The sequence below is a fragment of the Psychrobacter sp. PSi21 genome (assembly GCF_054960615.1).
The window spans coordinates 1-57671 of record NZ_JBHNYR010000009.1 but is presented as its reverse complement, the minus strand read 5'-3'; the positions used below and the strand labels follow the sequence as shown (position 1 = coordinate 57671).

59 protein-coding genes and 1 tRNA gene (1 of these 60 running past the window's edge) are annotated in these 57671 nt (G+C 46.9%); 43 read left to right on the top strand and 17 right to left on the bottom strand.

Annotated features, from left to right (window positions below; genetic code table 11):
- From ACFI32_RS07945 to ACFI32_RS07830, 24 genes are all read left to right on the top strand, one after another.
- Positions 1–28, top strand: partial view of a hypothetical protein gene (locus ACFI32_RS07945; protein ID WP_462625991.1) — the final stretch only. The gene continues 491 nt to the left of window position 1, outside the view; 28 of the gene's 519 nt are visible here — the last part of the coding sequence; the start codon falls outside the window, past its left edge; its stop codon occupies positions 26–28.
- 17 nt (positions 29–45) lie between these two features.
- Positions 46–258: a helix-turn-helix domain-containing protein gene (locus ACFI32_RS07940; protein WP_462625990.1), complete on the top strand. Its 213-nt coding sequence runs from the start codon at positions 46–48 to the stop codon at positions 256–258.
- A 127-nt stretch (positions 259–385) separates the two neighbouring features.
- A complete protein-coding gene (locus tag ACFI32_RS07935; RefSeq protein WP_462625989.1) occupies positions 386–610 on the top strand; it encodes an Acb2/Tad1 domain-containing protein in 225 nt (74 codons plus the stop codon).
- 36 nt (positions 611–646) lie between these two features.
- On the top strand, positions 647–808 hold the full coding sequence (locus tag ACFI32_RS07930) for a hypothetical protein (protein ID WP_462625988.1): 162 nt from the start codon (positions 647–649) through the stop codon (positions 806–808).
- A 13-nt stretch (positions 809–821) separates the two neighbouring features.
- Positions 822–1547: a terminase small subunit gene (locus tag ACFI32_RS07925; RefSeq protein ID WP_462625987.1), complete on the top strand. Its 726-nt coding sequence runs from the start codon at positions 822–824 to the stop codon at positions 1545–1547.
- Positions 1537–2958, top strand: coding sequence for a phage terminase large subunit (gene terL / locus ACFI32_RS07920; RefSeq protein WP_462625986.1), 1422 nt, complete (start codon positions 1537–1539; stop codon positions 2956–2958). Before ACFI32_RS07925 ends, terL begins: the two co-directional genes overlap by 11 nt.
- A 6-nt stretch (positions 2959–2964) precedes the next feature.
- On the top strand, positions 2965–4998 hold the full coding sequence (locus ACFI32_RS07915; RefSeq protein WP_462625985.1) for a portal protein: 2034 nt from the start codon (positions 2965–2967) through the stop codon (positions 4996–4998).
- A 363-nt stretch (positions 4999–5361) separates the two neighbouring features.
- Positions 5362–6216, top strand: coding sequence for a hypothetical protein (locus ACFI32_RS07910; RefSeq protein WP_462625983.1), 855 nt, complete (start codon positions 5362–5364; stop codon positions 6214–6216).
- A gap of 24 nt (positions 6217–6240) precedes the next feature.
- A complete protein-coding gene (locus ACFI32_RS07905) occupies positions 6241–7503 on the top strand; it encodes a P22 phage major capsid protein family protein (RefSeq protein WP_462625982.1) in 1263 nt (420 codons plus the stop codon).
- A gap of 10 nt (positions 7504–7513) precedes the next feature.
- Complete coding sequence (locus ACFI32_RS07900) at positions 7514–7714, top strand: hypothetical protein (RefSeq protein ID WP_462625981.1); 201 nt, start codon at positions 7514–7516, stop codon at positions 7712–7714.
- Positions 7715–7790: 76 nt separating this feature from the next.
- Positions 7791–8075 (top strand): DUF2829 domain-containing protein, encoded by a 285-nt coding sequence (locus ACFI32_RS07895; RefSeq protein WP_462625980.1) that lies wholly within the window; start codon positions 7791–7793, stop codon positions 8073–8075.
- Between the two features lie 10 nt (positions 8076–8085).
- Complete coding sequence (locus ACFI32_RS07890) at positions 8086–8583, top strand: hypothetical protein (protein WP_462625979.1); 498 nt, start codon at positions 8086–8088, stop codon at positions 8581–8583.
- A 3-nt stretch (positions 8584–8586) separates the two neighbouring features.
- Entirely contained in the window at positions 8587–8991 is a 405-nt protein-coding gene (locus ACFI32_RS07885) for a packaged DNA stabilization gp4 family protein (protein WP_462625978.1), read from the top strand.
- Complete coding sequence (locus tag ACFI32_RS07880) at positions 8991–10406, top strand: packaged DNA stabilization protein (protein ID WP_462625977.1); 1416 nt, start codon at positions 8991–8993, stop codon at positions 10404–10406. Before ACFI32_RS07885 ends, ACFI32_RS07880 begins: the two co-directional genes overlap by 1 nt.
- Positions 10396–10737, top strand: coding sequence for a hypothetical protein (locus ACFI32_RS07875; protein WP_462625976.1), 342 nt, complete (start codon positions 10396–10398; stop codon positions 10735–10737). The genes ACFI32_RS07880 and ACFI32_RS07875 overlap by 11 nt, the downstream gene beginning before the upstream one ends.
- An 11-nt stretch (positions 10738–10748) precedes the next feature.
- Positions 10749–11045 (top strand): hypothetical protein, encoded by a 297-nt coding sequence (locus ACFI32_RS07870; protein WP_462625975.1) that lies wholly within the window; start codon positions 10749–10751, stop codon positions 11043–11045.
- Positions 11046–11047: 2 nt separating this feature from the next.
- Positions 11048–11473, top strand: coding sequence for a hypothetical protein (locus ACFI32_RS07865; protein ID WP_462625974.1), 426 nt, complete (start codon positions 11048–11050; stop codon positions 11471–11473).
- A 1-nt stretch (position 11474) separates the two neighbouring features.
- Positions 11475–12077 carry a hypothetical protein gene (locus tag ACFI32_RS07860; RefSeq protein WP_462625973.1) on the top strand — a complete coding sequence of 201 codons (603 nt, stop codon included), beginning with the start codon at positions 11475–11477 and terminating at the stop codon, positions 12075–12077.
- 1 nt (position 12078) lies between these two features.
- A complete protein-coding gene (locus ACFI32_RS07855; RefSeq protein WP_462625972.1) occupies positions 12079–13464 on the top strand; it encodes a hypothetical protein in 1386 nt (461 codons plus the stop codon).
- Between the two features lie 12 nt (positions 13465–13476).
- Positions 13477–16716, top strand: a complete 3240-nt coding sequence (locus ACFI32_RS07850) for a glycoside hydrolase family 24 protein (RefSeq protein WP_462625971.1) — start codon at positions 13477–13479, stop codon at positions 16714–16716.
- Positions 16717–16749: 33 nt separating this feature from the next.
- Entirely contained in the window at positions 16750–16974 is a 225-nt protein-coding gene (locus ACFI32_RS07845; protein ID WP_462625970.1) for a hypothetical protein, read from the top strand.
- Positions 16975–17081: 107 nt separating this feature from the next.
- On the top strand, positions 17082–20840 hold the full coding sequence (locus tag ACFI32_RS07840; RefSeq protein WP_462625969.1) for a hypothetical protein: 3759 nt from the start codon (positions 17082–17084) through the stop codon (positions 20838–20840).
- Positions 20841–20890: 50 nt separating this feature from the next.
- Positions 20891–21343: a hypothetical protein gene (locus ACFI32_RS07835; protein ID WP_462625968.1), complete on the top strand. Its 453-nt coding sequence runs from the start codon at positions 20891–20893 to the stop codon at positions 21341–21343.
- A 274-nt stretch (positions 21344–21617) separates the two neighbouring features.
- Positions 21618–22235 carry a lysozyme gene (locus ACFI32_RS07830; protein ID WP_462625967.1) on the top strand — a complete coding sequence of 206 codons (618 nt, stop codon included), beginning with the start codon at positions 21618–21620 and terminating at the stop codon, positions 22233–22235.
- On the opposite strand, the gene ACFI32_RS07825 is transcribed toward ACFI32_RS07830, so the two are convergent.
- From ACFI32_RS07825 to ACFI32_RS07810, 4 genes are all read right to left on the bottom strand, one after another.
- Complete coding sequence (locus ACFI32_RS07825) at positions 22232–22414, bottom strand: hypothetical protein (RefSeq protein ID WP_462625966.1); 183 nt, start codon at positions 22412–22414, stop codon at positions 22232–22234. The genes ACFI32_RS07830 and ACFI32_RS07825 overlap by 4 nt on opposite strands.
- 2 nt (positions 22415–22416) lie before the next feature.
- Complete coding sequence (locus ACFI32_RS07820) at positions 22417–23622, bottom strand: tyrosine-type recombinase/integrase (RefSeq protein ID WP_462625965.1); 1206 nt, start codon at positions 23620–23622, stop codon at positions 22417–22419.
- A gap of 172 nt (positions 23623–23794) precedes the next feature.
- A tRNA-Leu gene (locus tag ACFI32_RS07815) sits at positions 23795–23880 on the bottom strand.
- 155 nt (positions 23881–24035) lie between these two features.
- Positions 24036–24809: a ferredoxin--NADP reductase gene (locus ACFI32_RS07810; RefSeq protein ID WP_462625964.1), complete on the bottom strand. Its 774-nt coding sequence runs from the start codon at positions 24807–24809 to the stop codon at positions 24036–24038.
- Positions 24810–25160: 351 nt separating this feature from the next.
- Here ACFI32_RS07810 and tsaA point away from each other — a divergent pair, with 351 nt between their 5' ends.
- The 8 genes from tsaA to gspK all read left to right on the top strand — a co-directional run bounded on the left by tsaA (position 25161) and on the right by gspK (position 32759).
- Positions 25161–25961 (top strand): tRNA (N6-threonylcarbamoyladenosine(37)-N6)-methyltransferase TrmO, encoded by an 801-nt coding sequence (gene tsaA, locus ACFI32_RS07805; protein ID WP_462625963.1) that lies wholly within the window; start codon positions 25161–25163, stop codon positions 25959–25961.
- A gap of 106 nt (positions 25962–26067) precedes the next feature.
- Positions 26068–27843 (top strand): type IV pilus assembly ATPase TfpB, encoded by a 1776-nt coding sequence (gene tfpB / locus ACFI32_RS07800; RefSeq protein WP_462625962.1) that lies wholly within the window; start codon positions 26068–26070, stop codon positions 27841–27843.
- 27 nt (positions 27844–27870) lie between these two features.
- Positions 27871–28659 (top strand): TatD family hydrolase, encoded by a 789-nt coding sequence (locus tag ACFI32_RS07795; protein ID WP_462625961.1) that lies wholly within the window; start codon positions 27871–27873, stop codon positions 28657–28659.
- A 176-nt stretch (positions 28660–28835) separates the two neighbouring features.
- Entirely contained in the window at positions 28836–29525 is a 690-nt protein-coding gene (locus tag ACFI32_RS07790; RefSeq protein WP_462625960.1) for a TetR/AcrR family transcriptional regulator, read from the top strand.
- A 38-nt stretch (positions 29526–29563) separates the two neighbouring features.
- Positions 29564–30388 carry a type II secretion system protein gene (locus ACFI32_RS07785; RefSeq protein WP_462625959.1) on the top strand — a complete coding sequence of 275 codons (825 nt, stop codon included), beginning with the start codon at positions 29564–29566 and terminating at the stop codon, positions 30386–30388.
- The gene (gene gspI, locus ACFI32_RS07780; RefSeq protein ID WP_462625958.1) at positions 30388–30870 is read left to right on the top strand and encodes a type II secretion system minor pseudopilin GspI; all 483 of its coding nucleotides are present in this window, start codon (positions 30388–30390) and stop codon (positions 30868–30870) included. Before ACFI32_RS07785 ends, gspI begins: the two co-directional genes overlap by 1 nt.
- Complete coding sequence (gene gspJ / locus ACFI32_RS07775) at positions 30867–31649, top strand: type II secretion system minor pseudopilin GspJ (protein WP_462625957.1); 783 nt, start codon at positions 30867–30869, stop codon at positions 31647–31649. The genes gspI and gspJ overlap by 4 nt, the downstream gene beginning before the upstream one ends.
- Before the next feature lie 69 nt (positions 31650–31718).
- Positions 31719–32759, top strand: coding sequence for a type II secretion system minor pseudopilin GspK (gene gspK / locus ACFI32_RS07770; RefSeq protein ID WP_462625956.1), 1041 nt, complete (start codon positions 31719–31721; stop codon positions 32757–32759).
- Between the two features lie 70 nt (positions 32760–32829).
- Here the strand turns inward: gspK and ACFI32_RS07765 are convergent, their stop codons facing one another.
- The 12 genes from ACFI32_RS07765 to ACFI32_RS07710 form a co-directional block, all read right to left on the bottom strand.
- Positions 32830–33510 (bottom strand): TetR family transcriptional regulator, encoded by a 681-nt coding sequence (locus ACFI32_RS07765; RefSeq protein ID WP_462626071.1) that lies wholly within the window; start codon positions 33508–33510, stop codon positions 32830–32832.
- Positions 33511–33693: 183 nt separating this feature from the next.
- Positions 33694–35139, bottom strand: coding sequence for a deoxyguanosinetriphosphate triphosphohydrolase (locus ACFI32_RS07760; RefSeq protein WP_462625955.1), 1446 nt, complete (start codon positions 35137–35139; stop codon positions 33694–33696).
- A 316-nt stretch (positions 35140–35455) separates the two neighbouring features.
- Positions 35456–36049 (bottom strand): hypothetical protein, encoded by a 594-nt coding sequence (locus ACFI32_RS07755; protein ID WP_462625954.1) that lies wholly within the window; start codon positions 36047–36049, stop codon positions 35456–35458.
- 177 nt (positions 36050–36226) lie between these two features.
- The gene (gene ychF, locus ACFI32_RS07750; protein ID WP_462625953.1) at positions 36227–37318 is read right to left on the bottom strand and encodes a redox-regulated ATPase YchF; all 1092 of its coding nucleotides are present in this window, start codon (positions 37316–37318) and stop codon (positions 36227–36229) included.
- A 153-nt stretch (positions 37319–37471) separates the two neighbouring features.
- A complete protein-coding gene (locus ACFI32_RS07745) occupies positions 37472–38296 on the bottom strand; it encodes a phosphodiester glycosidase family protein (RefSeq protein WP_462625952.1) in 825 nt (274 codons plus the stop codon).
- A 65-nt stretch (positions 38297–38361) separates the two neighbouring features.
- Positions 38362–40080 carry an FMN-binding glutamate synthase family protein gene (locus ACFI32_RS07740; protein WP_462625951.1) on the bottom strand — a complete coding sequence of 573 codons (1719 nt, stop codon included), beginning with the start codon at positions 40078–40080 and terminating at the stop codon, positions 38362–38364.
- 290 nt (positions 40081–40370) lie between these two features.
- Complete coding sequence (rtcA, locus tag ACFI32_RS07735) at positions 40371–41495, bottom strand: RNA 3'-terminal phosphate cyclase (RefSeq protein WP_462625950.1); 1125 nt, start codon at positions 41493–41495, stop codon at positions 40371–40373.
- Positions 41496–41539: 44 nt separating this feature from the next.
- The gene (locus ACFI32_RS07730) at positions 41540–42685 is read right to left on the bottom strand and encodes an AAA family ATPase (protein WP_462625949.1); all 1146 of its coding nucleotides are present in this window, start codon (positions 42683–42685) and stop codon (positions 41540–41542) included.
- A gap of 365 nt (positions 42686–43050) precedes the next feature.
- On the bottom strand, positions 43051–43509 hold the full coding sequence (locus ACFI32_RS07725) for a DIP1984 family protein (protein WP_462625948.1): 459 nt from the start codon (positions 43507–43509) through the stop codon (positions 43051–43053).
- A 25-nt stretch (positions 43510–43534) separates the two neighbouring features.
- A complete protein-coding gene (locus tag ACFI32_RS07720) occupies positions 43535–44278 on the bottom strand; it encodes a hypothetical protein (protein WP_462625947.1) in 744 nt (247 codons plus the stop codon).
- 280 nt (positions 44279–44558) lie between these two features.
- The gene (locus ACFI32_RS07715; protein ID WP_462625946.1) at positions 44559–45047 is read right to left on the bottom strand and encodes a hypothetical protein; all 489 of its coding nucleotides are present in this window, start codon (positions 45045–45047) and stop codon (positions 44559–44561) included.
- A gap of 104 nt (positions 45048–45151) precedes the next feature.
- A complete protein-coding gene (locus ACFI32_RS07710; protein WP_462625945.1) occupies positions 45152–46384 on the bottom strand; it encodes an RtcB family protein in 1233 nt (410 codons plus the stop codon).
- A 306-nt stretch (positions 46385–46690) separates the two neighbouring features.
- Here ACFI32_RS07710 and ACFI32_RS07705 point away from each other — a divergent pair, with 306 nt between their 5' ends.
- From ACFI32_RS07705 to ACFI32_RS07670, 8 genes are read left to right on the top strand one after another with little or no spacing between them, the layout of a single operon-like run.
- The gene (locus ACFI32_RS07705) at positions 46691–47650 is read left to right on the top strand and encodes an alpha/beta hydrolase family protein (protein WP_462625944.1); all 960 of its coding nucleotides are present in this window, start codon (positions 46691–46693) and stop codon (positions 47648–47650) included.
- A gap of 18 nt (positions 47651–47668) precedes the next feature.
- The gene (rtcR, locus tag ACFI32_RS07700; RefSeq protein WP_462625943.1) at positions 47669–49384 is read left to right on the top strand and encodes an RNA repair transcriptional activator RtcR; all 1716 of its coding nucleotides are present in this window, start codon (positions 47669–47671) and stop codon (positions 49382–49384) included.
- A gap of 18 nt (positions 49385–49402) precedes the next feature.
- A complete protein-coding gene (locus ACFI32_RS07695; protein ID WP_462625942.1) occupies positions 49403–50413 on the top strand; it encodes a hypothetical protein in 1011 nt (336 codons plus the stop codon).
- 18 nt (positions 50414–50431) lie between these two features.
- Positions 50432–51388 (top strand): Hint domain-containing protein, encoded by a 957-nt coding sequence (locus tag ACFI32_RS07690; protein WP_462625941.1) that lies wholly within the window; start codon positions 50432–50434, stop codon positions 51386–51388.
- 21 nt (positions 51389–51409) lie between these two features.
- Complete coding sequence (locus ACFI32_RS07685; protein ID WP_462625940.1) at positions 51410–52207, top strand: hypothetical protein; 798 nt, start codon at positions 51410–51412, stop codon at positions 52205–52207.
- Positions 52208–52225: 18 nt separating this feature from the next.
- The gene (locus ACFI32_RS07680; protein WP_462625939.1) at positions 52226–53032 is read left to right on the top strand and encodes a polymorphic toxin-type HINT domain-containing protein; all 807 of its coding nucleotides are present in this window, start codon (positions 52226–52228) and stop codon (positions 53030–53032) included.
- A gap of 33 nt (positions 53033–53065) precedes the next feature.
- On the top strand, positions 53066–53908 hold the full coding sequence (locus ACFI32_RS07675) for a Hint domain-containing protein (RefSeq protein ID WP_462625938.1): 843 nt from the start codon (positions 53066–53068) through the stop codon (positions 53906–53908).
- Between the two features lie 18 nt (positions 53909–53926).
- Positions 53927–54901, top strand: a complete 975-nt coding sequence (locus ACFI32_RS07670; protein ID WP_462625937.1) for a Hint domain-containing protein — start codon at positions 53927–53929, stop codon at positions 54899–54901.
- A 47-nt stretch (positions 54902–54948) separates the two neighbouring features.
- On the opposite strand, the gene ACFI32_RS07665 is transcribed toward ACFI32_RS07670, so the two are convergent.
- On the bottom strand, positions 54949–55776 hold the full coding sequence (locus ACFI32_RS07665) for a hypothetical protein (RefSeq protein WP_462625936.1): 828 nt from the start codon (positions 55774–55776) through the stop codon (positions 54949–54951).
- Positions 55777–56225: 449 nt separating this feature from the next.
- Here ACFI32_RS07665 and ACFI32_RS07660 point away from each other — a divergent pair, with 449 nt between their 5' ends.
- From ACFI32_RS07660 to ACFI32_RS07650, 3 genes are all read left to right on the top strand, one after another.
- On the top strand, positions 56226–56480 hold the full coding sequence (locus ACFI32_RS07660; protein ID WP_462625935.1) for a hypothetical protein: 255 nt from the start codon (positions 56226–56228) through the stop codon (positions 56478–56480).
- Positions 56481–56522: 42 nt separating this feature from the next.
- Positions 56523–56912, top strand: coding sequence for a hypothetical protein (locus ACFI32_RS07655; RefSeq protein WP_462625934.1), 390 nt, complete (start codon positions 56523–56525; stop codon positions 56910–56912).
- Positions 56913–57054: 142 nt separating this feature from the next.
- On the top strand, positions 57055–57671 hold a 617-nt coding region (locus ACFI32_RS07650), incomplete at its 3' end, for a hypothetical protein (protein WP_462625933.1).

Genomic DNA, 57671 nt, shown 5'->3' with positions numbered 1-57671 from the left:
GCAGCTGAAAAACTGGACATCTAAATAAACATGGAGGCTGAGACTATGACTATTGAGCAGCTAGAGCGAGGAGGTCGTCTATTATACGGCGATCAGTGGCAAGCAAATTTGGCGCGTGATTTTGATATTGACAGCAGACGTATCAGGCAGTGGCTGACAGGAGATAGACCGATTAGTGATTGGGTCAGGGGCGACTTGATAAAGCTGCTTAAAGCCAATCAAAAAGAGATAACTAAGTATCTAAGCGATATTGATTGACAAAGTACCCTGAATAATATAAATTAGTGATACGCTAAGCGAATTACGTAAAGCGAACCAATAATATAACGCCTCATCTATCCGATGGGGCTTTTTTATATCTGAAATTACCCAGCTGGAGCAAACCATGGACAACCAACACAAGAAGATCACAGGTTATCGCGATTTAACTCAGGAAGAAATCGACCTGATGAATCGCTCGAAAGAGTTAGCTAGTCAGGTCGGTGATTTTATTGAGCATCTAAGCAAGACTGGATACGAAGATAAGCGCTGGTTGGCTATTGCTAAGACTGACTTACAAAAAGGCTTTATGTCGCTTACTCGCAGTATTGCTAAGCCGTCTACTTTTTAGCCACATGCAGGCTTTTTATATCCGTTTGAGGTGTCTATGAGCACGTACCAAACATCACATAAGACGATATACGAGCGCTATCACGGCACTGACAATCCAATCACCAAGCGGTCGTATCTTGACATACTAAAACGCCGTGCAAGCAATGGTAGCAGCGAGGCCAAGGCGCTTGTGAGCAAGATAGAGCGCGGTAAATAATTTGGAGGTGAGCATGGGACAGTCTAAGAGTCTTACGCCCATGATGCGCCTCTTTGCACTCGAGTACATCATTGACTATAACGGAACACAAGCGGCAATACGCGCAGGTTATAGCCCTAAATATGCGGCACAGCAAGCCCAAAAACTGCTATCAGACGAACGTATCAACGAGGCCATCGAAGATGCTACAGCGGAGTGTATTAAGCGCTTGCACATCACAAAAGACGCCGTGGTGCTCAAGTGGTGGCAGATGGCAAATGCTGATCACAATGAGTTGACACAGTTGCGGCGCATCAATTGCCGATATTGCCACGGTGCCGACCACGAGTATCAATGGACGCCCAAAGAGTACGAGGCAGCTTGCAAGCACGCTGTAGATAGCGAAAAGCCTGAGCCTGATTGTGCTGGCGGTACTGATTACGATGTTACGCGCGCACCAAACGCTGACTGTCCTGAGTGTCGCGGTCTGGGCGTTGAGTATGTGCATATTGCAGACACTACCGAGCTGTCACCCGCTGCCAAGCTGATTTATCAGGGCGTAGAGCAGACCAAGTTCGGGTTAAAGATTAATATTGTCGATAAGCTAAAGGCACTTGATAACGTGGCAAGGCATTTGGGTATGTTTAAAGACGTACATGAGCACACAGGTAAAGACGGTAAGCCAATACAACAGGAGGTTGTAAATCTAACACCTGAGCAGATGATGCAGTACATGGAGCAAAGGCGGAATGACTACTGATGCTGTTGACTTACTCGCATTCCAAACGTTAGCGCGCACAGATTTTTACTGGTTCAGCCGCTATATGTTTTATAAGCGCCGTAACTATAAGTGGATGCGTAATTGGCATCATGAAAAGATATGTCGAGCGCTGGAGGATGTTTACAACGGCAAGACGACACGGCTGATCATTAACATTCCGCCGCGCTACTCAAAAACCGAGCTGGTTATTGTTAATTTTGTTGCATGGTGCATGGGCAAAACGCCTGACAGTGAGTTTATCTACACATCATACAGCGCGGACTTGGCGCATAACTACAACGCACAAGCGCGGGACTTGATAAAGGCTGAGGCGTATCAAGAGCTGTTCCCTGATACGCAAGTTAAAGCTGACCAAGACGCAAAAGGTCATTGGGGTACAACAAAGGGCGGTGTGAGTTATTCCGCTGGTGTTGGCGGTACGATGACAGGTTACGGTGCTGGTAAGATGCGCGACTCTTTTGGCGGCGCGATCTTGGTCGATGACCCGCACAAAGCATCAGAGGCGCGAAGCAAGAAACGGCGGCAAAACGTACAAGAGTGGTTTGCTGAGACGTTAAAGTCACGCCTGAACGACCCGATAAAAACACCCATGATCATCATTATGCAGCGATTGCACGAGGATGATTTAACAGGCTGGTTGATGGCGGGTAATGACGACGACGAATGGGAGCAGATGAAGCTGCCAGCGTTACAGCCCGACGGCACGGCGCTATGGCCTGCCAAGCATGATGTGACAAAACTCAAAGCAATGCAGGAGGCGCAGCCATATATGTTTGCAGGTCAATATCAACAAGAGCCTACACCAGGCGAAGGCGGTGAATTTAAAACTGCCATGCTTGAGGTTGTTGATGCACTGCCAGCTACCGCTAAGAAGTCATGCCGCGCATGGGATTTGGCATCTACTGCTGACGATGGCGATTACACGGCAGGCGTTAAAATCTGGGATGGTGGCGATGGCTATTATTATGTTGAAGACGTGGAGCGCGGACAATGGGACAGCAGCATTGTGAGATCGACAATCAAGTTGACAGCCCAGCTTGACGGCAAGTTGACAGCTATCAGATTGCCGCAAGACCCTGGGCAAGCAGGCAAAGACCAAGCTAAGTCATACACAAGACTATTGGCGGGTTATAACGTCGCAGTGTTGCCAGTAAGTGGTGACAAGATAACGCGCTCTGAGCCTTTCGCGGCGCAGGTAAACGCGGGTAATGTCCGCTTGATACGTGGCGATTGGAACAAAGCCTACATTGACGAGCTGAAACTATTCCCACTTGGTAGCAATGACGACCAAGTTGACGGCTCAGCAGATTCTTTTAATCGCTTGTTTGATTTCGAACTCAATGCAGACCCGAAACCCGCGCCAATCCCTAAAATCAAAAGCTATTGGTAATAAACTATGAGCAAGCAAACAGACTTACATCAGCGCTTGCTTGAGCGCATTGATGACGACTACGATCAGTCGTATCTCAATCAGCAGCAATCTTATGACGACCGCCGCTTTTGTTTTGTGCAGGGCGCGCAGTGGGATGGCGATATTGGTCGTCAGTTTGAGGGGCGGCCTAAGCTTGAGTTTAACAAGATACAGCTATCCGTTATCCGTATCTACACTGAGTGGGCAAAGAACCGCTTCACGGTAGAGTTTAGACCGCAAAACCACCGCGCAGATGCTGACACAGCTGACAATCTGCAAAAACTATTCCGCGCCGATGAACGCGATAGTAACGCCGATGAAGCGTACAGCAATGCCTTTATGGAGGGCATATCAGGCGGTATTGGTGCCGTGTTGCTCGAAGCTCGCTACGATGATGAGGACGGCGATGATGATGACATGCAGCGCATACGCATCAAGCCGATCTTTGAAGCTGATACTATGGTGTATTGGGAAGCTAATGCACGTCGGTACGACAAGGCAGACGCAAAACACGTAACCATCGTAACCACAATGAGTAAAGTGCAGTTTGAGGATAAATACCATAAGGCTGCTGCCAGCTTTGACAGTCTGCAAGGCTATCGCTTTGGATGGCGTGATGGTGACAGCGTGCGTGTGGCTGAGCATTACGAGTTGGTCACCGACAAGGTTGAGATGGTCAAGCTGACGCACCCACAAGGCGGTGAGCCAGTCAAGCTATATAAAGATGATGATGATTATGATCAGCAAATGGCTGACTATTTAGCGCAAGGCTATGAGATTGAGTTTAGCAAAAAGGTCAATCGCAAAAAAGTCATGGGCTATGTCTTAGATGGCAGCGGTATTGTTGAGGAGCTAGGGCAGATTGCGGGTGAGTATTTGCCCGTAGCGCCGTTCTACGGCAAGCGCATGTATATCAGCGGTCGAGAGGTCACACAAGGCCATGTTGGGCTGTCTCGTGATGCTCAGATAGCTTTTAACCTCAAAATGTCGGGGCTGATTGACTTGGCTAGCCGTCCACAGGATGAAATCCCAATCTTTACGCCTGCCCAGATTGAGGGGCACGAGCAGAAATGGGCCAATAAAGAGGTCGAGCGCTTACCATACCTGACAATCAACCCGACCAAAGACGCAAACGGCAACGTTATCGGAGTGGGCCCACAAGCCTACACCAAGTCGCCAACAATACCGCAAGCGATGGGGGCGCTCATTGAGTCCAGTGCAACGGTGATTAGCGAGCTGACAGGCAACCAAGCCAACGGTGAGCAGCTGGTATCAAACGTCTCAACTGAGGCGGTCGAGATGGTGCAAGACAAGGTTGACGCTCAGGCGTACATCTATCTTGACAACTTTGGTAAGACAATGGCGCACATTGGGCGTATTTGGCTGTCAATGGCTCAAACCATCTATGACGAGGAAAGCCGAGAGATGTCTGGCGTTGGTCATGATGACACGGATAGCACAGTTGTTATCAATAAGCCGACTATCAAAGATGGTCAGCTCACGTATGCCAATGATATGCAGGGCGGCAAGTACAAAGTAACGGTTGATATCGGCGAAGCGTTTGCAACACAGCGCGACAAGACAACCAAGCGTCTGCTAAATCTAATCCCGATGATACAAGATCCGCAGCAACAGGCGGCGCTACTCAATACTATCTTGGCGAATCAAGATGGCGAGGGTATGCACGACTTGAGTGCATGGGCGCGTAAGCAGCTCATCAACATGGGGATTGTACAGCCTGATGATGATGAAAAAGAGGAAATGGCAGCAGCCCAAGCGGCGGCGCAGAACCAGCCTCCTGACGCTCAGACGCAATATTTTGAAGCCGAGGCAGCCAAGGCGCTTGCAGGTGCAGAGAAAGCAAAAGCTGATACCCAGAAAACGCTTGCAGAGGTTGACGAGACTCGCGCTGATACAGCTAAGACGCTCTATGAGATGCAGCAGCAGTTTGAGCAATCACAGGCAGCACAGCAGCAGTCTATGCAGCAAATGCTTATGATGCTTGAGACTATGCAGTAATCACAGCAGCAGAACGAGCAACAAATCAAGCAAGAAGTAACACCACCGCCTGAACCTGATATGCAGCAGATGGCACAAATGATGGAAGGTATGCCTGATGGTATGCCGCCAATGGAGGGTATGTGATGGAAAACGTATTGATAGCAGTGATCTGCGTCTTCATAGGTTTGTTGTGTGGCTGGATATGCTGGGGTGCCGGAAGATGAAATTAATCCTGCTACTACTTGCCGAAAAGTTCCTGCAATACATGGACAAGAAGACTAAAGAACACGAAAAAGACAAGTCGCCAAAGTAGGCGGCTTTTTTATTGCCTAAAATCAACCAACAGTCGCCAGATGCTATAAATCTGAGGAGATATCAAAAATGAGTGTAGAAGAATTGCGAGACGAAGTTGACGAGCATCAAGAAGACGTAGGGAAAGACATCGATACCGAGATGGACGATGACGCGCCTACCGATGACGATGCTGGCGCACAAGATGCGGATGATGTTGCCGACGACAATCAAGATGACGATGACAGCGAGACGCTGAATTTTAGTTTTGATGATGACGACGATAAAGACCCATACGCAGGGCAAGCAGCCCCAGACTGGGTTAAGCAGCAGCGCAAAGAAAACCGCGAGCTAAAACGCCAACTGGCTGAGCTGCAAAAGCAACATGGGCAGCCTGAGCAACAAGCATTACGCGAGAAGCCAACACTTGATGCACACGACTATGATAGCGAGGCTTTTGAACAAGACTACGCCCAGTGGGTGCAAGAAAAGCAGCAACATGAAGCCAAAGTGCAAGCCGAGCAGCAGAAGTACCAGCGATATGACGACAACTACAAATCGTCTGTCGATAAGCTGCGAGCTAAAGCGCCCGACTATGACGATATTGAGCAGTCTATCGTCGATGCAATGCCTGTACAACGTCAAGCATATCTTAAAATGCTCACTAAAGACCCTGCCAAGCTAGTGTATGCGCTCGGCAAATCCCCTAAAAAGCTAGGCGAGCTGTCAAGCTTAGACGAGGCGGAGTTTATCCGAGAAATTGTATTACTGGAGCATAACATGGCAACTGGCGCAAAACGCAATCCAAACAAACCAAAGCCCAAAACGCATAGCCTAGAGGGTGCAGCGGGTGGCGGTGACGCACAATTGGCGAAGCTTGAAGCCGAAGCTGCCAAGACTGGCGACCGTTCAAAGATTTACGCGTACAAACGCAATCAAAAATAAACTTAATGAATTGAGGTGAGGCCAATGGCTACAACTAACAACTTCTTGAAAGAAGAGCAGGTCATGTTTGATGACGTGTTGGCAGGGTTTGAAGAAGCCCTTGTTTACACCGAACAAGCAAGCAACTACCCGATTGACAATGAAAGCTCCAACGACACGATTTGGCGACCAATGCCAATGCAAGCTGATACCTATGAGGGTTTGGATCAGACTGGTAACTTTGGCGGAAAAACCGAGCTGGCTGTGCCTGTTAAGGTTGATCGTGTTCGTTCTGCCCCTGGTTCTATCAGCAGCAAGGAGCTACGCGACCCACGCGCACTGAAGCGTTACGGTGATGCCGCTAAGAAAAAGTTAGCCAGTGATGTGAATATGGCGTTGCGTCGTCAAGCCGTTTACTACGGTTCGGTTGTTGACACCATCGCAGGCGCAGCGTCAGGCTTTGACGATGTTTCCTCCTTGATGGCTAAGTTTGACAGCTTAGGCATCCCAACCAATGAGCGCATGGCCAACTACTCGTCACGCGATTTCGTCAAGATGGCAGGCGACCTTGCAAGTCGTCAGACATTAAACGGTAAGACGCAGACCGCGTATGAAAAGGCCTATATCAACGAAATTGCAGGCTTTACGGTGCACAGCGACCCGAATGCTATCATGTTGCCAGCCGCTACCGCTACAGGTGCAACCGTTGCAGCCGCAGATCAGCGCCATATTCCAGTAGCCACCAAGACAGACCCTGCATCAGGTGATGAGAACAACGTGGATAACCGATCTATGCTGCTTACCGTTGCGGCAACTGGTGGTGCGTTTGCGGTTGGTGATGCCTTTACGATTGCTGGTGTTTACGCGCTGCATCACGAAAGCAAAGACTCAACTGGCGAACTTAAAACGTTCCGTGTGGTTGAAGCCGTAACGCCTACGTCGATCCGTATCGTACCCGCCATTGTAGACGGCAGCCACGTCAATGCCACGCAATCAGAAGTAGCTTACGCCAATGTATCAGCAACACCTGCCAACGGTGCAGCTATCACGATGCTAAACAACAACGCAGCGTATGCCAACACAGCGTTCAACAAAGGCGCTCTTGAGCTGCTACCGTCCAAGCTGGCTATTGACCCTAAAGACGGCTGGACGACCATGCAAGCATCATTGAGCAACGGTCTGACGCTGTACTACACGCGCCAAGGTGAGATTAACAACCTATCAACCAAGTATCGCTGGGATATTTCGTTTGGTACGGCGCTTCTTAATCCAGAAATGGCTGGGATCCAGTTATTCAACCAAGCATAAGGAGTAAATGATGGCAGTACCCACTTTTAGTGCGCCAGTAATTACGCAAGACGGTATTACTGGCCTGTATCGCGCAAGTGTTACGGTTTCAGGCACAACCGAAAAAGCGGAGGGTGTAGGCGATACTGAGTATCAAGCCACTCGCCATGCGGTTGTGACTTACCGCAAAGCAAACCCGCTGGCATTTTTAGATATTCCAGCAGTAGCCTAGATTTATAGTTACATGCACTGGCTCAGGTCGGTGTATGTTGCGATGAATTTAACCAACCAACAAAGAGAGATAAATAATGTCTGATGATTATTGTGATTTCGGTACCGCTATTCACTTATTGAAACGCGGTAGAAAAGTGGCGCGTAAAGGTTGGAACGGCAAGGGTATGTTTTTGTATTTTGTACCTGCTAACTCTTATCCAGCTAGTCGTAACACGTTGGAGACGCTGAAAGGTGAGTTTGAAAACGACCTTGTGCCTTATGGCGCTTACATTGCTATGAAAACAGCGCAAGGTAACGTTGTGCCATGGTTAGCAAGTCAAACAGACGTATTGGCGGAAGATTGGGAACTAATCAAATAAGGATTAAACAATGTCAAATATGATGATTTATGCTCGTAAGGGCGCAGTAGGCGGCAATATCGAAAACGTGTGGGGATATAAGCTACGCGTCCGCGCCATCGACACGACAGACAAAGAAGCGGTTGAATCCGCCAAGGCTGACGGCTGGTCGAAAACCCCGCAAGACGTTATTGATGGACTAAAGCTTGAACGCCAAAACAGCGCCATGCAAGCCGTGGTTGGTGATACGGCAAGCAAAGGCCGCATTGCTGAGCTGGAATCCGAGCTTAAAGAAGCGACCAGCGTGATTGATGAAAAGATTGCGCGCATTGCCGAGCTTGAAAGTAAACTTGCCATTTACGAAGAAGCCAAAGACGTCAACGGTGATGACAAAGTGTCTTACGATGAAATGACCCGTGATGAACTCAAGGTGTTACTGACGCAGCGTGAGTATGAGTTTAACGAGCGTGACAGCAAAGACACATTGGTGCAGCACGCCAAAGATAGCGAATCAACTGACAGCGAGTAAGCCATGATTACCAAACGCGACATAGTGGACCGTGCTTTCAAACTCTTATCTATGTCGGGGTTTGCATTGGACGACAGTCCAGAAGACGAGCAGGATATTTTACAGACGCTTGATGACATGATGGCAGAGATGCAAACAGACAACTGTGATTTTGGCTATCTGGTTGCTAATGACGTGACAAACAGTTATTTGGGTGATGACTCAGGCATTAAGCGCGATGCGGTCAGTGGCATTGCTCATAAGCTAGCCTTGCGCATCTGCAATCTGTTTGGCAAGACGCCGCCTCCTTTGCTGCTCATGCAAGCGGACGAGGCTTATAACAAGCTATTGACGCGCTACGCCAAGACGCCAAAACTTGAGCGTAACGAAGCGTGGGTTATTGGCGCGGGAAATAGGGTGTATTGGTGATGCAAATACCTATTGTTAACGGAATTTACACAGACAATACCGCCGACTATCGCACCAGCTACCCACTTAACCTTGTACCTGTGCCAAAGCAAAACGGCGTGGCTAATGGCTACTTACGCAAAGCTGACGGTATCGAGCTGTTTTGCGGTATGGATAGAGACGGCATCGACCGTGGCGGCATCAACTGGGATGGCGTCTGCTACCGTGTAATTGGCCAAAAACTCTACACATTGGACAGTCAAGGCGTATGCACTGAGATCGGCGATATAGCTGGCAGTAAACAATGCCGCCTGACGTACTCATTTGACAGGCTGGCAATTGCTACAGGCGACAATCTTTATTATCTCAAAGATGGCGAGCTGACGCAGGTCGATAGCCCCAACCTTGGCAAGGCCGTTGATGTCGAGTGGATTGATGGCTATATCATGACCACAGACGGCGAGTTTATCGTACAAACCGAGCTGAACGACCCAACGCAGATAAATCCGCTTAAATATGGCAGTAGTGAGGCCGACCCTGACGCCATTGTCGGCTTGCTCAAGGTGCGTAATGAGCTGTGCGTGCTCAACCGCTATACCATTGAGGTGTTTGACAATACAGGCGGTGACGGCTTTGCTTTCGCGCGTGTCGATGGCGCAATGATGCCAAAAGGCTTAATCGGCACCCATGCAAAGTGTCTGTTTGTACAGTCTTTTGCTATGGTGGGTAGTGGTAAAAACGAGCCATGCAGCGTGTACCTTGGCGCAAATGGCGGCCTGACACCGATTGCCACTCGTGAGATTGAAATCATCTTGTCCGAGTATAGCGATGTTGAACTATCAAAGATTGTGCTTGAAGCCAAGACGCAGGACATGCACCAGCATTTATATCTGCATCTACCTGACAAGACAATGGTGTACGACTTTGCAGCAAGCCAAGTCATGCAGCAGCCTGTTTGGTTTGAATTATCATCATCAGTGGACGGCAAGGGTGCGTATAGAGCCATTAACCATGTGTGGTGTTACAACCGCTGGATTGTAGGCGACCGCATAGATGGGCGCATAGGCGCGCTATCAAGCAAGCTATCAAGTCACTACGGCGAGGCTGTAGCGTGGCAAATCAATACGACGTTTTTATATAACGGCGGTATGGCTGGACAAATCAAGTCGGTTGAGCTGGTCGGGCTAACTGGTCGAGTCAATAACGATAAAGATCCGCAGGTGTTTTTATCGTGGACAAGAAACGGCCTGACATGGAGCAATGAGCGTCTGCACCGTCAGGGCATGCGTGGACAGTATGATAAGCGCATCATTTGGCTGCGCGCTATCGGCATGTTTCGTCAGATGGTCGGGCTAAAGTTTCGCGGCTGTGATGACTCGCTAGCATCATTTACAGCGGTCGAGGTTGATGTGGAGGCTTTTGGTAATGGTGGATAGAAAACTAAAAATCCCGCGTGATGTACTGATGACCGTCTTTAATGGCGATTTGCAAGCGGTCAAAGCAATGGAGGGTTTGCAGCTATCGGCCTTTGACTTGCTACCCAAAGACATACAGCAGATTATCGAGACAGCAGCAGCGGACGCGCAGCAAGCATCAATGATTGCAAATCAGATACGCCAAAGCCTTGCGCCTTACCTAGCGGCTGTCAGCGTGCCTATAGCGACTAATACAGCCTTGCAAGCGGTATCGGTGTCAATAGATGGTCAAGACACGCTACAGGCTGTAAACGCTGGCTGCGACTGCCCACAAGCCCTACAAGCCGTATAAGGATAACAAGCATGACATTTATCAACAAGCAAGCCGCAGCGGTGACACTGGTAGCGGGTAGTAATACGCTTTATACACCGCTGTCAGACGCGCAAATTCGAGCGCTAACGATTCACAATCCAACAGCCGCAACCATCAGCTACACCATTGAGTATAACGGCCTAGCGCTTGTCTCACGCTCAATTGCGGAGGGTGCGACCGTGGTTGTCTCAGAGCTGTTTAACCAGCAGCTTAAAATCAGCGAGCCGCTGACCATGACAGGTGAAGACCTTAATGTCATGCTGACAGTGGTTGAAATCACGGGGTAGCTATGAGCATTCAGCAGGTCAAATTCGCCGACCATCAAGCCGAGATAACATCAATGATGATGAATATGCTGCATCTTGAGCCGCAAACGGTCGATATACCGATTGAGCGCTACATCCAACTTGACGAGATGGGCGTATTAAAGCCGTTTTTGTGGTTTGACGGTGAAATTATCAAAGGCATGGCCCTGCTGTTTGTCAGCCCATCACTACGCAATCAAGCCATTGTTGACACCTCCACTGATGCGATTTGGGTTAAGCCTGAATATCGAGGCCACAGCAGCGAGTTTGTGGACGGCATACGCGCACAGCTCAAGATTATGGGCGTTGATTACTGGTATATATCAAGCCGTGACAGCCATCCGATTGATGGATTTTTAATTAAAAACAACTTTGAGCCGCTTGAGCGGCTTTATTTTTGCGAGGTGTAACATGGGATTTGTTAAAGATGCTTTTGACACCCTGTCAGGTAAAGATGCAGCCAAGCAAGCAAGCAAGGATCAGCAGCAAGCAACCGAGCAAGGTATGGTAGAGCAGCGCCGCCAGTTTGATATCATGCAGCAGCTTATGCAGCCGTATGTTGATCAGGGAGAGGGCGCACTACAAAGCCAAAACAATCTGCTTGGACTAAATGGCAATGATTCCCAGCTTGCAGCAGTGGCGCAAATTGAAAACTCACCGTTTTTTAAATCACAGTATCAACAAGCGGAAAATGCGCTACTGCAAAACGCATCAGCAACAGGTGGTTTGCGTGGTGGCAATACACAGCAAGCCTTGGCAAATAGCCGATCAAATATGTTGTTTGGCAACGTACAGCAGCAACTGCAAAACCTGAGCGGCGTCGCAGCTAATGGGCAAAGCGCGGCGGCTGGCCTTGGCGGTCAAGCCATACAGTTTGGTAACAACATGGCGCAAGGTTATCAGGATATTGGCCAAGCAAAAGCAGGCTATCAGCTTGCAAAAGGACAAATTTACAGCGGACTGCTAAACCAAGGCTTACGCATGGGTGCAGCTGCTATGGGCGGAGGTTTTTAATATGCAACTGGCACAAAGTTACTTACAAGGCACACCAAACCCCTTTGGTGGCCTGCTTGAGGCTTACGGACAGGGACAGGTGCTGGGACAAAACCGCAACGCGATGCAAGCAGCACAAGCCGAGCAACAGCGCAAACTACGCGCGCAGAATATGCTCGAAACCTTGGACTGGAATGATCAAAACGCCATCGCCCAACTGGTAGCCCAATACCCTGAATACACCAAGGGCGCACAAGACTATTACAACAACATCAATGCCAAAGAGCAGCAAGCCATGCTTTTTGATATGAGTACCGCCATATCTGCGCTTGGTAGTGACCGCCCTGATATTGCGATTCAGGCAACACGCGACAAGGCCAATGCTTACGCTGACATGGGTGATGAAGCCAAGGCGCAAGAATACTCTATGATGGCCGAATGGATGACCCGTGACCCACAAGCAGCGCGTAAAGCGCTGATGATGAATTACGCGCTACTCAGTCCCAAAGACTCAGGCTCGAATTACAAAGATTACTCAAGCGCAGGTCTTGCCGAAGATATGGCTCCGTATGAGCAAGATCAGGCGGCGGCTGAAACCGCAGGAGCATACGCAGGCGCTAAAAAAGATATTGCACTAGCAGGGAATTATGACGCGTCAGCGGACAGAACAACCCAGCTCACGCCGTACGAACAGGCGGTGATGGAATCCGATGCGGCGCAAAATATGGCCACGGCATCATTGAAGCAGACGCAAGCCGACGACATCCCTATTGCTCGTGCAGACACACAAGCACAACAGCAAGTTGATAATGAAATTGCACAGATGAAACTGGCAATAAGCAGCGAGGCGAATGATATCAGACGCGGCCAGTTGCAGGCACAGCTTCAAGGCCTGCAATTCAAAAAAGCTCAGCTTGAGGCTGGTTTGACCGCAAAACAGATTGAAAGAAACCGACAGAGCCAAGTGCGCATGGCGGAGTTTCAGGGTCGTATGGATGATATTACCAGCGGGAAATCAACGGTAATGCGCCTACTCAACAACAAGAGCGGCTTACAATCAGCTGTGGGCGCGCTACAAGGTCGCTTGCCATCGGTCAGAGAAGACACGCGCCGCTTTGAGGGTGATCTTGAGACGCTGAAATCTCAGCAATTTTTAACAAACGTGCAGAAGCTGCGGGGCATGGGCGCGCTGTCCAATATGGAAGGCTCAAAGGTTGAACAAGCTATTGCAAACCTTGATCTGAAAGGTAGTGAGACGACGATACGCAAACAGCTGGGTATTATTTACGACTCTTTGATCAAGCTCGAAAAAGTAGCTCAAACCGAATACCAAGATTTGGTCTCCAATGTCCAGCAAAACCCAACCAATACATCCGCTGGGCGCAGCTATATGCAGTATGCCAATTAATAAGGTGATGACATGGCCTCACGCGAACAGTTAGAGCAGGCGATAAATAATCCAAATGTGCGTAAGTTTCTGGACTTAATTGCCCATACGGAAGGTACGGAAGGTAACGGCTATCGCACTGCTTTTGGTGGTGGTCGTTTGCCAAGCCTTAATGACCATCCGCGCTACCTAAAATCATTTAAGCAAAAAAACGGCGAGACCAATAAAACCAGTGCAGCAGGCCGCTATCAGTTTTTGCGACCAACATGGGATAAATTGGCGCGTAAATACGGCCTAAGTGATTTTGGCGCAAGAAACCAAGACCTCGGCGCGGTGGCGCTGCTGGCTCAATCAGGCGCACTCCAGCATGTCTTAAATGGAGATTGGCGCACAGGCGTGCAAAAAGCGGGACCAATATGGGCAAGTTTGCCAAGCGCTCCCAAAGAGTATAGCCAGCCTACACGGTCTTGGCAGAATGTTAGTGAATTCATGGGCGGTCAAGGTGGCGCTATGTCAACACAATCAATGACCAATGCACAGAAGATCAAGATTTATCAGGCCTACAAAGGCGGCAAAATGAGCGCTTTTGAAAAGGCCCAATACGAAGCGGATGTTAATGCGGGTGTGGTCCAGATGCCCAAGGGCGGCAAGCTCCTAACCACATCTAGCAAACCCAAAACAAGTGCAAGCGGCGCGCAAGAGTTGCCGCTGTCAGTTGCGCTGGCGTACAACAATGGCGAAATGGATGATATGTCAGTAGCGCAGCTTGATGCTGATATAAAATCAGGCATTGTGCGAGCGCCCAAGGGTATTAAGCTACAAAAACCCAAACCTAAAGGCCTTGTAGGACGCTCAGCCGACAAATTAGGCGCTGCTGGCGATAAGATAATTGACAACCAGTTAGATGACGGCGGCGTATCAAATGTGGTTGGCGCGGCTGATGCGGCGGTAGGCGTAGCTGGCGGCATGGCTGATCTGGCTATGACAGGCTGGTCAGGCCTTGGAGGTATGGCTGGCGCAGCAATGCGAGGGCAACCTGTTATTGACGGTTTTGGCAAAGGTGTAAGCAATTACGAGCAAACAGGCGTAAGCGAAGGCTTAAAATCTTTGGCAACACCGCGTACCCAAACGGGCGGCGCTCTTATGGATGTACTGGGCATTGCTGATGATGCGATTGTCAGCGCAGGTGATGCCGCATATGAAGCAACAGATAGCCCCGCTGTAGGGGCGGGTGTGCAAACAGCTCTCAGTGGCCTTGGTTTTTTGGTGCCGCTGAGAGCAAAACGCAAAGGCGCAGCAGCGTCAGAATCAACCACAACGCGCCCAAAGCTAACACCTGAAGAGGTGCGCGCAAGAGTAAGAGAAGCTGACAATAGACGTGCTGATGGGTCAAGAATAGGACTTACAGAAGCGCCGCCCGTCCCGCGTCAGATCACACCGCTTGAGGCCTATCAAAATGCGATGTCAAGAAGCACAGGCGACTTATCGGCGATGGCCTCAAATCTTGATAATATAAACGCACAAGGAGCGCAAAATGCGGCGCGTATCAACAACATTGATACAACCCCGCGTCCTGACTACTCAAACGCACAAGCATCACCAGCGCCAGAGGTTGTTATTAGCGAGGCCGCGCCGAGACAGCCAGTAACTGCGGCCAGTATTGAGCCTTTACTTGACCTCGATGCGTCTAAGCCCAGCGTATCGGGGGCACCTGTTAATATACAGGGGTTGCGTGCCGAAGTATTAAAAAGCCTTGGTATCCCTGATGAGAGCGTGCGTAAAGGCGCTATCACAAACAACATAACCCAACTGGAGCGAGAAAAAGCGCTGTCTAAGATGGATAATGATGCTGGCATTGATATGCGTGACAAGCTCGATAGCGAGTATCGAGCCATGAACAGTTATGCAAATGATATCATCGAAGTTGATATCGGTGCTCGTCCCAATGCCAGTCCTGAGAGCCGTGGACAGGTTGTTATTGATGCGCTGCAAAACTACAAAGATTGGTATAAGGAGCAGGTGCGCGCCGACTACGCGAAAGCCGATGAGATCACTGGTGGCGTGGGTGGGATACTGCTTGATGAGTTTGCAGGCGACTTGTCTAAAAATAGCAACTGGCAGGGTAAAAAGTCAAATCAGCAATTAAGACGTGGTATCAACTCGTATCTTAATGAGATGCAGCTGATTGGTGATAAGGGCAGCATACGCCCAATGACGGCGAAACAAGCCGAAGGTTTACGCCAGTACATTAATAGCCAATGGTCACCTGATAGCGCTGGTTTGATCGGTCGCATCAATGAAAGTATTGACATGGGAGTGTTTAGAACGCTTGATGATAATGGCTATCTGACAGCGCGCAACCGTTACCGCCAGTATAAAGAGATGTTTGAGAACCCAAAAGGTATCGGCAAGTTACTGGACATGGACGGCATCAACCGCAAGGTATCGCCTGAAATGGTCGGTCGCAACATGCAGCTACTGGCCGCCAAAGACGGCGCGCAGTTCCGACACATTTACAATCTGCTTGAAAATGTGCCTGACACTATAAAGTCACAAGCAGCGCGTGCCAAGTCCGAGATACAAGCTATGATAGCCGAGTCTGTACTGGGCAAGGCTGGCCTAAAGTCCATCAGCAAAGAATGGGCCCAGTATCGCAAACGTGGCGATGACGGAAATTACAAGGCCGCTGCTATCTTTGGTGACGACGTAGCGACCAAGATCGACACTTATGTTGCTGGCCGTAATATCTTGCAGCATCAAGACCCCAACCCATCGGGCACAGCCACCACAGCGGCAAACCTTGAGACTTGGAACAGCCCTGAAAACATCGCTGGCGCAACGGTCGGCATGACCGGAGGGCTGTTATCAGGTGGGAATGCAGCAATAGCTGTAGGCGCAGGGTTAGCGGGTAAAGTGGTGCATCGAAAAATCAGAGACGCACTCAGCAATAGACAGTCTAGAGCTGAGTTTGATGATTCGGTAAACCCGCAGCGTGCCGAAACATACCGCGCCGCTAATGACCAGTTGATTAACGATGTCATCAATACTAGCGAGATGCAGACGCTGATTGACGAGTTTGAAAAAACAACTCCCAACCAGACCAAGATGCAAGTATTACAGAGAAAGCTCGCTAAGACTAAGGAGTGGCGGGACTACGTGAAGACATTACCCCCTAAAGCACGCCAAGCAGCGGCAAAGAATGCTGATATCTTGATGCTTATTACCCAGGGCGCAAACTCACAAGACAATGATGCACTAAAGACAACCTTTTGATATATTGAAGCTATCTGCAAACAGGATAGCATCATGGAAAACTTTAGAATGTTTTTGATCAGGTTGTTGCAAGTATTGTGGGCGCTTCTGGGAATGAGTATTGTCTTGACGATCGTAGTAGAGCATACGTTTGTCTATTTCTTTGGGTTTGGATTGTTTTTTGGTGTGCCGCTAGTTATTTTGCAATATCTTATATTTGCAAGATTGAACCCTTGGGAGCTTTTTGATGGCAGAATTAAAGAAAATTTAGAGAAGTAACAAGCCCCAAACAACCGCCGCCTTAATTGGCGGCTTTTTTTTGCCCAAATTTTGGAGATTGACACATGGCCTTACGCACCCCGCTACCTGTGCAGCCAAACCTATATATGACCGATGGCGCAGGTCGCCCTCTTGATGGCGGTCAGGTGTATTTTGGTGAGGCAGGCAAAGACCCTGAATCACATCCAGTTGATGTTTTTTATGATGAGCTGCTTACTATTGCAGCAGTACAACCTGTGGCGACTAAAAACGGTTTTTTATACGCGAATGGCAATACGATTGGCATTTATGGCACAGCGACAAGCTACAGCGTTAAAGTGTTAGATGCTCACGGCGTGGAGGTGTTGTATCTGCCAAATATGAGCCGTCTTGATGACTTTGGCGCCGTTCTTGCGGCAGAAACACAACGAGCTGTTAATGCCGAACAAGAGCTGCAAGCGGCTGTAAATAATGTGGCAGGAAACGCGAATCAGTCTATTGCTGAACTTGAGGAAAAGACTGCTGGCGATGTGTCTGACCTGCAAGTCAAAGATGTAGCACTGCAAAACCAAATCAACAGTATCGGCGGTGGCAAAAAAGCCTACGAAACCGAGGCGCTGATGGTCGCAGATAAGGCCAACATCCCCGCTCACACTAGCATTGACGTAAGTAACGATCCAGATCCCGCCAAAAATGGCACATACACTTACAACGGCACGGTGTTTGCCAAGTCAGATTACGATCCTCAAGCAGTGATACTAAGCAAAGTTATCAATGCGTTTGATACCAAAGCAATTATGGAGGCAAGTGGGCTACCTGATGGTAGTTTTGCGAGTGTATCTAGCGATTCCACATCGTCAAATAATGGCGACTATAAAAAGATGGCTGGCGTTTGGGTTAAGACTGATTATGACCCTGTTAGGATATCTAGATTACAAGCCGCCCTGCTGTCGTCGTTTGGCGACTGGTTGACCACTGAATCCAAGATCTCCATAGAAAGTCTGAACGAAACAAACCTCCGCTATCTTGTCGCTCGGGCTGTCAAGAAAATTGCAGTGTTAAACCCTGTTAATGGTAAGAAATACAAAATCAACTCGGTTTTTAAAAATGCCGCTGGCTTAGGCAGTCGTGTTGTTGTTAGCGATGATGATGGCGTTGTTTCGTCAGTTATAATACCAGAGGACACTGTTGTGTCAGGTATTATCGAGTATGCTTTGTCAGGCGCTGTCAGCACGGGCAGTATTGCTGCATCTGTTGTTATTGACTGGGATGAAATAACAAACAACAGCATTAGCAACAATCTAGACTTGTTTATTGATAACACAAAGTACAAAGACTATTTTGCAGTAAAAGCAAGCACTGAGAGCAACACTCTGTCTATAGCAGATCTAAGCAAGCTCAATAGATTACAAGCGCCGACATGGTTAGATGTGAGTTATGTTGTTCAGTTTTTAGCATTAACAGATATCCAAAAGAAAGCCGCAAATGCTATAAGAGGTATTGATGTTATCGGAGCTGATAGCTCTACTGTATTAAGATTTTCCACTATCGGCAAAAATGACACAAATTTCGCGACTAGAGTTATTGTCCTTAACGGGGATGGAACAATTGTTAGTCGCTATGACTCACCAAATTCAGTCACTAAAAAGGGTTTGGAAAACCTAAATATCCCTGAATGGCAAAATAGTGGTATATCGCTAAACATAACGATTGACTGGGACGAAGTGCCGCAAGGACTACCTTTGTCTGGCGTATTTCCTGTCTATATAAACCCTAACACTAAAAACTTTGCTCAATCAAAGCTCTTGTCTCAAAAAAATGCTTTGGATATTTCTGTACTACAACAACAGGGTGGTGCAAGCGGTGCTACGGCGTTAACAATCCCTAGTAAGCCATATAAAGTTAGCGTTGCAGGGTCATCTATCACATGGGGTCAAGGCTATCTCGGTGAGGGTAGCTACGTAGGAGAACTCGAAAAGATATTGCGTAACCAGCACGCGACGACGCTACACGCCAATGCCATCGCTCCGAGCGAACCCTCACTGACAGGTAGTGATTTTTACCAAGGGTCTGCAAAAATAATTAGTGGTACTAACAAAGAGGTATCGTTTTTACTAGATGGCGATGAATTAAGTTTGTCGCTGGGTCTAGAGCGTGAAAATACGGGAGCAAGCATTGTTGAGTTATATGTTGATGGCTCGCTCTACGATACATTTAACACCGCTACCAATCCAAGTGTCGATAAGTCTCAAACATTTAATGGCGATGGTAGTGTTATCAAGTTTAACCTGGATGACGCCTTTACTTATGGCCATAATGTTACTGTTGCGGGTGCTGCGCAGACAGGTAGCGTCAACACGCGAATATCAGGTGCAGCGATACCAGCCGCCGATGATTACATGGTAATAAGACGCTACGACAGCGCTGCAAATAAGGTTGTACATGCTCTGTGGTTTAAGACCGCGCCCACAGGGACTATTACTGTGGATTATAAATATGGTGAGAACATCCGCCATTTGAAAGGCACTATCGACAGGGTTGGCGCAGGTTATGATACAGCATTGGAGAGCCCATACGGGGATGGTGCTACGTCCTACGACCCCACTCAACCGAGCGCGCTATCGAGTGGTTTTGGTTTCAGAGAATCGGACGAGCGAAGTGTTAAGACTTGGCGGTTTGCAGAGCAAAAAACTCGTACTTTTAAATTAAAAATCAAGTCATTGCATTCGAGCGCGACTGGCGGTACCCCATACGTGATTTTAAACTTTGCTACAAATCGTATGCACCACATCCAAAATGCAGGCATCGGCGGCTGGGACGCGAGCGAGTTAATAAGCGATGCGATAAAACTAAACACCATCGACTACGTTATTGGGTTTAATCCCGATATCGTATTGATTGAGTCTTGCACTAATGATGATGCTACGACAGGCGTGTTTAAGGCGCATGTAGTGCGCACTGGAGTCTCGTCGTCTGAAATCCTAGCGTCAGGATCAGCCAACTGGTTTACCGCGATATCAGGCACGACCGAAGATAAAACCATTAACGATGTGCGCATACCGATTGTCGCTATTGACCGCAATACGGTCACGCTATCGCCAAGTGTAGTCGATACCAATATTGCTGTGGGCGATACAATTGCTATTGGCGACTATGGTGGCAATCATGAGCGCGTCGCAGTCCGTACAATTAAAGCGTACGACAACGCAGCAAAAAAGATTACGCTTAACCGCTCGATATCAGCAGAACACTTTAAGCAAGCGGCAACGCTAAACGATATGCTTTCTGAGTTTGTTACAATCTACAACGCGCCCAACTGGGTCGCTAACGTGACCACGCTCATCGATACTTTGAGCAACGACATTCCAGATTGCAAGGTCAATATAGCGACCGCAGGCATCCCTCATTTTTATTTGCGCAAGCTATTCGGTTACCGCGAGCTAGGGCAGAAGTTAGCGAGACAAAAAAACGTGGGGTTTGTTGATTACTACGCTGCGACTTACGGTTATCAATACTCACAACCAGTAGCAGCACACCAGACCATAACCAGCACGGGTGACACGACATATACACTCGCTGGCGGCGGCTATGTATTTGCTGATCCCAAAGTTTTTGTAGATGGCGTTGAGCATAAAGAGTTTAGGGTAGTTGGCGGTCTGTCTAAATCATGGGCTGCTGGAATAACCAGCCCAACACTGTCTAACACAAGCAACATAACTCAGCCATTTAAGCTCATTTTTGATAACGACGCGCCCACAAACGGAGCCTCTATTGTTGTTAAGCGATCAGCGACAGTTTGGGCAAATGATTACTGCCACCCTACGCCACCGCAAGGGCTGTTTGTACTAGGTCAGGCTGCTAGCAAGATATTAAAAGACGTTAATTAAACCAACCCCTTAATTGGGGTTTTTTATTGTTTAAATTTTGAGGATTGATGATGCAAAAAATCATATGGGGGGTCTTATGGCGGCTATCCATGGTCTTTGGCTACCCGTTTTTAGCAAGCGCGCAAAAAACGCACGCTCATGAAGCGAATGCAATGGATTTGCCGCCAGCGGTCGTAAACAACAGTTTAGAGCAACTGGCCCACACGCACAGCTTTAGCTTAATACTTGGCGCGTGTCTTGCTTTTTGGGTGGTTGGCGCTGTTATCGGGACGTTATATCCAACGCCTGATGATCTAAAAACAACTGAAATTAACCCTTGGCTGCGATTTTTAATATGCCTGTCGGGTGGATTTGCGGCATTTTTGTGGGTACTAAATAGCGATAAGACGCTTAGCGTATTGATGCCTCTTTGGGTGGGCGGTGTCGCGTTTGTCTCACCCCATCTGATCCAGCTTGTGCCAAAGATTGTTAAAAGCAAATTAGGCATGGGAGGTAAGTCATGATATGGGTAATGATCTTAATCACTGCAATCTTGCTCAATTTTATACCAGACCGGTTTTTTAATAGCAATTGCTGTCACACTTATCGCGGCTTGGTTGTTGTTAGTGTAGCAGCCCTTATAGGACTTACTGATCACAATGTAATAGCCGCCACAGTGCTTATCGCTGGGCTACTAATAGCAATTTACGGCGACAGCTACGAGCACCCGACAGGATAACAAATAACCCGCCCTCGCTTTGAGGGCTTTTTTTGGAGTTTGAAAAGATGACACACACTATGAGTGATACACTACAAAAGGACGATGTTTTTATTTGGGCCCGTAAGCATCAGGCAAAAGGCTATTTGATACAAGATCAGGTTGATGCTATTGATGAGCTGCTTGAGCGGTTTAGTCCAGTTGAGACACAGCAGCTACTATCAAAAGTAAATGGCTGGCCTATTACTGCAGGTCGTAAAATATCAGCTGCTGGCCTTGAGTTGATCAAGGAGCGCGAAGGCTTACGCTTAAACGCTTATCAAGACACTGGTGGTGTTTGGACTATTGGCTATGGTCATACGTCAGCCGCAGGTGGTATGCGTGTTTATCAGGGTCTGACTATCACGCATCAGCAAGCAGAGCAGCTATTGCAAGATGATTTAGCGCGCATGACATACCCAGTTATTGACGATTTGGTAAAAGTGCCACTGACGCAAGGGCAGTTTGATGCACTATGCTCGTTTATCTACAATTTAGGGGCAACGCAGGTAAGCACGTCAACACTATTAAAACGACTAAACCAAGGGCGCTACCAAGACGCGGCCGCCCAATTCGGGCGCTGGATTTATGATAACGGCCAAAAACTAAACGGTTTGATCAGTCGCCGCGCAGCCGAGCGAGATTTGTTTTTGTCTTAATCATCAAAACTAGACTTACGCTCCAACCCACTAAAATGCTCACGTAGCTGCAGCAATCGTTGCTCAAGCTCAGCATTATCAAGCGCTGATACGTCATCTGACAAGTCGGCGCTGTCACTTACTGCGAGACTGTAGAGTGCATCTATGATGATTTTATAATCTGTATTGTCGAGCTGCATTTTTAAACCCCACTCTTTAACCCATCCAGATAATCGGCCCACGCCTGAAGCATTTCGCGGCGCTCGTCAATCCATTGCACGCGGTTGTATGCACGTCCGTTGGGATCGCGTACTTGATGGCCCAGCTGCATCTCAATATATCGATAGTCGTACTTAAAGCGCTCCTCAAGTAGTGTGCGGCCGATTGCTCTAAACCCCTGACTGGTCTGCTCACTGCTGTCAAACCCCATGCGCCGTAATGCTTGGTTAAGCGTGTTTTCAGACAGCGGCCTTGCTGTGGTCGTAACAGATGGAAATGCCAGCTCGCTGTTTTTGTACTCTCGCATCTGCTGCAGTATCTCGACGGCCTGAGTCGGTAGAGGTGTGACCATCTTAACCTTGGTTGATTTGGTGGTTTTTGATGGTGTGTACGTCCACAGCCCTTTGTCCAGATCCACGTCAGACCATTTGAGGTGTCGCACCTCCCCAGGGCGTGCAAAAACCAGTAGGGCAAAATATAGCGCCTTGCGGGTGATAAAGTGGCCTTGGTAGCCATAAATGCACTGGACCAGCTCAGCAAGCCGCGCCTCATCAAGTATCGCAGGGTTATGCCGCGTCTCTCCACTCTTAAACACGCCGCGTAGGTGGATTGCTGGATTGCTGTCTGTGCGTCCTGTGGCGATTGCATAGGCCATCACTTGGCTGATCATCGTCCGCATCTTTTGCAGCTTGGTAAAGTGCCCCGCTTGCTCGACTGGTCGCAGCACTGTCAAACAGTCAGCAGTGGTAATGTCAGCCACTGGCTTGTTGCCTATGGTCGCCAAAATCTCGTTAATATAGCTTTGCATTTTGGCGGTGGTGCCAGCGCTGTAATCTTTGGTAGGTAACCACTCATCAAATACGGATTTAAAGTCCGCTCGCATCCGATTGCGCTCAGCGTCCGCGTCTGCCTTAGATTGCGCTTTAGGGTCAATATGGCGTGCTATCAGCTCGTCACACTCAGCGCGGCGTTTGCGTGCGTCAGCAAGTGATATAGCGGGGTAGCGTCCGAGTCGGTACATATCAGACACTTTGCTGTATGGCCTTGTGTACTGGTAATACCATGTTTTGGTACCAGATGCTGCGATATTAAGCACCAAGCCGCCGCCGTCATACAGTCGATACGGTTTATCTTTGGGCTTGGATTTCGCGACCTCGGTATTGGTGAGCGGTCTTGTTGTTTTGGCCATAACAGTAAAAATCCAGTTATAAAACAGTAAAAGGGGTAATTACTGCCAAGTTTACTGTTAATAAACTGAGATTGCTATAGACACGCTGAGACAACATGAGACATAAAAAAAGCCCAAACGCTTATAACGTTTGGGCTTCTTAGACACGTTGAGACAACGTGAGACTTTCAATTGGTACCAGTGGTCGGACTCGAACCGACACGCTTATTAGGCAACGGATTTTGAATCCGTCATGTCTACCAATTCCATCACACTGGCATGTGAGTTGATAATGATTATATCAAAGTATAATGACTATCGAATCTGGCTACAGGCTGTCTGTATAGGATGCGTATTATAGCAAGATTTTTTGAGCCGTCAAGTCTTATTTTAAAAATAATCCTCTTTTTTTGATTGGGCTCAACTAGACGTGCTTAACCGACAAACGCACGCTCAACCACATAGTCGGCTTGAACTCCCATACGTGGTGATACTGTGAGGCCATAGCCGTCTAGCAATTCTGATACATCAGCGTTAAACGGCATGCTACCGCAGATCATAACGCGGTCGTCTTCTTTGTTGATAGGCGGTAGGCCGATGTCTTCAAAGAATTTGCCTGAGCGCATTAAGTCTGTGATACGACCTTGGTTTTTGAAATCTTCACGGGTCACGGTTGGATAATAAATAAATTTCTCACGGAACCATTCGCCAAAAATTTCATCATTAGGCAGTTCGTTTTCGAACATATCACGGTAGGCAAGGTCTTTGGTATGGCGTACACCGTGTACCAAAATAATTTTGTCAAAGCGCTCATACACTTCAGGGTCGCGAGCAAGTGCCAAGAATGGGGCAAGGCCAGTGCCTGTGGAGAGCATGTACAAATGCTTACCCGGTAGTAGGTCGTCCAGTACCAAGGTGCCTGTGGGTTTTTTGCTGACCAACAGCTCGTCGCCAACTTTGATATGCTGCAAGCGCGAGGTGAGTGGGCCGTCTTGTACTTTGATGGAGAAAAATTCTAAATGCTCTTCGTAGTTGGGGCTGGCAATCGAGTAGGCGCGCAGTAGTGGTCGACCATCAACGACGATACCGATCATCGCAAACTCGCCGTTACGAAAGCGCAAGCCATCATCGCGAGTGGTCTTGATACTAAATAGCGCGTCATTCCAGTGATGAACCTCTGTGACCGTTTCGGTGCGAAGTTTTGACATAAAGTCCTCGTTAATTACTCGTGATGATATCAATTGGGGTGAAATAACAATATGTATGACCAGCAGCGCTGCGGCATAGGGCCTGCTGCTTGCGTCAATGACCAAAATTGCTGGGTGGTGCTTACATCGCTGCGGGCGTGGTGGCGTGTCGATGTGAGACGCTGGCGGCGCGGATGGCGGATGTAAGCCATTCTCAATATATATTCCCGATCATCATAACAAACTTTAAAATAAAAATCCGCCAAGCAAGATGCTTGTAGCATGATAAAATGGAATATCGTTAGCGAAAAATCTTGCATACTGACGGGTTGGTATGACAGATATTGGTTTGAGTGTTGAGGAAGTTGGGTTATGTTGTGTCATGTTGCACCAATCATCGGCCACCACCGTGCGCCGTTATCACAAAAATTTGGCGCACCGCGTCAGCCCAACTTGGTGCCCTTGACCAGTGTGATTGAAATGGTCACGCCTTATGATACGCCAGCGGCATTTGCGGGCTTGGAGGCGTTTAGCCATATTTGGCTCAGTTGGCAGTTTCATCACAACCATATTAAAAAGGACAATATAGAGACGTCTGACTTTCGGGCGCAGGTACGACCGCCACGACTGGGCGGCAATCAAAAAATTGGCGTGTTTGCCAGTCGCAGTATGTATCGCCCCTCGCAGCTGGGGCTGTCTGTGGTCAAACTTGAGCGAGTAGAGGTGCTACAAGGTCGGGCGCTGCTGGTTATCAGCGGGGCGGATATGATCGATGGCACGCCAATCATCGATATTAAGCCTTATGTGGCGTATAGTGATGCACAGATGGCCGCCGTTAGCGGCTTTGCCCCTGACGCACCAGCGGCGCAAACGGTAGAGATGCAGCTGCAGGCGCGTGAGCAGTTTGCCCATATTGTGGCAAAGAGTCAGCAAAAAAATGGCCAGTCTGGTCAAGCCAGTAGTGTTACTGCGTTGCTGGCTCGCATGCAGCATCAATTGCAACCTGAAGATGCCAAGCTTATTAGCGCTTTAGTCGCTCAAGATCCGCGTCCAGCGTATCGTCGCGCCCAGCGTAACATACCTTTTGTCATGCGCTATAAAGGTGTTGATGTGACGTTTTGCCAAGCAGAGCAGGGTGTACTACACATTACCGCCATTGAATCCATAGCGTGATAGCACGCTTGGGTTAATGATTTGTTTTGGGACTTTCGGTGCTGGCAATGACGCGTTAGTATGAGTGACGAATTCAGCGTTGTACCCACATAATAGAAGAGAGACTATGGCCGCTCCCGATTTTTCCTTGATTATTGATTTGCGTTGGTGCTTAGATGAGCTGTTGGCCGATCGAGTGATCGACCAGCGCGGCTACAATTTGGTCATAACCAGTCGCCGCGAAAAAGGCCAGCACCCACTGGTGACCATCGGCGATTTTGGCTTATCAAATGGTCATGACCCTGACAAAAAACTGACGCTCGCTTGGCTCAATCAATGGCTGGCGGCCAAGGCAGGCATGCCAATGGTACGCATTGACCCGCTAAAGACGGATGTGCCTGCCATCACCCAGTTGATGTCGTTTGAATACGCACGCACGCAGCACATACTGCCAGTTGAGGTGCATGAAGCCGAGGTGGTTATCGGTACCGATCAGCCATTTTATCGTGATTGGCAGCACAATATTGAAAAAATTATCGCTCCGCGCTCATACCGCACGGTTTATCTGAGCCCCGATCAGATCAATCGCTATCGACAAGAGTTTTATCAGGTCACGCAGGCGATTGCCAGCGCCAATACCTTGCACAAAACCGCCGCCGCTGATGTGACCAATGTCGAAGCCTTATTGCAATTAGGCGATAATACCAATCCTGACGCCAACGACCAGCATATCGTCAAAGTGGTGGATTGGCTGTTGCAATATGCCTTTGAGCAGCGTGCCAGTGATATTCATCTAGAGCCACGCCGCGAGACTGGTAAAGTACGGTTTCGTATTGATGGCGTATTGCATACCGTTTATGAGATGCCAGTGGCGATTATGGTCGCGGTCACCGCCCGTATCAAAATCTTAGGCAGGCTCAATGTCGCCGAAAAACGCAAACCCCAAGATGGCCGCCTAAAGACCCGTATGCCAAACGGCATGGAAACCGAGCTGCGTCTCTCAACCTTGCCAACTGCGTTTGGTGAAAAGCTGGTGATGCGTGTTTTTGACCCTGCGGTATTGGTGCGGTCTTTTGCCCAGTTGGGATTGTCGGGCAAGCAGTTGGCAACGTGGCATGAGCTGACCGCGCATCCCAATGGCATTATTTTGGTCACAGGCCCCACAGGTTCGGGTAAAACGACCACACTGTATAGCACGCTGAAGCAGTTGGCGACCGAGCAGGTCAATGTCTGTACTATTGAAGACCCCATTGAGATGATTGAACCGACGTTTAATCAGATGCAGGTCAATTCAAGTATCGGGTTACATTTTGCCGATGGTATCCGCTCATTGATGCGCCAAGATCCTGATATCATTATGGTGGGTGAGATTCGCGATGCTGAAACCGCCAACATGGCAGTGCAAGCATCACTCACTGGTCACTTGGTACTGTCGACCTTGCACACCAATGATGCCCCAAGCTCGCTGACACGTCTGCATGATTTGGGCGTGCAGCCATTTTTGAGTTCAGCGACCATATTAGGCGTGATGGCGCAGCGCTTGTTACGGACGCTGTGTCCGCACTGTAAGCAGGCGGTGACGGTGACCCCAGAGAGCGAGATTGCCATTCAGTGGCAAGAGTTGGTGCAGCCGTGGCGCGCGGCTTTACCTGCGCAAGTATATACCGCCATTGGCTGCGAGCATTGTCGTCATACGGGATATCAAGGGCGCTTAGGTCTCTATGAGATCATGCCATTATCCAACGAGCTTAAAAAACTGGTCGCCGCTGATGCTAAGTTGGACATCATCAAGCAGCAGGCCTACCGTGAAGGGGTGCAACCGCTGCGTCTATCAGGCGCCAAACGTATCAGCGAGGGCGTGACCACGATTGAAGAGGTCATGCGTATCGTACCGTTAGATTGAATATGATGTTAAAAAAAGAGAGTATGTATGTTTACCGATAGTCACTGTCACTTAAACCGTTTGGATTTGACCCGTCATGATGGCGAGTTGTCAGGCGTGATTGATGCGATGAAAGCAGCCAACGTCACTCGCGCAATGGCCATTATGTGCGATTTTGCCGAATATGATGAAATTGCCAATATGGTCAGCACTTATAATGATGATAGCTTGCACTTGGGGATGAGTGTGGGCATCCATCCATGTGAGGATATTGCTGTATTGCAGTCAGCAACCACAGAGCGACTGCTTGAGACCGCGAGCGCCGATCACGTTTGGGCAATCGGTGAGACGGGCCTTGATTATCACTGGTCGATCGATAATAAGCGTGAGCAGCAGGCGAGTTTGGCGCGCCATATTCACGCCAGCCAAACGCTTAAAAAACCGCTGGTTGTCCATACCCGTGAAGCCAAGCACGACACTATTGATATTTTAAAAGCTGAAGGGGCAGAGCACGGTATCATTCACTGCTTTACCGAGGATTGGGAAACGGCAAAACGTGCGCTTGATTTGGGCTTTTATATCTCTTTTTCAGGTATTGTCAGTTTTAAGAATGCCCAAAGCCTACGTGATGCGGCGCAAAAAGTACCCAAAGATCGTTTATTGATTGAAACAGACAGTCCTTATCTCGCGCCCGTGCCCAAGCGTGGTAAGTCAAACGAGCCAGCATTTGTACCTTATGTTGCCAGCTGCCTTGGTGAGTTGTACGGCACCAGTGCCGAAGATGTGGGACAATTGACGACAAAAAACTTTGAGAATCTGCTGGCGCAATATTCTTAAAATCGTTATGCTATGACTAGCCAGTCATGTGCTGGCGTTATTCCTTGCTGTAGTATAAGGCGCCCTCGTGGCAAGGAGCCAGTGCCCTACTTTTCCCAAAAATAATATCAAAAATACGTATACCAAGCCGCGCTGCGGTCAATAGGCGCGCAGACGGTTAGCTTCTAGGAGAGATTATGAGTCGTCAACATCAGTTTAAAGTGCGAGAAGAAAACATCTTAGCCATGGCGGAGCAGTTGTTATTAGAGTCGGGTGATGGAGATATCACGCTAGACAGTTTGGCAGACCAACTGGATTTGGCAAAAGGGACGTTATATAAACATTTCTCAAGCAAAGATGAGCTGTACCTGCGTATTATCATCCGCTATGAAGAGCAGCTGTTTGATATCAATCGTATTGACGATGGCCCCTCTGCTGGTGTGGCGCGTATGATTTTTCAGCAGTTGCTCAATCCGCAAAAAGCCATGCTGCTCAATCAAATCGAAGAACGTCTGGCGGCTTCAGCTACCGGTCTAAACCGTTTGTTTGGTGAGCTTTATGACATTCGTCGTCAGCGTATGAAGCGTTTGATTGATATTGTTAGCGCCTATCTAAAAGATGAGCGCAGCAGCCTAAGCAGCCGTGATTATTTGTCCTCCATTTGGGCGATGGGTCAAGGCGGAGCAGGGTTATTAAACTCCAGCTTTTATCAGCGTTATTTGGGTCGCCGTGATACCTTGCGCTACGCTTTTATCATGCAAATGCTAGAGCTGCCCAGTCATTATCCGACCTATGCCCCTGATGAAGAGGTGCATGATGAAGACATGCATGAGCTGGTCGAGCAGATCGATACTGAGTCTGAAGCGCATCGCAATACCACGTATTGATTAACTTACGCCCTCTGTACGTTTGTCAAAGGCCTGCCATGTCAGCTACGATTCACACGCTTATGCCTCCAGCTGACCAGATGTCTGAATTGGCCACAAATACCATGACAATCTCCAGTCACACACCAAAAAACGCCTTACCAGCAGCTGTCAAACCAACGGCGGCTGTTGATGCTAGTGATGTCCGCATGAGTAGGGTGACAACTCAAGCACAAAGTGGCTTTACTTTGGTCGAGATGATCGTGGTGGTGGTGATCTTGTCTATTTTTGCGGGCATGATCAGTCTGTCGGTTGGCAGTAGTGAATCACGTAAAAACTTAGCATTTTATGAGCATTTAACCGACTCACTCAGTTATGTGCGGCTATTGTCCGCTGAACGTATGCAGCCGATGGGCATGAGCTTACAAGCGGACAAACAGGGTCAGATCACACCCGTTATCGTCACCTTATCCAATCCTTATATCCGTTATCAAACCCCAGCGCCGAGCCAAGATGGAACCCCAAAAAGTGCCATGGAACTGTCGGCTGACTTATCTGGTTTGGGCAGTAGTGAGGCGGCAGCACCGACGCCGAGTTGGGATATTGAATCAGAAGTCACACTACCAGCGCTACCGCCTGAGGTGCAAATCAGCATTCAAAGCTTAGAGGCCAGTGGCAGCAGTACCGTCAGCGGCGCTATGGCCTCACCTGATCGCGAGCTGCAGCCGTGGTTTACTGGTCAAGCCGTTCCCCAAGTGCTGTGGTTTGGTACGGGACAAGCAGCCCCTGTCACTATTGAGGTACGGCATCAATCGCGGCTGGTTGGGGAGGTCATCACCATTATGCCTGATGGCAGTATGGTACTGGGCACTAAGGCAAACTAATGGCAATCAAAAAAACATACCCGCCGCATCATGTCAAAGTCGTATCTACTCGTCAGCCGCGCCGTGAAAGTGGCTTTACCTTGATTGAGGTGATGGTGGCACTTGCTATCTTAGCGGTGGTGGCAGTGGCTGCCAGCCGCGCCAGTAGTGCCTATCTGCGCTCGGTTGATATTTTGCGCACGCGCACTTTGGCGCACTTTGTGGCACAAAATGCGGCTGCTGACTTGCGTATTCAAGACACGTGGCTCAGTGCCAATCAAACGCAAATGGTCAGCGCGCAAGGCCGTGATTGGCAAGTCGCCATGACGGTCAATAACAGCATCTCGCCGGCACTTAAACAGGTCAATATCAGCGTTGCGCCAGTCGTCGATGGTGAAGCGCGTACTGCCGTGACCGATATCGATATTTTGCTCAGTAATGACAAACAAGATGTGGGTAACTTGGACTTGAGCGCGCTTGGCGGCAGTGGGAGCCAGCAATGAAGCATGAGCGCGGCTTTACCTTGCTTGAAATGATGGTTGCGATGGCGATATTTGCCATGCTTGCCCTTGCAGGCTGGCAGGTGTTCGATGGGGTGAACCGCGCCCGCGAGCGAGCACAATATCATGCCGATCAGCTGGCTGATTTGCAGTATGCGTATTTGCAATTGCAGCAAGATATGGGACAAATCCTCGCCTATCAAGCACCAATGTTGCAAGCAAATGGCGATGCCAATACGGACAGTGCTCCAAGTCCCGAAGGCAACGCACCTACCAATGCGCCTGTATCTGAGGCGCAACCGTTTATGCAACTGAGCGGTGAGCAGCTCAGCTTTGTACGCTTTGCCGATCCTGATCCGCGCTATCAAAGTAGTCCCAGTATTCAGCGCGTGGCCTATGTCGTCGCTGGTGAGCGTTTGATTCGCCGCCAATACTTGCAATTACAAGGCACGGGCGAAGACATCAGCCTAGACAGCGTGGTGTTGGAGGGTGTGACAGACGGGCGCTGGCAGGCGTATCTGCCAGAGGCAAGTGATACCTTTCCAAGTGAAGCAAATGACACCAGCAGCCCAGCCGCCGTGCCAAATAACAGCACAGCAACTACCCAGCCGCAGACGGCATTGTTACCCAAAGGGGTTGCCCTCAGCTTTACTTATCAAGATACCCCCATCACATGGCAATGGGCGCTGAGCATGAAAACACCACCGATCAATGACAGTAATAGTGCTGGTAGTGACGGGGCGGACAACGGTGACGACGAAGATGGCGACGACGATAATTAACGATGGTACTGAAATACAAACAGTGATGCACATAGCGCTGCAGATCAATAAAGCCAATAGGGCATAGTGATGACGATACCAGCAAACTCGGAACGCGGCGTGGCACTATTGACCATTTTATTATTGGTGGTCAGTATTACGGTAGTGGCAGGGGCGATGCTGGCCAGTCAAAAGATCGTCATTCGCCGCAGTGGTTTGTTATTTGAGCAAGATCAATTGTCACAAGACATTCTTGCTGGGCAGCAGCTTGCCGTTACCGTGATTCGCGCCGACAACAAACTCAACGATACCGACAGTCCACAAGACATTTGGGCACAGCCACTGCCGCCGTATACACTGGGTACACACAGCATTGGGGTTGAGCTGCGCGATGAAGGCAGCCGATTTAATGTCAATAATTTATACCACGATGGTAAGGTCGATGAGGCGGCGCTGGCAGTGTTTGAACGACTCTTGACTCAGCTGGATGTCGATACTGACATTGCAGTGGCAGTGCTTGATTGGCAAGATGCAGATACTGAGACCTATAAAGATGGTGGTGATGAAGGCACGGTTTATACGCAGCAAAATAGTGGTGACACCAAAACGCTGCCCAACCAGCCCATGACCGATATCGATCAATTGCAGGATGTACGCGGTATTGATGCTGATGTGCTGGCGCGCTTACAACCTTATCTGACCGCCGTGCCATATTATTTGCCTGTCAATGTCAATACGGCAAGCCCTGAGCTGTTGGCCGCGTTTTTTGATGGTGTAACGGCGGCGCAGCTACAACCTGTGACGGATATGCGCCAGCAGCGCGTCATCACCAGCGTCGATGAGATCTGGCAGCTGCCAATGCTCAGCACGGTGAGTCAAGAACAGCGCCAGAGCATTACGCCGCTATTGTCCGTTGATAGCCAAGCCTTCAGCGCGCTGATCACCGCTACTGACAGTAGCGATATGGACAGCGCAAAGCAGCGGTTTGCTACCGTACTGCTGAGCAATACAGTTGTCAAAACCAATCCTGCCACTACCAGCCAGCCGACTGCTGGTGATAATAATGAGCAAAATACCAAAGAAGTGACCGTTGTCTCACAGCGCTTATGGGCGTTTCGTCCTGTTTTTTAAGCTCGTCCGACCAGACGTTTGGTTATCAAATAGCAATGAATGACGCCAAGCCAGAACCAGTCAGAAGCGATCAATCACTGAGTTTAGTTTCTTCGCTCGACTTCCAATTATACGCGCCATAAAACAGCATCTGCGCCTGACGGGTACAATTGTGCAGCATGATCTGCTTTTTTTGCTCAATCTCATCCAAGTCAATCTCATCATCATGCGCTTCAGAATAGGTCAGCTCCAACCAGTCAATAATCCACGAAAAAAACAGATTGACCCCAGCCTCAGCCAGCAAGCGCCGATCATAGGCGTTGATATGCGCAAAAGCTGGCTGCAATGCCAAATCCTCCCCCAAAACCTTACCATTGCGTTTGATCAGCGCACTGATCGACTTACGCACCGCCTCAGAGCCGCCAAAGCGCTCACTGATCAAAAATTGCCAATAGCGCGGCTGGGCGCTGACGGTATACAAAAACAGCTGAATGCTTTTGGCGATTTGGCGATCAAAGCTGCGTTTGCGGCCGATTTGCAGCTGCTCTTGTAAGATAGCCATCGTACCGCCCAGCTCTTCAATGACCAGCGCCTGACCCAACGATTCCATATCATCAAAATGACGATAAAATGCGGTTGGCACGACGCCCACCTCGCGAGTGATTTGGCGTAAGCTGATGGAGCTGAATGATTGGCCTGCCATACACAGATCCAGTACGGCACTAAAAAATGCGTGACGGGTTTGAAGTTTTTTTTGTTCGCGGCTGCTCATAGTGTTATCACGTTCACTCATATTTACTCATAAGTATTCATCATACTCATTTCATTATAAAAATACGAATAAAAAGCGCATATTTGTCCACGGTAGACTCAGGGTTTATTCGCGGTGTGTGTTTGGGAGTGTCTAAAGCGATTGCGGTATGATCAGCATATATAGTGACTGATTATCGGTAATTTAGACCACCGTATTCCAATGCCCTTGTAGCTCTTGTGCCAAGCGGTACGCTTCATGATCGTTCATACCCGTGATAAAGTCCAAAATGGTTAAGATATTATGATAAATATCATCCGAGAGCACGCGCCTGTGTTCATCAAGATGTGGCTGCAATAAAATCAGCAAACGCTGCTGCTCAAAAGGTCTGGCGGCACTAGGCGGCGACCATGCGAGCGGCATAAAGGCATCAAGCAGACGTTGTAAGCACTGATTGGCCATCAGCTCCATACGCACCTTACTTGGGTGATTGAATATTTTGTCATGCGCCAGTTGTTTGGCGTGGCTGATGCTCTCTTGTACCGTTGGATCACAGTGCGCGAATAGGCTACCCGTCAAGCGACCTGCTAACAGTGCATCGGCATTATCAACAAAGGCATCAGTGACAGTATTGACCAAACGCATCATGGCACGAGCGCGCAGACCTGCCAGCTGCTGTCTGATGGATACGCGCGCAGGCAGCTCGATGCTGTCAGGACGCTCGCCGATCAGGTCATAGAGAATGGCGGCGACTTCTTGATAACTGAGCATGTTTAGGTTAATGCCGTCTTCTAAATCAATCAGCGCATAGCAAATGTCGTCAGCGGCTTCCAACAAATAGGCCAGTGGGTGGCGGGCAAAACCGTCATGCTCAGGCGAGCGCGGCAACTGCAGTACGGATGCCAGCCTCTCAAGCTGCTCAGCCTCACTATTAAAACAGCCAAACTTTTTGACGGCTGTGGCTGATAAGAGCCCATTTTTATCATCATATTGCTGTACAGGGTTGGCATGGCGTGCGAGCCATGGATACTTCATAAAAGCACCAAGGGTCGCGCAGGTGAGGCGCATGCCGCCAATATCGGGATGGTGTTCGTTGCGCACCAACAGCCGAAAGCCTTGCGCGTTGCCCTCATAAGCGAGCACGTCAAGCTGCTCGTTGGTGCTGAGTTTTTGCAGCACTGCACGGCGCTCAGGATGCATAAACCAATCACGAATCGCGTATTCGCCAGCATGCCCAAAAGGCGGGTTACCGATGTCATGTGCCAGACAGGCGGCTTGGATGATGACGCCCACATCAGTAGGGGAGACGCCAGCTGGCAGGCCGCCTGATAATTTGTCTTGCAGTTTTTCGGCCGCCATCATGCCCAGTGAGCGCCCAATACAAGACACCTCAAGTGAGTGGGTGAGGCGGGTATGAATGCCCAATTGGTTGCTCAGGGGATGCACTTGCGTTTTTTGATTCAGCTGACGAAAGGAGTGCGAAAATACCAGTCGATCATAGTCTTTGTGAAAATGTGAGCGTGCGGTTGATCCAACTTTGGGCTGCTTGTTTGAGCCAAGGCGCTGGGCGCTCAGCAAGTGTGACCAATGGGTGGTGGCAGAGTATAAAGGAGTGGAGTGGGTAGATTGAGGCAAAATAGGGTTTGTCATTATTATGGTTATTCCCGTGCGTGTGATTATTTTATTATGGTTATCGGCGAGTCCATTCTGACGCCTGCGGATCTTTAATGCGTGCTTTAGCATAGCAAAATAGTGCGGCAGGTTCATCTGTTGTCATGACCTAAAAACCGTGTTTCTTTTGGTCGTTGTTGAAGCAGCGAGTGCCAGTGATTGACCATAAAAAAAGCCACAGTAGCGGACTGTGGCTTGATACAAAAATATGGCTTATGAGGACAGCTCATTGATTGAGACTAGCGCGTATCCCTAATTCAAACGTTTATCACCATTTTTAAAATAGGGACACGCCTTAGCTTGCGGCTTGCTGACATTCAAATAAGACCGCTTCTTGCGCTTGCGGGATGCTATCATTTAAGGTTTTGCTACTCAGAGTGGCAGTCTGTCCATCTGCGCTCAGCTGCCAGCGCATACCAGCATCGTTATTCAGGCCAATATCGGTTTCATAAATGGTGGCGCTGTTCGCGGCAGGGGCTGCCATGGCCGTTAAGTCATATTCAATGCCATCAATGAGCAAATGAGCCTCTTGGGCAGTGGCAGTATCATCGGTTTCATAATGCGCTTCGATCAGCTGATCAGGCTGGCAGTTGTATGCCGTCATATCGGCGTGGTCATGCCCAGCATGATCGTGCCCGTCGTGATCATCGTGGTTGTGTTCTGCATGATCATGGTCATCATGATCGTCATGACCCGCGTGATCGTGGTCGTCATGTGCCTCATGCTCGCTATGTTCACCTGCTGCCTGATCCTCATCTGTTATCTCAGTATCAGCGGCAGTATCTGTAGGCGCTTGAGTGTCTGCTTGCTGCTGGCAGCCAGCGCCCGCAAACAGAAAGGACAAACACAGTAGGGCGGTGGTGGACTGGGTACGGGTGAACGCTATCATGAACAATGCCTTTATAAAAACAAGTAGAGTGAGTAAAAATAGCCAAGAGCGTGGCTATAATAGGTATGTTATAATATAACATAAAAGATTTAAAAAAAACCAATATAGCAAGGCCATATTGGTTTTTACCATGACACTCGTCTACATGCTATACGAGCGCCATTGGCATTTTATGATTTAAACATTAAATCTAAAGTGCATCACGTCGCCATCTTGCACGATATAGGTCTTGCCTTCTAGGCGTGATTTGCCAGCGGCGGCAGCGCCTTTCTCACCGTTGTATTCAATAAAGTCATCATAAGCGATCACTTCGGCACGAATAAAGCCGCGCTCAAAGTCAGTATGAATCACGCCAGCGGCTTGCGGCGCTGTTGCACCAACGGCTACTGTCCATGCACGCACTTCTTTTACCCCAGCGGTGAAATAGGTTTGCATATCAAGCAAATCATAACCGCCGCGAATCACTTGATCAAGTCCAGCCTCTTCCATGTCCATCTCTGCCAAGAAGTCTTTTTTGTCTTCTTCATCCAGCTGGGCGATTTCTGCCTCGATCTGGTTGCATAGTGCAATGACGATAGACTCTTCGCCAGTGGCATAGTCACGCACAGCGTCAAGATACGGATTATTTTCAAAACCATCTTCGGCAACATTGGCAATATACATGGTTGGCTTGAGGGTAATTAGGCCATAGCTTCTGATCAGTTTTTTCTCATCAGCATCTAGGCTGGCTGCACGTGCCGCTTTGCCTTCTGCTAATAGTGGCTCAATTTTTTTGAACACATCCAGCATGGCGCTCGCGTCTTTGTCACCGCCTTTGGCTTTTTTGGTCAAGTTAAAGACCGCGCGCTCAACCGCTTCCAAATCTGCTAACGCCAATTCGGTGTTGATGGTTTCGATATCGTCAATCGGGCTGACACGGCCATCAACATGTATCACGTTGTCATCATCAAAGCAGCGTACCACGTGTGCAATGGCATCAGTCTCGCGAATGTTGGCGAGGAACTGGTTACCCATACCTTCACCTTGTGACGCGCCTGCGACCAGACCTGCAATGTCCACAAACTCCATCGTGGTGGGCAATACACGCTCAGGGATGACGATATCAGCCAGCTTTTTTAGACGTGGGTCTGGTACAGGCACGATACCAGTATTGGGATCTTTGGTACAAAATGGGAAGTTTTCAGCGGCAATACCCGCTTTGGTCAAGGCGTTAAATAAAGTGGATTTGCCCACGTTTGGTAGGCCGACGATGCCGCAGTTAAAACCCATAGTAATCTCTCAATAAATGGTGTCAGGTAAAATCAAAATTGCGCGTATTGTAGCAAAAATTACCGTCGTGCGCTGCCTGTTATGATTGAGTTTTTTAGCCAGGTGCTATCGCTCGTCAACATTTGCGTAAAGGTATTCAAAAGCGCGTCGGCATCATTGGTCTTCGGACAGGTTATGAACCACACCAATCATCACGCCCATCTGTTTTTTATCATGGCGCTGGATATCGGGCGCGTACATGGCAGACGCGATGCCGCCATCCAAAAACAGCGCATTGGGGCACTGCAAATCATCTTTAAACAGTGAGGCAAAGGCATAAAACGTCACAGGCACGTCACTGATGACCAGCTGGAGACTGCCATCATCGCACACGCCAACGCCGTTGCGGATTTTTTTGGAGGTACTGTCTGGGTTAAATTTGGGGTGAATCTCGCCATCAATCACCAGCATCGGCCCCGACTGGGTAGCGAAGTAGGGCTGCGCCTCGCCTGATGCCAGTAGCTTTGAGAGCGCTTGACTCTCGGTGATGTGCATGTTGCCTGCTTTGTCCCACCACAATGCACCGTTGGGCAGTAGATGGAAGTTGCCGCCACCTTGGTTCAGGTTTAACGATTTAATCTCTTGACCATTGATAACCGTATAGCCAATAGGGGCGTAGTCTTGATCGTACATTCCCGCATTGGTAGCAAAGGTCAGCTGAGTCGAAGCGGGCAAACTACTCGTCAACGCATCAAACGTGAGCAGTGGGCGCGGACGGTCGTTTTGTTGCCAAAACAGCTGCAAATCATGACCCTCTGCATCTAAAGTGCTGCTGTCAATGCGGCAGACGCTATGAGCAAAGGGGTTTTTGTACTGATGACAGTAATCAGCAGTGCTGTCCTCTATCTGCTCATTGGTATGAGATTGACAGGCGCTGAGTAATATACTCAGCGCTGTACTGACAGTCAGCAATAATAAGGGGCGTATCGGGCGGTACATAGATGATAGGTCTTCTATAGTATTGTGGCGGTGCGCAGCCCCATGCGGCTGGCAGTGGTATGCGTCTAGGGCAGTTGCATAGATGGTATGTGGCTGCTATTGCCTTTGTCGCGTGAGTCATGATTATAAGCAATCAGCGCGTCATTGTCTGCAAGGAAACTGTCGGCATCGGCCATCACCCACATTTGGTTAAAGACATCAGAACGGGCGCTGTGATCGAGCAGTGCGCCTTTATCGGTAAAGTAAAAGAACTTAGACAACAGCTTGATCTGCCCGTCATTGATACGGCGGGCGATGTGATAAGGCTTTAGCTCACTTGGGTGCGTGAGACCCACCGCACCCACGATACTGGCCAGTGATTTAAGGGTGTTTTTGTGGAAGCTGGCCACGCGTTCTGCTTTGCTAGGCACATCGAGCGCTTTTTGACGATAAGGGTCTTGAGTGGCAACCCCCGTCGGGCAAGTATTGGTATGGCATGAACGTGACTGAATACAACCCACCGCAAACATAAACCCGCGCGCTGAGTTGCACCAATCGGCGCCCAATGCCAGCATCCGCGCGATATCAAAGCCAGAGACGATTTTGCCACTAACGCCCACTTTGATCTTGTCGCGGATACCTGCACCCACCAAGGTGTTGTGCACCAACAAAAAGCCATCAATAAGCGGCATGCCCACGCTGTCCATAAACTCCACGGGCGCGGCACCTGTACCGCCTTCTGCGCCATCAACCACGATAAAATCGGGATAGTTGTCCATCTCAATCATGGCTTTGACAATCGCCATAAATTGCCACGGCTGACCGATACACAGCTTAAAGCCGACAGGCTTGCCACCTGACAACTCGCGCAGCTGCTGCCAAAAGGCAACCAGCTCACGCGGGGTGCTAAACGCGGTATGTGAGGCAGGCGAGATACAATCTTGTCCCAGCGGTACTTGACGCGTATCAGAGATTTCTTGGGTGATTTTGCTTGACGGTAGTACGCCGCCTTTACCGGGTTTCGCCCCTTGTGACAGTTTGATTTCGATCATTTTGACTTGTGGATCGACTGCTTTTTCGGCAAAAGACTGGGCATCAAAGTTGCCCTCTGCATTGCGGCAACCGAAATAACCTGTACCCAACTCCCACGTCAAATCACCACCAAACTTGCGGTGATAGGGGCTAATGGCACCTTCGCCAGTATCGTGGGTAAAACCGCCAATCTTGGCACCTTGATTGAGCGCCATAATGGCGTTTGCTGACAAACTGCCAAAGCTCATCGCTGAGATGTTAAACACTGACATGTCATGCGGCTGCTGACAGCGAGCACCGCCGACTGTGATACGAAAGTCTTTGTTTTTAAGCGGCGCGCTGGCTGCCGATTGTAAAAACCATTCAGAGCCTTGTTTGTACAAATCGTCCAATGTACCAAATGCATTGGTGTCGCTGACGTTTTTGGCACGCTGATAGACCAATGCGCGCTGCTGGCGTGAAAAGGGCACTTGCTCTTTGTCATCTTCGAGCAAGTACTGGCGAATCTCAGGACGAAAATCCTCAAGGACATAGCGAATATGTCCGGCTATTGGATAATTATTGAGTACAGAGTGTTTGGTCTGAATCAAATCGTAGATACCCAGCGCCACACCAGACCCACCGATGAGGATCAGCCACCAGTTTAACAGCAACAAACCTGCTAACAACAGACAAATGGCTGCGCCAAAGGTGCTGTAGCGTAGCAGTAAGCCGACTATATAAGGCAGTGGTTTTTTGGGTTCAGGGTTTAGGTTGGTACGAGATTCGGGCATAGCAGCGCTCAACAATAAAAAGACTAATAAAGGTGACAGCGCGGCAATCATGCCCTTATGGAGATGACAATAATGACATTGCCAATCTCAAGATTGGCAATGCAATCAACTCACCGCGTCTATAGGCCAGCCATCATATCATGAGTCATGGGCAAATTACGTAACGGCTTGCTAACGCTTGGTGGGGGCTGTGACGCGAGCAAGCGCGCGATTGATATCAAGCAATCGTAGATTCAGGTGGTATCTATGTCGCTCTTATATTGTGCTGCTATATCGTACGTGCTTAAGGGTCAGCATTGTACTTTGACCAGTACATGATTGTCTGTAAGGGTCTCAAAATCAATCGTGACGGGCAAAAACTGCGCAATCAGCCACGCTTGGGTCTTGCTATGCTTGCTAATCATTCGTGCCGTGAAGCCGCCGCCGCCTGCCAGCGCCAAAGGCAAGAGCAGCTGATCGGTCAAGTATTCATCAACCAAGGCCGTACTGTCATACAGATAGCGCTTGATCTGCCCTGCCAGACGCTTGCCGACTTTCTCAGCTGACATCCGCTTTTCACCCAGTACCGTAAATATTTCTTGATGCGTCTCGGTGCTATCAGCCAGTTGATGGGTAGCTAATTGATGAGTAACGGTGGCATGGCAGACGTTACCTTCACCGATACCGCGCAAGCGCTTGCCATGGGTGGTGATGAGCGCTTCATCGATACCTGCTTCAACCAGCGCTGCTGTCGCGCTGGCAAGCTCGCGCCGGCAAATAGCGTATTCTAGGTTGAGTATGCTGGCAGTCAGCGCAATACCGCTCAGCTGTCCGCGCCTCGACAACTCTAAGGGTTTAGTATCCGCACGGCGTAAAAAGGGCGTGATAATCGCGCGAACCGATCCGCCACCGACAGGGGCAAAGCCTACTTGCAAACACTCAATATCCACCTGCATGCCCAGTTTGCCCAGTAGCGGCACAAACGCCTGCTGCAAAAAATCCGTCGTCGGTGCTAACGGATTGTGTGTGCCGCCCGTGATGGTCAAGGTTGACTGCTGGCTCGTATTTGCATTGCTCGTATCTGCATTGGCAAACAGTAGGGCAGGCAGTAGCGTTTGTAGCACCAGACTGGTACTGCCTGCGGAACCGATATCAAAGGTATAATCGCCCGCTTGCACGATGCTTGGCGTAAAGTTAAACGCCATACTGCCCAAGTGCGCACCCGTGACCTTAGCATTTGATATCTGCTGTGACGCTTGCACACACATCAAATGCTGACGCATCAGCCCAGACTTCGCGCGTCCTGCGCGGATATTTATGATTTCAATCGGTATGCCTGTCAGCATCGACAAGGTAAGGGCGCTGCGGATGATTTGTCCGCCGCCTTCACCTGTGCTGCCGTCGATTTTTAGGGTTTGATTTTTTGCGTTTAGCATTCGCTTGTCTTATCTCTACAATGGTTTTGGGCGTTACGGGTGGATCAAATAAAGCCAATCTTGGTTTCTTTGACAGGCGCTTTGTGACTGTCTTCATCAATATTGGTCAGCTCAGCAAGTGTCGTTGGGGTCGCTACTTGCTTGTGGTTACCAATCGAGCGCAGATAAGCGTTGGCCTTATCCGTCTCTAACGGCGCAAACTTATACTCCGCAATCAAGCGACCTTTACGCGTGAGCGCGCTGTCTACTTTGGAGAGGTCTGAATTAAAGGTACAAATAAATTGACACTCCAAAATATCTGATAGCATCCCATCCGCGATATTCAAAATAGACGATACCACGTCGGTATTGATGTCATCGACGGTGCGCTCAGCAATGTAGTTTTCACAATCCTCAAGCACCAAGACAGAATTTTTATTGTCAATCAGCAGCGACATAAATCCAGGGTCGGTCAGCGCGCTGATCATATTGGTTGGGATAAACACAAACTGCTTATTTGGCACTTGCGAGGTCAGCCATTTGATATAGTTGGTTTTTCCTGAGCCTGCAACGCCGTGTAGCAGCAGCACGCCTTTACTGTCATTGGTCAGCTTGTCTTTGACGTGCTGATGCACGGGTATAAAGTCGTCGTTATACATCAGCGTCAGATCAATCGAGCGCGGCTTGATACTGTGCGTTTTTAGCACCAATCCTTCAGAATCTTTGAGCAAAATAGACACTTTGGCTTCGCTTGATTGATATTTTTGCAAATAGGTTTCAAACAGCTTTTTAATGTTTTCAGGAGCGTCTGTGTTGCTTGATTCGTAGTAAACATTGCTCACGCGTAGCAAGCCATCTTCCATAATATGTTTGTCGTATTCATCGGAAAGGTTAGTGTCTGCGAGTACAAAAATCTCTAGGGTCGGGTGAAAATAGCACAGCTCAGAGGCGTAGCTCTGATTGGTATTTTTATTGTAGCTGACTGAGTAAAAGTCGGTGCAGCGCTCAAAGTCCTGCAAGTGATGCTCGCTAATCACCAGCTCACTATTGGACAGATAAATGCCTGACAAGATATTGTCTAGTAGTGATTCAAAGGGTTGGTCTTGACTGGGATAAAAATAATCATCATCGATGATTTTTACTTCAGCGCCGTGGCCTTCTATACTTAACAGCTTGCGCGGGGTGTAAAATCGAGATTGCATTAATTTCATAGAGTAGGGGTGTTCCTCAAAAGGGTTAAGAGTCGACTATAATAAGTCTATTAAGCGTTATTTGCCATCATTTACTGCATATCTGTGCCTGATGACACGATAATTTTTATCAATACGTTTGGATAATAAAAGTGAAACCGACTGTCAGCATCTGGTGGTAAGGTCTACAGGGTACAGTGTGCCAAGTGACGTATACGGGGCATTAGGTGTAAAAAAGCGTTTGCCCGCAACGCGTAGCAGCCACGACAGTATGTTTTCAACCCCCTGCTGTGGAGTGCGGGGTCTGATACTCGCCCAGTCGGTTCCAAGGTGGTCTAGCTGCCTACATCGCGCAGACAGATAGCATGACAGTAAAAAAGGGTGTATTAACCAACAAGGTCAATCTGCCAGTTGCTCGCCTGAATCAGAATGTTGAGTTTGCGCAGCTTGACCGCGATGTCATCGGCCTGTTTTTGTAGGCTGGCGACCGATATCAATATTTGCCACTTAATCTCACGCGCACTGTAGCGATCGACCTCGATTTCGGTGGCGCTGATGGTATCGATGAGTAGTTTGTGCCGCATCTCTAAGGTATCGCGCTCAACGAGCAGCGCCATCATCGCTTGACCGTTGTCCGTCTTGGCAATCGCATTGGTACGGTGGATGCGCTCAATCAATGCCGTTAGCTCAGTGATGACTTGGCTGGCATCAATAAGCAACTGGTTCGGGTCTTCGTTTGGCGTGTCGCCTTCTTGGACTTTGACATTGCTGCGAATGCGTCCTTTAAGTTGTGCCAGCTTTTTTTGCATATCGCTACGGATGAGTAGGGCTTCTGCGAGTTTCATTTTGGTTTCCTTTTTTATTATTGATTTATATCAGTCGCAATACATGTTCATAAGTGTCCAACTGATCATCATCCAATGAATCAATATCTTCAATGGCCAATAGAATTTTGTTTGAAAAACTGTTAAATACCTCATTGGATAATGCCCAGTCAGTAAATTGTTTATCTAAAGTGTATGACGTCCAACCAGACTCATAGTTCAGTTCTTTAAAGCGGAACCAAAACATATCCGCATAGTCATACAGGGCTTTAGGATAATCAACTGCCTGTCTCCAGATATCCAATAAGAAATCAATGTTCAATCCTGCTTCATACCACGTAAAAATAAGCTCGTCTGCTTGGAAGTGCTTATCTCTTTCAATAATTGTCTTTTTGAAATGTAGCGCGGCAAACTCTCTAATAAGGTCAATCTCCTCTTTGCCCCAGTAGGCCGCTTTATCAAAGTGGCAGGTCTGAAAAGTAAATTCTGGTGGCTGCCTGACATACTCACTCGAAACATATAGCTCAATAATTCTAGGCAGTAGATATTTGGCTTCTGGTATCAAAAATTCTACTGAATATTTCGCAGCATCTAAGTACTCATAAACAGCGTACCAACTAAGTTGATTCAATGGAGCAGTTAGAATCTCTTCTACACTCTTTTTTGATATACAGCACCCTGTACAAACACCTGTAACTTCATTAATAGAGTACTTCGAGAAGACGTCGTAAATAGTCGCAATCAACTTCTCCATTTGTAGCGCTATATTTTGTTGATTTAGTTCATTCACGTTACACCTCGAATTCAGTCTTATATTTATTTTTTCTATATGGTGGACATGACGGGAGTCGAACCCGCATCAATGCAATAACTGCCGTTTTTAGTCGAACAGCCGAGAATGATATTGGCGACTGATGCAATGGGTGACCCGTTTTCAGAGCCAGCAAAGCACTTCTAACCTTACTATCAAACCCAGTTATGATTTCCTACTGCACCTAGTTTTACCTAGACCGCAAATAACAATAAGTTTTGTGCGGTGGCGTCCCCTGTCTGCCAACATGCCCATATTTTTAATTAACTTGTTTTGGCTCAGCCCAAAAAGTGATATTCGCTTCTTCCAAACTATTTACATCTAGCCCGCAATATTTGACTGCGGTATTAAGATGTGGGAATTCGGCTTTTAGTTGGTAACCCCAAATTCTTTCTAACAGACTACCCAAAAATTCGACTTGCGTTGCATTAGCTGAAACCTCACAGGTCTGTCTCAACAGATAAATAATGTCACGACAGTTCGCAAAAGACTGATAACTAACGAAATCTCCATAAAAATTCTTATCTACATAATCAATAAGATTGTCTGGTCTATAACAATTTTTCTCAAAGATGCCGCCTAATGTTTCTTCAAAGTCTGGACAATAGACTGAAGAGTAAGCAACAGTGAGTTCAGGTGAACCATGAAAACCTAACCAGTCTTCAATCTCAAAATCTTTGCCATTCAAGTCTTTCCATTCTTGAAGATCAGTAATCAATTCAGTATCTTCAAAGCCCTTATATTTCATAGATTATCTCCTTGATACCGTTTATTTGTGCAGTCTCAAGCCAGCCAAGCACCGCTTGGCCTTTTTGAACCTAAAAAGGTTTCCCAGACCTTTAATGAACGTTTTTACCCCTTCACACAAACCACCTGCCGCAAGGTATGCACCACTTCCACCAAGTCGCTTTGGGCGCTCATGACGTCTTCAATGTTCTTATATGCCGCTGGAATTTCGTCAATCACGTCCGCGTCTTTTCGGCATTCTACGCCTTCGGTCTGCGCGATTTGGTCGGCGGTGGTAAATATCTTTTTTGCCTCGGTGCGTGACATCACGCGGCCTGCACCATGCGAGCAAGAGCAAAAGGACTCTTCATTACCTTTACCGCGCACGATAAAGGATTTTGCCCCCATTGACCCCGGAATGATACCGTACTCGCCAACGCGCGCTCGCACCGCACCTTTACGGGTGACAAAGATATCTTCGCCATAGTGCTCTTCTTTCGCCACATAGTTGTGGTGGCAGTTGACCGCTTTGACCGCCGCATCGAACGGTTTTGTCACGATGGTACGCAGCGCCTTGATGGCTTTTTCCATCATGATTTCGCGGTTTTTAAAGGCAAAACGCTGTGCCCAGCCCACCGCAAACCAATAGTCATCAAAATGCTCTGTGCCCTCAGCAAAGTAGGCGAGATCTTTGTCAGGTAGGTTAATAAACCATTTACGCATGTCCTCGCGCGCCAGCTCAATAAAGTAGCGACCGATGGCATTGCCCACACCGCGCGAGCCTGAATGCAGCATGATCCACACTTGATTGGTCTCATCAAGACACACCTCGACAAAGTGATTGCCTGTACCCAGCGTCCCCAAATGCTTTAGGTTGTTAGTGTTTTTTAGTTTGGGGTGCTTTTGGGTGATGTAGTTAAAATCATCGACCAGCGTGACCCAACCATTCATCACGGTGTCATCAGGGTTTGCCCATGCGCCCACATCACGACGCGAGCCGCGACCGCGCGTTTTGCTGCGCCCATGCGGAATGGCTTTTTCCAGCTCGGTGCGCAGACCATGCAAATTGTCAGGCAAATCATCAGCGGTCAGCGTGGTTTGCACTGCCATCATTCCGCAGCCGATATCGACACCGACGGCCGCAGGAATAATCGCTTCTTTGGTCGGCAGCACCGTCCCGATGGTCGCACCGATACCGACATGGACATCAGGCATCACCGCGAGCCACTTATAAATAAAGGGCATCTGTGAGGCTTTAATCAGTTGATCGTGCGCTTTTGGATCGACAGGCACGCCTTTGGTCCATAGGCGGATTGGGGTTCCGCCGTCTTGAATAATGTTATGAGTGGTTGGTTGCATGTTGTGCTCCTTCATTTTTTATAAAAGTGTTCTGTCTGTACTTTATATAATGCGAAGGGTGTGCCAAGTTTGTCTGCAAAGTTGATGTAAATACTTAAGATATTGATATCTATATAAAAATAAATTAAAAAGAATAGATGTTGAAAAGTTCGGTTATCTAAATGAGAAAAATAAACTATAAAATATTCTATAAAAGTAGTTATTATTATAAATTTAACAACTATCATTTGTTTGGCGTATGGGTAATTCTGCTACAATCAGCGGGTTATCGTTGTGGTGGGTCAGTTTTTTTAAGAGGATAAGAATATGCAACGAGTGGGTGGGCAAGGTAGAAAGGCAACGTGGCATCGTGCGTTATTGGTTAGCGCGTTCATGATAATGGGTGTTAGTGTAAATACCAGTGCGACGGCCGCGCCAACGCTGGCATCATTGCGCAGTCATTATGAGACGACCATTAATATCGAGCCTACGATTAAGACACCATTACCAAAACCGCCGCCACAACTCTTTGACAGCGTGCGCTATGACAGTGATGGTGTGTCACTGGCTGCCTTTGTCACGCCTGATCCGCAAGATCAAAAAAAGCATCCCGCCATTGTTTGGATAACGGGTGGTGAGTCGAACACATTGGCAGACTTTTGGCGCAAAGGCGCTAAGCAAAATGACCAAACTGCCAGTCCATACCGTGATACGGGTGTGATGATGATGTTTCCGACCTTGCGCGGTGGTAATGACAATGCAGGCAATATCGAAGTGAACTACGGCGAAGTCGATGACGTCATCGCAGCGGCAGAATATCTGGCGAGTTTACCGTATATAGATAGCAGTCGTATTTATCTGGGCGGGCACAGTACAGGCGGTACGCTTGCGCTACTCGTCAGTGAAGTGGCAAGCAGCACGCATCCTGATTTGTTTAAAGAAGTCATTAGCTTTGGCGCTACTCAAGAGACGATGTTTTTGCAAGAGGCTGCCTTTACTGGTGATGAGCAGCGAGAGATGGCTTTGCGCGCGCCTGCCAATTGGACTGATGATATTCGCATGCCTACGTGGGTTATTGAGGGGAAGCGTAGCGGTAACTATCGCGACCTAAAGCCCATGTGTGATAAGAACAAAAACCCAATGCTGCGTTGTGCCTTTATTCCGCAGCACGACCATTTTAGCGTGCTGTATCCATTGAATCGTCACCTTGCGCAGCAAATCATGGCAGACGAGCCGCTATTTATTGATAGCAATGTATGGACAAGCAAAAAACCAAATAAAAAATAATGAGCTAAGCACATCATCATGAGTAAAAACAACAAAACCGCCGTCATCGGCTTTCTTGGCACCACGTTAGATAATGGCTTTAACGACAAGCGCTGGCAACGCTGGCGACCGACTGTCAGTTTGGGGTTGCAAGATGATTTGCTGGTTGATGAGCTGCATATTCTCTATAGCAAACGTGATAAACGCTTGTTTAACCTTATCTGCGAGGATGTGGCGCAAGTCAGCCCGCAGACGCAAGTGATCGGGCATCGGGTTGCGCTTACCAGTCCGTGGGACTTTGCTGATGTCTATGCCGAGCTGTATGACTTTGTCACAGGGTTTACGTTTAACACCGATACCGATTATTTGTTACATCTGACCACGGGCACGCACGTGGCACAGATATGCTGGTTTTTGCTGGTCGAGGCGGGGTTTATGCCTGCCGACTTTATCCAGACCTCGCCATGCCTCAAGCCTGATCAATATAATCCGCAAGGTCGCTATCAAGTGATTGACTTGGATGTGTCGCGCTATGACAGTTTGCGCGCGCGTTTTGAGGCCGAAAAAGCCCAGCATTGGCAAACCCTACAAGCCAATCTGGTTACCCAAAACGCCGCTTATAAACAGCTTATCTCTGATATTGAAAAAGTGGCGACTCGCTCCACCGCGCCCATTATACTCTTGGGAGAAACAGGGGCGGGCAAGTCGCAACTGGCGACCCAAATCTATGCGCTCAAAAAAGCCAAGGCCAACAATGCCGCCCACAGCAAGTACGCGCTAGGGGCTTTTGTCGAGGTCAACTGCGCGACCTTGCGTGGTGATACGGCAATGAGCGTGTTGTTCGGTCATGTCAAAGGCGCATTTACAGGTGCCGCGTCGAGCCGTGATGGGCTGCTCAAATCAGCCGATGGTGGTTTGCTGTTCTTAGATGAAATCGGTGAGTTGGGACTTGACGAGCAAGCAATGCTGCTCACTGCACTTGAGGAGCAGCGTTTTTATCCGCTTGGTAGTGATACGTCGATTCACGTATCATTTCAGTTGATGGCAGGCACCAATAAAGATTTGCGGCAAGCGGTTGTTGATGGCGAGTTTCGAGCGGATTTGTTTGCGCGTTTGAATACGTGGACGTTCTTTTTGCCATCGCTAAAAGACCGCCTAGAGGATTTGCCTGCCAATATCGACTATGAGCTGGCACGTTTGGGCAGTGAGCAGCAGCAGCAATATCGCTTCGCCCCAGAGGCGCGGCAGCTGTATGAACACTTTGCCACAAGTCAGGACGCCACATGGCAGGGCAACTTTCGTGATTTGACTGCTAGTATGATTCGTCTGACTACTCTTGCTGAGAGTAAAGTCATTCGGGTTAAAGATGTGCAAGCAGAAATTGAACGCTTAACACATCTTTGGGGTTTACCTAATGGTTCAGGTTCACACCAATCCAACCAGATAACGAATAAAAATAGCCTAAGCATAAATAAACCTAAAACGGAGCTGGACAGTAAAACCATCGAGCAAGGCAGCCATAATATGTTAAGCCAATATCTTGATAAAGATGATATTGCCATGATTGACCCATTTGATACGGTGCAACTGGCCTATGTGATTGAAGTGTGTATCAATCATAAGAACCAAGCGGCAGCGGGGCGTTATCTGTATGCCAACTCCCGTGACAAGCTGAAAAATCCCAATGATAGCGACAGACTGCGTAAGTATCTGATGAAGTTTGGGCTAAGGTTTGATGAGCTAACGCCAGAATAAAGAATAGGAGAAAAGCACATGAACAACACAGGATTTGTCGCAGGAACACTCATTCATACAGATAAAGGTCTAGTACCAATTCAAGAGCTAAAAGTGGGCGATAGGGTATTATCTCGTGATGAGTCTAACCCAAACGGTGAGCTGGTGTATAAACCTGTTACCAGTACATTTGAATCACCAGAGAAGAAGGTAGTGCGTATGAGTTTTTCTCCACCACGCATTTTGGGTTTAGACAACATTAACAAAGCCATTGCGGACAATCCAAATATCAATGATGCCTTAGCTATTAAAGAGTTTTTTGAGGATGCGCTAAAAGAATATGGTTTACGTGATGAATATCCACAAGGAGAAGCGAGACCTTCAATACATGAGGCTGCTTTATATTGTTCAGAAGACCACCCTTTCTGGACAGAACAGTATGGATGGATGCCCGCTAAAGATATATTGAGTATACACGATTTATCGAAATGTGGCGCATGGATAGATACTGAATTAGTTAACTTCTTAAACATACCTATGGAAGGTGTTGATTTTGGTGTACCGACACCCCTTTTAAGAACAAATGTGCCCAATGTAGCCGTATGTGCAGATTATTGGTCAAGAAGAAGATCGGGTTATCGTCAAATAGTCGATTTTAGGGGAGGTATACCATTAATAGTGGATAAACATCCGAGAGCTATTGATAGTAGCATGTATCTTGATAACGAAGAGCACTATATATCCGATCCTGCCGACCCTACGATGAGTATGTTATGTGAAGACAAGCTTCTTATAGAAAGCGATATATATAGTCATGCTATGGGACGCTTTGAGCTTAACGAAAATGGAAGCTACATAAATGAAAATTGGGACGACTATGATGCAATGACAGAAGAAGAACAAGCCATTGATGATGAGAAAGGTGAAGCATATACCTACTACAAAACCACGGTTTATAATATTGAAGTCGCAGACACGTATACCTACTTCGTAGGCAAGCATGGCGTTTGGGTACATAATGCCAGTTTGAACAACCAACCAAATCAATAATAAAAAAAAGGAACATTCATGAACAACACAGGATTTGTCGCTGGCACGCTAGTACATACAGATAAAGGTTTAGTGCCTATTGAGCAGCTAAAAGTTGGCGATATGGTATTGTCTCGTGATGAACATAACTCGGAAGGTGAGCTTGCCTACAAAAGAATATTAAATACATTTGCGTCATCACAAAAGCAGAAAATAGTTAGAGTAGCCTACAACACCGTAAAGGATGAAGTGACTGATGCTAGAGTTAAAGAGGTTGAAGATAGCAAGCGGTACTATAACCCTGATGAGCTAACCGATGTTTTCTATATTTACTGTACAGAAAACCATGCTTTTTGGGCAAAACCTACAAAATACCATAGCATGTATCCAAAAGAAGAAGGGTGGTTGAGTGCGGTCGACTTAGCTCAGGATGATAAAGAATATAGGGATAAGGACTATTCGTTGGTTGCTTATAGCAATCGTCCTATACTAAACACCAGCTATTATACATTTTCAACGCCCTTGATAAGAACCAGTATTGAGGATATTGCCATACAGCGAGACCATTTATCAGATGAGCCAGGCGATATTTACAATTTTATTGATTTTAGTGAAGGTAAGCCTGTTATTTTAAAAAATGTCGATGTGTACAAGTCAGCGCAATATAACTGGTGGGATGAAAGACAAGACCATATCGGTTTATCAGAAAACCCAAATCATCGATTTGTGAAAGAAATTCAGACTGACGATGATTTTAGAATGGTACAAAATGCTTATTTACACGACGAAGGGCTACTAGACAAAGATGGTTGGACTGGTGCTTATGAGAAATTGACTGATGAAGAGCGTAAGTATCATTCTGCCAAATCTAATGAAGAGCAGTACTATCTAGCAACAGTCTATAATATCGAAGTCGAAGATCATCACACTTACTTTGTCGGAGAGCATGGTGTTTGGGTCTATGACACCAGTTTAAACAACCAACCGCATCAATGATCAAAAATGAAAGGAAAGCACATGAATAACACAGGATTTGTCGCTGGCACGCTAGTACATACTGATAAAGGGTTAGTACCGATTCAGGATATTAAAGTCGGCGATAGGGTATTGTCACAACCAGAATGGAAAGGTGAAGAGTCTTATAAACCAGTTATAACCACTTTCCGTTCGCATGAAGAAAAAGAAGTTTATGCGTTAAGATACATTGATAATTACGTTGAACCTGATCCTGAAGATTACTTTGAACCAGTAATGAATCTTCCAAATATGAAACCGTCTAAAATAAATATTGAAATCTTGAAAGAAAATCATCCAGTTTGGGTGAATGGAAATGAGGATTTTGAAATTTTGGAGGGGTGGCGTCTTGCAAGAGAAATGACAGGTGATGAACAAGTTGTCTTTAAAGGCGGTGAGGAAGCTGGGGGTATTATATCAATCAATTATTTATTCAAAACAGCTATCGATAATGTATTTTATCTAGATCCTAGAGGAGACTATATACCCTTTATTATTGATATGAGAAATGAAGAAATATGTATTTATTATATCGCCCACATAGTACTAGAAGCCTATAACAATATTTTTAATATTGATGAGCATCCGCCATTGGCTGACAATATAATAATAGGTGACTTAAACAAACATGATGTCTTAAATCAGGTGATTGATTTAGTTAGAGTTCCTGATCGTGCTGCATATAAATTAGCTACAGCAGAAGTATTTAATATAGAAGTAGCTGATAATCATAATTATTACGTTGGTGAGAAAGGGCTTTGGGTACATGATGCCAGTTTGAACAACCAACCAAATCAATAATAAAAAAAAGGAACATTCATGAATAACACAGGATTTGTCGCAGGAACGCTTGTTCATACGGATAAAGGGTTAGTACCTATTCAAGATATTAAAGTGGGGGATAGAGTGCTCTCTAAGCCTGAAGATGGTAGTGGTGACATAGAGTATAAGCCTGTGGTCAAGACCTTTATGCATGAAGACAAAGAGATGTGGATCGTGCGTTTAGAAAAAAATACTGAGAAGTTTAATAAAGATCGAGAGATGGTTGATTATCAAACATACAAGTCAGCTAGCCGCTTTAGTAGTTTTCTAGCGACGCCCAATCACCCTGTTTGGGTAGTCGGTGCCATGGAGAACCCACAGGAAGATATTGAGTTCTATAATCAGCCTCACTTTAAACGTGTGGACGAACTACAGCAGTATGAAATTGCTGTAAATACCGATGGCGTAATGTATACCGTTGAGCGTGTGCAACCTACCTATCAAATCGCTAATGATAATTTAGAATTCAATCCAAATTATTTTTGGTATCAAGAGCACTATCATGAAGACTACTACGACGATTATGTGCAAGATGCCGAAGAACATATGCTTGATTATAGTGAAATTGAATATAAGGATATGGGATATGTTGATAACATTAGCTTTTATCAGGAGAAAGGCTATTTGGGCCAACATATTGAAGATAATGGAGGCACCATGCGGATGTTCAATCAATTGACCAACGCGCAAGGTGAACATGTTTTATATCAGGCAACCGTCTATAACTTTGAGATGGTAGACAATCATACCTATTTTATTGGTCGAGCTGGACTATGGGTACATGATGCGAGTTTAAATAACTAACCACATCAATAATAAAAAATGAAAGGAAAATTAATGAACAACACAGGATTTGTCGCAGGCACGCTCATCCATACGGATAAAGGGTTAGTGCCTATTGAGCAGCTAAAAGTGGGTGATAGGGTATTGTCTCGTGATGAGCATAATTCGGACGGTGAGCTTGCCTACAAAAGAGTATTGAATACGTTTGTTTCCACTGAAAAGAAAAGGATTTTTAGCGTAGCATTTGAAACTGTAAAAAGAGATATGGATTTAGAGAAGTTTAATAGAGTTAAGTCGGTTGAGATTATTGCTAATGAAAAAGAAAGAAACGGCTTGTCTTATCTGTTTTGCACAGGGAATCATGTATTCTGGACTAAAGAATCTGGATGGACACAAGCTGAAGACTTGGCGGTCACCAAACGCTATAAAAATGAAGATAGGGATTATACTTTAGTGTGCAAAGACGGGTCACCTACTTATGGTGCGAGTCTTTTTACATCTAAAGAACCACTTTATAGAACAAGTTTGGAAGATGTAGCATTACATAAGATTGAAAATATCGACGACTACGGAGTAGCTAATTATGTAGATTTTAGTCAAGAGAAGCCTAAAATCTTGAAAAACTGTAGGATTTGGACAAAGCCTGAAGATGAAGAATTTTTAAGTGAAAGTCAAAGCTTTATTGATTTAGATATCGAAACCAATCATAGATTTTCAGATAAAAATAAAGATCAACTCCATTTTGAATGGGTTACTGATTTGTATAATGAAGATGAAAAAAATTATTACGTTGATAACGTTTATAATATCGAGATCGAAGATTACCATACATACTTCGTTGGTGAGTATGGTGTTTGGTTACATAACACCAGTTTTAACAATCAACCCAATCAATAATAAAAAAAAGGAAAATTAATGAATAACAAGGGATTTGTCGCAGGGACGCTCGTTCATACGGATAAAGGCTTAGTGCCGATTCAGGACATTAAAGTCGGCGATATGGTGCTGTCTAAGCCTGAAGGTGGGGTGGGTGATATCGAGTACAAACCCGTACTCAGTACCTTTAAATCAACCAATAAGAAAAAGGTGTTCAAAGTTGAGTACTTTAATGAAACAGCTGATGCGCGAGGTGCAGAAGGTAGAAATTACATTTTATGTACCAGCAATCACCCATTTTGGGTAACTCGCCAGCCTGAAGGTTTAGAGGGAGAATGGCTATCAGCAGAGCGTTTGCCATCAGGTTATCTAACCTCTGCTCATGGCGATACGATTGCACTTGATGATTACTCGTTTATCCCTGTACGTACTTTACCGAACTACCCTGAAGGCTGTGCTTACATACAAAACATACAAGACAAAGACTTATGGGAAACTGATGGACTGGTTCAATTTGTAAAATTCTCAGATAGTGGCTATCAGTATGTGAGTTTAGCGGATACAGAAGAGAAATTTAACCAAGAGATTAAAACGCTTAATTGGGAAACCTCTGACGCTAAGTTGCTGATCAATCAAAAAGCTCCCTTCTTAATTGACCCAGAACTATATAAGACTTTAAACATTCGCTTGCTACAAGATATACTTCCTTACTGTCATTCAGTAGAGAGCTATATGGAATTTGCCAACGCACCTTTAATGTTCAATGGCAAGGTAGTAAGAGAACATAAGTCTTCTAGCGAATCACAGTATAAGAATAATATACGTGGAATTAAAAAATATGGTAATGCAACGGGTTTGCTAGAGGAAAGTATCCATGAGAAAATGGAGAACTACTATGACCCTGCGCCTAATCCTTATGAGGACTATGTCTATAACATAGAAGTCGCGGATCATCATACTTATTTTGTCGGGCATGATGCGGTGTGGGTACATAATACAAAAAATATCCGCTGAGGTTTGAGGATTTGAGTCAATAAATCGATTTACGCGTCAGTTAAGGACTAAAACTCATATCCACGTACCACAGGTTTATCTGCGGTAAAATTAATCTCGTAATTATGATACGCATCTTTTTCATCGATCATGCCATCATTATTACTGTCTGACTGGGTGATAAAGTAATAACGAGAGACTTGCGGCATCCATTTGGTTTGCTGTACGAACTCGTTATCAGGGTGCAATTTGATAAGCGCGTTACCCATATCATCACTCATGTATAGTACTTTTTTGGATGATAACGGTTTATCATTGTCGTCTTTTACATACGGTGTTTCATTAATGTGATAAATCACGTGACCAAGTAGCGTGATGATATTTTTCTGCTTCGTTTGTGCTGGGTTGTCAGTGACGGCACTACTAGGAGTCTTTGCTGGACGGATAGTATAGGGTAAAAATACTTGATGAATCATAAAGTCATTATTGGGTAGCAGCGTCTTAATTTTCCCTGTTGCCTTGTTTTCAAAGACCAGGTTGCTCATATGGCTACGGTACTTGTAATCATCCCATTTTTCAAATATGGTGTGATAGTCTTTTTTGTCCCTAGATTTGATGCTGCTTAAAATTTCATAATCATCAGAGATACTGATGGGCGTTATTGGATGTAAGAGTGCTGGCAAGCCCTTAACATACTGAGGAAATTGTGTTTTGGTAGAAATTTGGGCACCTCCATCAGTAGTGGTGTCTTCTGAATGCGCCGTATCACTATGATCAACAACCTGATGGTTAGTCTCGTTATTGGTCTGTTGGCAAGCACCAAGGGGCAGAGCAAATAGTAAAACAGCACTTACCTGAGATAAAAAACCAAATCTGTATTTATTAGATACGTTCATTAACTATCCTAGTTGAATTTAGCAGTAAATAAATTTTAGTATAACAACATACTATACTTTATTCGGCGAATGCTAACCTTTTAATTTCTAGTGAGATAAATGATGTGAAAAATCCAGAGATAAAACGATAGCTAATACGGAGATTGTTCTTCGAAGTGAAAGCTGTGTATTTCTAGGGCCAAATTTAAAACTCGTTGATTGTGTTGTTATCCATAAGCAAACGGCTAGAGGTATACAGTTCTTAGATGCTCAAAGCAGTTGGTGGTATTTTCCAAACGAAGAAGAAGCTGACCAATTGGCAAGAGCATAGTGTGACCTTCGATTCGGTAACCTTCAAAGGTAGTTTTTTAGGATGCAATTTAGGCGAACGCCCTGATGAAGAGGCATCAAATCATTATGGATTAGTAAAAGACTGTGATTTTAGCCAAGCAAATATGCACCTATGCTGATTGTTTGATGCTGATATCGAAAGCATTAAATTTGGTAGATGGCCGTACTTCACTATTATTGATCTCGAGGCAGCCGCCATTCAAATTCAGAAATTAAACGTCCCAAATGAGTTAATAATATCGTTAGATATTTCTGATGAGCCAGAAGGAACATCAGCTGTACTATTCAATGCTGACTTGATTGCTAAGAAAGAAGGAGTTGATATAGAAGTTATCAAAGAGTTAGTCAGCCAGATTGATAGTGTCATAATGTAGGTTGTTTTATGGTTATAAAGGCTATTATTAAGGAGGTCTACTATGATTGGTGATACGGTTATTTTTGAACCAGATGTCGAAAAAATTAAATATGATCCAGAAGAAGGGCACGGGTTTACATTTGAAACGTTGTGGTTTGATACCATTACAATGCTTGAGCTTACGGATATAATTGATATTCAAATTGATATGGCTGACACCATAGTTTATGATGAGCATAGTGGCTATCTACTATCAAAGCTAAACCCAAAAGCGGTTGGCTATATTTTTGAGAGATACCCAACACTGATGACCCTCAAAAACGTCGATGACTTAGATGAAAACGATTCGTTATATCAATTAGGTGATGTTGAGATATCTGATCTGATCAAGCTCTATGAGTTTACAAAACAGTATGGTATAGAAAATCTATATCTTTGCTCCACCTTTTAAAATCCTGCTATCACAGCTTTTTATAATAATGCATTAAGATCTCATCTAGAGATGATGACTCAGTATTAACTATTTTGAGCAAATAATAGAACTACCAGAGATTTTTTCCTAAATTTAAAGATATGACTAAAAAGGAAAAAATATGTTTAGCTTTCTTAAAAAAAAGATTAAAAATAATAGTTGGAGTGGAGTACTAAAGTCTCACATATTACCTGAGTCAGAATATTACTATTCAGAAATAACGACATTTGATAGAGAGTTTATTAGAGAAAAAATTAGTAAAACGTTTAGTCCTCATATGTCGGTGAATAATAAATTCCATGAAGGGCTTTATCTAAATTATGCTGAGTTCGATGAACAAGTATCTACTGCCTATTTTCAAGTTTCTTTAGATATCGCCAATGCTATATTGGCTTTACCCCAAAGTGAGACTGAACGTTGGAATGGTGAGGATCTATATACAGAATTGTATCATCCAAGTATATCAATCGATAAGCTCTTGATTGAATCACTACTGGATAATGAAGGTATAGATATGGATGAGTTAGCATGTTTCAGTAATGCATTATTAAATTATTTAAAAACATACAAGGGCAGGCTTTGGGAGGGTGTTAATGAAAGTAAGTACTTATCTAGCATTTGGTATCTTATGATAGCAGGGCAGTTACAAGACGCAAAAGCGCACCTTAGCGTTAGAAAGTCATTTCGATATACTGAAAACTTATATAATTGGACAAAGCAGCTCAATAAACTATTGAT

Bases quoted from the DNA above. Each gene is read 5' to 3' on its own strand.
- ACFI32_RS07940 (WP_462625990.1), top strand. From the start codon at position 46: ATGACTATTGAGCAGCTAGAGCGAGGAGGTCGTCTATTATACGGCGAT.
- ACFI32_RS07935 (WP_462625989.1), top strand. From the start codon at position 386: ATGGACAACCAACACAAGAAGATCACAGGTTATCGCGATTTAACTCAG.
- ACFI32_RS07930 (WP_462625988.1), top strand. From the start codon at position 647: ATGAGCACGTACCAAACATCACATAAGACGATATACGAGCGCTATCAC.
- ACFI32_RS07925 (WP_462625987.1), top strand. From the start codon at position 822: ATGGGACAGTCTAAGAGTCTTACGCCCATGATGCGCCTCTTTGCACTC.
- terL (WP_462625986.1), top strand. From the start codon at position 1,537: ATGACTACTGATGCTGTTGACTTACTCGCATTCCAAACGTTAGCGCGC.
- ACFI32_RS07915 (WP_462625985.1), top strand. From the start codon at position 2,965: ATGAGCAAGCAAACAGACTTACATCAGCGCTTGCTTGAGCGCATTGAT.
- ACFI32_RS07910 (WP_462625983.1), top strand. From the start codon at position 5,362: ATGAGTGTAGAAGAATTGCGAGACGAAGTTGACGAGCATCAAGAAGAC.
- ACFI32_RS07905 (WP_462625982.1), top strand. From the start codon at position 6,241: ATGGCTACAACTAACAACTTCTTGAAAGAAGAGCAGGTCATGTTTGAT.
- ACFI32_RS07900 (WP_462625981.1), top strand. From the start codon at position 7,514: ATGGCAGTACCCACTTTTAGTGCGCCAGTAATTACGCAAGACGGTATT.
- ACFI32_RS07895 (WP_462625980.1), top strand. From the start codon at position 7,791: ATGTCTGATGATTATTGTGATTTCGGTACCGCTATTCACTTATTGAAA.
- ACFI32_RS07890 (WP_462625979.1), top strand. From the start codon at position 8,086: ATGTCAAATATGATGATTTATGCTCGTAAGGGCGCAGTAGGCGGCAAT.
- ACFI32_RS07885 (WP_462625978.1), top strand. From the start codon at position 8,587: ATGATTACCAAACGCGACATAGTGGACCGTGCTTTCAAACTCTTATCT.
- ACFI32_RS07880 (WP_462625977.1), top strand. From the start codon at position 8,991: ATGCAAATACCTATTGTTAACGGAATTTACACAGACAATACCGCCGAC.
- ACFI32_RS07875 (WP_462625976.1), top strand. From the start codon at position 10,396: ATGGTGGATAGAAAACTAAAAATCCCGCGTGATGTACTGATGACCGTC.
- ACFI32_RS07870 (WP_462625975.1), top strand. From the start codon at position 10,749: ATGACATTTATCAACAAGCAAGCCGCAGCGGTGACACTGGTAGCGGGT.
- ACFI32_RS07865 (WP_462625974.1), top strand. From the start codon at position 11,048: ATGAGCATTCAGCAGGTCAAATTCGCCGACCATCAAGCCGAGATAACA.
- ACFI32_RS07860 (WP_462625973.1), top strand. From the start codon at position 11,475: ATGGGATTTGTTAAAGATGCTTTTGACACCCTGTCAGGTAAAGATGCA.
- ACFI32_RS07855 (WP_462625972.1), top strand. From the start codon at position 12,079: ATGCAACTGGCACAAAGTTACTTACAAGGCACACCAAACCCCTTTGGT.
- ACFI32_RS07850 (WP_462625971.1), top strand. From the start codon at position 13,477: ATGGCCTCACGCGAACAGTTAGAGCAGGCGATAAATAATCCAAATGTG.
- ACFI32_RS07845 (WP_462625970.1), top strand. From the start codon at position 16,750: ATGGAAAACTTTAGAATGTTTTTGATCAGGTTGTTGCAAGTATTGTGG.
- ACFI32_RS07840 (WP_462625969.1), top strand. From the start codon at position 17,082: ATGACCGATGGCGCAGGTCGCCCTCTTGATGGCGGTCAGGTGTATTTT.
- ACFI32_RS07835 (WP_462625968.1), top strand. From the start codon at position 20,891: ATGCAAAAAATCATATGGGGGGTCTTATGGCGGCTATCCATGGTCTTT.
- ACFI32_RS07830 (WP_462625967.1), top strand. From the start codon at position 21,618: ATGAGTGATACACTACAAAAGGACGATGTTTTTATTTGGGCCCGTAAG.
- ACFI32_RS07825 (WP_462625966.1), bottom strand. From the start codon at position 22,414: ATGCAGCTCGACAATACAGATTATAAAATCATCATAGATGCACTCTAC.
- ACFI32_RS07820 (WP_462625965.1), bottom strand. From the start codon at position 23,622: ATGGCCAAAACAACAAGACCGCTCACCAATACCGAGGTCGCGAAATCC.
- ACFI32_RS07810 (WP_462625964.1), bottom strand. From the start codon at position 24,809: ATGTCAAAACTTCGCACCGAAACGGTCACAGAGGTTCATCACTGGAAT.
- tsaA (WP_462625963.1), top strand. From the start codon at position 25,161: ATGTTGTGTCATGTTGCACCAATCATCGGCCACCACCGTGCGCCGTTA.
- tfpB (WP_462625962.1), top strand. From the start codon at position 26,068: ATGGCCGCTCCCGATTTTTCCTTGATTATTGATTTGCGTTGGTGCTTA.
- ACFI32_RS07795 (WP_462625961.1), top strand. From the start codon at position 27,871: ATGTTTACCGATAGTCACTGTCACTTAAACCGTTTGGATTTGACCCGT.
- ACFI32_RS07790 (WP_462625960.1), top strand. From the start codon at position 28,836: ATGAGTCGTCAACATCAGTTTAAAGTGCGAGAAGAAAACATCTTAGCC.
- ACFI32_RS07785 (WP_462625959.1), top strand. From the start codon at position 29,564: ATGTCAGCTACGATTCACACGCTTATGCCTCCAGCTGACCAGATGTCT.
- gspI (WP_462625958.1), top strand. From the start codon at position 30,388: ATGGCAATCAAAAAAACATACCCGCCGCATCATGTCAAAGTCGTATCT.
- gspJ (WP_462625957.1), top strand. From the start codon at position 30,867: ATGAAGCATGAGCGCGGCTTTACCTTGCTTGAAATGATGGTTGCGATG.
- gspK (WP_462625956.1), top strand. From the start codon at position 31,719: ATGACGATACCAGCAAACTCGGAACGCGGCGTGGCACTATTGACCATT.
- ACFI32_RS07765 (WP_462626071.1), bottom strand. From the start codon at position 33,510: ATGAGCAGCCGCGAACAAAAAAAACTTCAAACCCGTCACGCATTTTTT.
- ACFI32_RS07760 (WP_462625955.1), bottom strand. From the start codon at position 35,139: ATGACAAACCCTATTTTGCCTCAATCTACCCACTCCACTCCTTTATAC.
- ACFI32_RS07755 (WP_462625954.1), bottom strand. From the start codon at position 36,049: ATGATAGCGTTCACCCGTACCCAGTCCACCACCGCCCTACTGTGTTTG.
- ychF (WP_462625953.1), bottom strand. From the start codon at position 37,318: ATGGGTTTTAACTGCGGCATCGTCGGCCTACCAAACGTGGGCAAATCC.
- ACFI32_RS07745 (WP_462625952.1), bottom strand. From the start codon at position 38,296: ATGTACCGCCCGATACGCCCCTTATTATTGCTGACTGTCAGTACAGCG.
- ACFI32_RS07740 (WP_462625951.1), bottom strand. From the start codon at position 40,080: ATGCCCGAATCTCGTACCAACCTAAACCCTGAACCCAAAAAACCACTG.
- rtcA (WP_462625950.1), bottom strand. From the start codon at position 41,495: ATGCTAAACGCAAAAAATCAAACCCTAAAAATCGACGGCAGCACAGGT.
- ACFI32_RS07730 (WP_462625949.1), bottom strand. From the start codon at position 42,685: ATGAAATTAATGCAATCTCGATTTTACACCCCGCGCAAGCTGTTAAGT.
- ACFI32_RS07725 (WP_462625948.1), bottom strand. From the start codon at position 43,509: ATGAAACTCGCAGAAGCCCTACTCATCCGTAGCGATATGCAAAAAAAG.
- ACFI32_RS07715 (WP_462625946.1), bottom strand. From the start codon at position 45,047: ATGAAATATAAGGGCTTTGAAGATACTGAATTGATTACTGATCTTCAA.
- ACFI32_RS07710 (WP_462625945.1), bottom strand. From the start codon at position 46,384: ATGCAACCAACCACTCATAACATTATTCAAGACGGCGGAACCCCAATC.
- ACFI32_RS07705 (WP_462625944.1), top strand. From the start codon at position 46,691: ATGCAACGAGTGGGTGGGCAAGGTAGAAAGGCAACGTGGCATCGTGCG.
- rtcR (WP_462625943.1), top strand. From the start codon at position 47,669: ATGAGTAAAAACAACAAAACCGCCGTCATCGGCTTTCTTGGCACCACG.
- ACFI32_RS07695 (WP_462625942.1), top strand. From the start codon at position 49,403: ATGAACAACACAGGATTTGTCGCAGGAACACTCATTCATACAGATAAA.
- ACFI32_RS07690 (WP_462625941.1), top strand. From the start codon at position 50,432: ATGAACAACACAGGATTTGTCGCTGGCACGCTAGTACATACAGATAAA.
- ACFI32_RS07685 (WP_462625940.1), top strand. From the start codon at position 51,410: ATGAATAACACAGGATTTGTCGCTGGCACGCTAGTACATACTGATAAA.
- ACFI32_RS07680 (WP_462625939.1), top strand. From the start codon at position 52,226: ATGAATAACACAGGATTTGTCGCAGGAACGCTTGTTCATACGGATAAA.
- ACFI32_RS07675 (WP_462625938.1), top strand. From the start codon at position 53,066: ATGAACAACACAGGATTTGTCGCAGGCACGCTCATCCATACGGATAAA.
- ACFI32_RS07670 (WP_462625937.1), top strand. From the start codon at position 53,927: ATGAATAACAAGGGATTTGTCGCAGGGACGCTCGTTCATACGGATAAA.
- ACFI32_RS07665 (WP_462625936.1), bottom strand. From the start codon at position 55,776: ATGAACGTATCTAATAAATACAGATTTGGTTTTTTATCTCAGGTAAGT.
- ACFI32_RS07655 (WP_462625934.1), top strand. From the start codon at position 56,523: ATGATTGGTGATACGGTTATTTTTGAACCAGATGTCGAAAAAATTAAA.